This is a genomic window from Dyella sp. 01L423 (assembly GCF_056399945.1).
In genome coordinates, this window is the sequence record NZ_JBFTSI010000005.1 from 394,836 (window position 1) to 452,506 (window position 57,671).

Consider the following 57,671-nt stretch of genomic DNA (forward strand, 5'->3'; position numbering starts at 1 on the left):
TCGATATCGGCGTCATGGACCATCGCCATGCCCGGGATGCACAGCTCGCCGCCCAGGTCGAACAAGTCGTGCTGTACCTGGGTCAGCGTTTCGCGCACATCGTCGTCCACGCCATCGGACGCCAGCACCATGCCGATCGTGCTGTTGAGCTCATCGACCGTGCCGTAGGCGCCGACGCGCAGCGAATCCTTGGCGACGCGAGATCCGTCGCCCAGGCCGGTGCTGCCATCGTCGCCCGTGCGCGTATAGATCTTCGAAAGACGGTTACCCATCGCGGCTGCCTATGGACTCAGTGCGACAGCTTGGACGAATCGGCGTGACCGAGCGTGCGCGACAGCTGCACCACCAGGCCGTGCACGACCAGACCGAGTGCCACATAGAGCACCGTGGTCTCGAGGAAGAAGCCGTACCAGTCGACCATGTTCTCGAACCATGCGGCGATGCTGCGCGGCTGCGGCACGGTGCTGCTCAGCCAGTAGTAGCTGCCGTTGGAGATGACGTAGCAGGCGAGCCAGCTGACCAGCAGGGCGGCCACGGTAAAGCCGAGGCTGCGCGCGTTGAGGCCCAGCTTCTGGCCGGCCAGCCAGCTGCCGCCCAGCCACAGGCTGGCGTATGCCGGGACCAGGAACCAGTAAGCCGCCGAGACGCAGTAGTGATCCCAGAAACTGATGCCCTGGTTGCTGATGACCAGGTAGTCGACCAGCACGGCCTCGGCCAAGAGCAGCGGCAGCGCCCAGCGCACCGAGCCGCGCAGCCAGAAGCCGGCCAGGAAGAAGATGCCCCACGAGGCATCCCACACATCGTGATGGAACAGCGAAAGGTGAATACGGGTCGCGGCCATCACCACGGCCAAGGCCAGGAAGATGCCTAGGCGCTGGGTCTGCGTCTTAGCCATGAGCTGCTCCAAAAAGGTCGCGTCGAATGCAAGCGGCAAGTCTATCGCAATTGGGCAGAGCCACGCCCGGGGTCTGGCCATGCTCTTGCGCCATGCCTTGCCCACGTCATAGTTCAGAGCATCCCCGGCGCGTATCATGCGGCGCCATGACGAACTCATCCTCCCAGGCTGCCACCCCGCGGCCGGTGCTCATCGTCGGCGGCGGGCTGGTCGGCGCCAGCCTGGCCATCGCCCTGGACGCGGCCGGCATCGATGCGGTGATGGTCGAAGCCGCCGCGCCGCGCATCGGCGATCAGCCCAGCTACGACGAACGCAACCTCGCCCTGGCGCGCGCCACCGTCAACGGGCTTACCGCCATTGGCGTGTGGAAGCACGCGGCGGCCCAGGCCACGCCGATCCATCACATCCACGTCACGCGGGCCGGCGAGTTCGGCAGCGTGCAGATGGATGCGGCACGGCAGGGCGTGGATGCGCTGGGCTGGACGTTGCCTGCGCGCGAACTGGGCGCGGCGCTGCTGCGACGGCTGGACGAATGCACGCGCCTGCGCCGCCTGGCGCCCGCGCGGGTGGAATCGCTGGAGCCGGTGGCTGACGGTTGGCGTGCACGCATCCGGACGCAGGATACGGTCGTCGATATCGAAACACCGCTGCTGGTCGGTGCCGATGGCACCGCTTCGTTTGTGCGCGACCGGCTGGGCATCGAAGCCGAACGCCATGATTACCGCCAGACTTTGTTTGTCTGCACGGTGACGCCGGAGCGCGACCACGCGCACCGCGCCTACGAACGCTTTGCCGACCAAGGGCCGATTGCCCTGCTGCCGCTCGCCAATCGTCGCTGCGGACTCGTGCTTACCGTGTCGCAGGCCGAAGCCAAGACCGTCGAGGCCATGGACGACGAGGCCTTTATCGCGCTGGCGCAGGAGCGTTTCGGTTGGCGGCTGGGGCGGCTGAGCCGTCCGGGCAAGCGTCACCCTTATGCGATCCAGCGGGTGGCGGCGCGTTCGCTGGTATCCACGCGAGCCGTGCTGGTTGGCAATGCCGCGCAAACGGTGCATCCGATTGGCGCGCAAGGCTTCAACCTCGGCTTGCGCGATGCGTTGACGCTGGCTGAAATGCTGACCGATGCGCCCGATCCAGGTTCCGAAGATTTGTTGGCGAACTACGCGGCCCGCCGCGCGCCTGATCGCGACGGCACCATGACGATGAGCCATGGACTGGTGCAACTGGCCTGCCTGCCACAACCCTTGCTGGCGCCGCTGCGATCCATCGCCATGCTCGCGTTCGATCGCCTGCCGCCGTTGCAGCGCCTGCTGGCGCGACGCGGCATGGGTTTTCGCGGCGAGCCACCCAAGGCGGTACTGGAGCGACTGCCATGAGCGTGACCCCGATGGCCCGCAGCGAATCGCGTCGTCGCGGTCCTGCGCTGGACGTGGCCGTGGTGGGCGGCGGCATGGTGGGCGCGGCGACGGCACTGGCGCTGGCACGTGCCGGTTTTGCCACCGCACTGCTCGAAGCGCGCGCACCGGCGCCGTGGTCGGTGCATGACGAGGTGGACCTGCGCGTGGTGGGCCTGGCGCCATCGTCGATTGCCTTGCTCGACGATCTTGGCGTGTGGACGTCCATTCGCAGCTCGCGCTCCAGCCCTTATGCGCAGATGCATGTGTGGGATGCCGCGAGCGGTGCGGCCATCCACTTCGATGCCGCGCAACAAGACCGCGACCTGCTCGGCTACATCGTAGAAAACAATCTCGTGCAGTGGCAGCTTTGGCAGGCGCTGGAATCCGCCGGCGTGCGTCCCCTGTGTCCTGCGCAGGTCAGTGGCTACGAGGTGCTCGAAGATCGCGTACAGCTGACCCTGCACGGTGCGGAAGCGGAGACGATCTCCGCACGCCTGCTGGTCGCCGCCGATGGGGCTGCGTCGCCCTTGCGCGCGATGGCCGGGATCGAAACCCATGGGCGCGACTATGCGCAGCGTGGCGTCGTGGCGCATGTCTCGACCGAGCGCGCGCACGAAGGTACGGCGTGGCAACGCTTCCTCGACACTGGGCCGCTGGCCTTGCTGCCGCTGGCGGACGGTCGCAGCTCCATCGTGTGGTCGTTGCCGGAAGAAGAGGCGCAGCGCGTGCTTGCGCTCGATGATCAGGCGTTCTTCGATGAGCTTGGCATGGCGAGCGACTTCCGGCTTGGCCGCATCATCGGCGCCACGGCGCGTGCGGCCTTCCCATTGCGCCTGCAGCTGGCCGAAACCTATCAGGCCGAGCGCTTCGTGCTGCTCGGCGATGCCGCCCATGCGGTCCATCCCTTGGCAGGGCAGGGCGTGAACCTGGGCCTGCGTGATGTGGTTGAGCTGCGCGACACGCTGGTCGCGGCGCGCGGTGCCGGCAGCGATATCGCAGCGCCTCACGTGCTGCGCCGCTATGCGCGTCGCCGCCGCAGCGCCGACACGATGGATGCGCTGGGCTTCGATGCGCTGGCGCGCATCTATGCGTGGCAGGCCTCGCCGCTGGTCGCTGCGCGTGGTCTGGGCGTGCGCCTCATCGACAAGTTGTCACCCATCAAACGCAGACTCGCAGAACACGCCGCCGGCCTGTAGACCGTTCGAAACCCCGCAACCAGGAGTGGACGCCATGCGCATTGCCCGTCTTTGCAGTTTGCTGTTGCTTTCAGGAGTCGCCTTCGCCGCGCAGGCGAAGATGGTGGAAAAGCCGGTGGAATGGACCCAGGACGGCACCACCTTCCATAGCGTGCTGGTGTATGACGATGCCGTCGCCACCAAGCGCCCTGGCCTGGTGATGGTGCCCAACTGGTATGGCGTGAACGATGGCGCGATCAAGAAGGCCGAAGGCATCGCGGGCAAGGATTACGTGATCCTGGTGACCGACATGTACGGCGAAAAGACCCGCCCGACCAACGACGACCAGGCCAAGGCAGCCACCAAGCCGCTGTACACCGACCGCGCGCTGATGCGCAAACGCATCGACCTGGCGCTGGAGCAGTTGAAGGCGCAGGGCAAGACCGCGCCGATCGACGTCAGCAAGCTGGCCGCCATCGGCTTCTGCTTCGGCGGCTCCGCCGTGCTTGACCTCGCCCGCAGCGGCGCCGACGTGGCGGCAGTGGTGTCGTTCCACGGCGGCTTGCAGACCGACGACCCGTCGTTGGCCAAGAACATCAAGGCACGCGTGCTGGTGATGAACGGCGCCGACGACAAGGGCACCATGCCCGATGCCGACAAGTTCATGGACGAAATGCGCGGCAGCAAGGCCGACTGGCAGTTCGTGGTGCTGGGCAACGCGGTGCATTGCTTCACCGAGACCGATCAGCACAGCGCAGGGTGCGCTTATGACGAACGTGCGGCGCAGCGCAGCTATCGGATGATGCGCGATTGGCTGCATGGGGCGTTTAGCAACACGCCGTAACGTTATCGCGGGGCGAGTCGCGCACAGGGTGCGCTCCCACAGGGATACCACCACCACTGTGGGAGCGCACCCTGTGCGCGACTCAATCTTGCGAAGAACTTAGAAGCTGCGCTGCACCGAATAATCCGCCAGCGTCGCCATGGCCTCGCGCCACGGCGAATCAGGCAGCGCGCGCAGCGCATCGCGTGCGGCATCGGCATGCATCACGGCGCGTTCGTGGGTGCGCTCGAGCGCACCGGAATCGCGGATGGCGGCGATGATGCGGTCCAGCGAATCCAGCCCGCCATGCTCGATGGCGTGGCGCAGCGACTGCTTCTGTTCGGCATCCGCACGCTGCAGCGCATAGATCAGCGGCAGCGTCGGCTTGCCCTCGGCGAGATCGTCACCGATGTTCTTGCCCAGCGTGCCGGCATCCGAGGTGTAGTCGAGCAGGTCGTCGGCGATCTGGAAGGCGTAGCCCAGCTGCATGCCGTAGCGGCGCAGGGCGGTGCACTGTTCCACCGGCAGGCCGCCCAGCAGGCCGCCGAGTTCGGTGGCGGCGGCGAACAGTACGGCGGTCTTGCGTTCGATCACATCCAGATAGGCCGCCTCATTGACGTCGGCATTGCCGATGTTGAGCAGCTGCAGCACCTCGCCCTCGGCGATGGTGTTGGTGGTGTCGGCCAGGATGCGCATGATGCGCATGTCATCGAGCTCGACCATCATCTGGAACGAGCGCGAATACAGAAAGTCGCCCACCAGCACGCTGGCTGCGTTGCCCCACAGGGCGTTGGCGGTCTTGCGGCCGCGGCGCAGGTCCGATTCGTCCACCACGTCATCGTGCAGCAGGGTGGAGGTATGAATGAACTCGATCACCGCCGCCAGCTTGATGTGGTGCTCGCCGTGATAGCCGGCCGCGTTGGCCGCCAGTACGTGCAGCATCGGGCGCAGGCGCTTGCCGCCACCGGCAATGATGTGGTCGGCGATCTGGTTGATCAGCACTACGTCCGACGAGAGGCGCTGGCGGATCAGGGAGTCGACCCGGTGCATGTCTGCAGCGGCGAGCCCGCGAACGGCGGCAAAGTCGGCAGAGCGGCGGGTGTCGGCTTGGGTCGTGGTCATGAGGCAATCGTAGCGTCGTATCACGGGATTATAGAGAGAGTTGGGCGCAAGAAACCGCCGCGACACGGCACCACGGTTGGTTTTTTGGGGTCAAACGTATAATCGGTGACTCATGCGACCCTTTTAAGAAGCCCCGGTGAGCAAACTCTCCCCACTTGAACGACGCAGCGCGCTGACCCTGGCCTGCGTGATCAGCCTGCGCTTGTTTGGCCTGTTCGTGATCATGCCGGTGTTTTCGCTCTATGCGCAGCAGATGCCGGATGCCACGCCGTGGCTGATCGGGCTGGCGCTGGGCGTGTATGGACTGGGGCAGGTTCTGCTGCAGATACCGTTGGGCCTGCTGTCGGACCGCATTGGCCGCAAGCCGGCGATCACCCTGGGCTTGCTGGTCTTTGCCGGCGGCGGCCTGGTGGCGGTCATGTCGCACGGGCTGATGGGCATCGTGATCGGGCGTGCCCTGCAAGGCATGGGCGCCGTGGCGGGTGCCGGCACGGCCCTGGCGGCCGACCTGACACGCCATGAAAACCGCAGCAAGGTCATGGGCATCATCGGCGTATCCATCGGCGTGGCGTTTCTGCTGGCGCTGATTCTCGGCCCGCCGCTGGAAGCCGTGGCCGGACTCTCCGGCCTGTTCGCGGCCACGTCCATGCTGGCCCTGGCGGCGCTCGTCCTGCTGTGGCTGATCGTGCCCACGCCCGAGCGGGCGTCCGCGCCGGCAGCAGCCAGCTGGGCCAGCGTTTTGTCGATGTTGCGTGATGGCCGCATGCTCGTGCTCAACGGGTCGGTGTTCTTTCTGCACATGTTGTTGACGGCCAGCTTCGTGGGCTTGCCGTTGCTTCTGGCCAATCGATTGCATTTGCCGGTGAATCGTCATTGGGAGCTTTATCTGCCGGTGATGGTGATCGCGGCCTTTGTGATGGGCGCCTGCCTGCATCGCATGCGCGATCTCGCGCAAAGCCTGAAGCTGGTAGCTGTATGTGTCGCCGCAACAGGGTTGGGGTTGCTGGGATTTGGCCTGTCCGGCGATCACGTGGCGGTGCTGGGCGTGGCGGCAGCGGTGTTCTTCTCCGCCTTCAACCTGCTGGAAGCGGCGCTGCCCAGCCTGGTGTCGCAATTGGCGCCCGGCTCGATGCGCGGCGCAGCCATGGGCGCCTATTCGACCAGCCAGTTCCTGGGCGCTTTCGTCGGTGGCGCGGTCGGTGGCATCGCCCTGGGCCGACTTGGTGTCGATGGCGTATTTCTTTGCGCAGCTGCGCTCACCCTGGTCTGGCTGCCGCTGGTGCTGCTCGGCGCCCGTCGTATCGAGGCTGGCCGGGCAGGTTTGGATGCGGCACCTGCTGCCGGGGGCGCGTAACGCGGCCACGAATGCTCAGAGATGCGGCGCCGTTCCTTGGCATCGGATCGCCCGGCAGTGTATGACGTCAGGCTGACGTGACGGGGTGGGCGAGCTCGCCGCCGTCGCGCGATCTGTCCATCGACGAGGCCGCCCATGTCTGCACGCCCATCCCGCTTTTCGCGTCTTTACGCTGTCACGGCCCTGGCCGCGATCACGAGCTTTTACGTGGGTCACGCCGCGGCCGACGACATCAGTCGCGGCGACCGCTACTCGGGCAACACCTGGGCCTCGCGTTCGCCGGTGATCGCGCAGCACGGCATGGCCGCGACCGAGCAGCCGCTCGCCTCGCAGGTCGCCATCGACATCCTCAAGAAGGGCGGCAGCGCGGTGGATGCGGCGATTGCTGCCAATGCCGCGCTGGGCTTGATGGAGCCGGTGCTCAATGGCATCGGCGGCGACTGCTTCGTGATCGTGTGGGATCCGAAAACGCGCAAGCTCTACGGCTACAACGGCTCCGGCCCGTCGGCGAAAGGGCGCGACCTGGCCAAGATGCAGGCTGAGGTGAAGGCGGCGTATGCCAAGGCCGGCATGCCGGTGAAGGATCACATTCCTTCGGTGGGTTCGCTGCCGATCACGGTGCCGGGCACGGTGGATGCGTGGTTCGCGCTGCACGAGAAGTTCGGCAAGCTGCCCATCGCCGACGATCTGGCGCCCACCATCGCCTATGCGAAGGATGGTTTTCCGATCACCCAGCTGGTGGCCAAGTACTGGAAGGGCAACTTCGCCGCATTCGAGCGCGAGAAGGGTTTGATCGAGGAACTGGACAACGCACGCCACACGTATCTGATCGATGGGCACACACCCGCCGAAGGCGAAGTGTTTCGCAATCCCGATCTCGCGCGCACGCTTAGCATGATTGCCGAAGGCGGCCGCGACGCGTTCTACAAGGGCGCCATTGCCCACACCATGGACGCCTATTTCAAGCGCATAGGCGGCGACCTGCGTTACGACGATTTTGCGAGCTACCACGGCGAGTGGGTGACGCCGCAGTCGGTGAACTATCGTGGTGTCGACGTCTACGAACTGCCGCCGAACGGACAGGGTTTCGCGGCGCTGGAAATGCTGCAGATCCTCAAGGGTTTCGACCTGCGCAAGATGGGCGTGGGCAGCGCCGATGCCATCACCGCGATGCTGGAAGCCAAGCGCCTGGCCTATGAAGATCTCGCCAAGTTCTACGCCGATCCGAACTTCGTCAAGGTGCCGATGAAGGGTCTGATATCCGAAGCCTATGGCGAGCAGCGGCGCAAGGAGATCCATCTCGATCACGCGAACCCGTCGATCGGTCCCGGCGATCCGCGCCTGTTCAACGGCGACACCACCTATTTCACCACCGCGGACAAGGACGGCATGATGGTGTCGATCATCCAGTCCAATTATCGCGGCATGGGCTCGGGCCTGGTGGCCGACGGGCTGGGCTTCATGTTCCAGGATCGCGGCGAGCTGTATTCGCTCAAGCCCAAAGCCGCCAACGTGTACGCCGCGGGCAAGCGGCCGTTCCACACCATCATCCCCGGCTTTGCCATGAAAGATGGCGAGCCGTGGCTGGCGTTCGGCGTGATGGGCGGCGATATGCAGCCCCAGGCGCACGTGCAGGTGCTGACCAATATCATCGACTTCGGCATGAACGTGCAGGACGCCGGCGATGCCGCGCGCTGGCGCCATTACGGCAACGCCGAGCCCACCGGCGAGCCTTCGCAGGGCATCGGCAAGGTCGAGATGGAATCGGGTTTCGATGCCAATGTGAAGGCCGAATTGACGCGACGCGGCTACACCATCGAACCGGGCACGGGCAATTTCGGTGGCTACGAGGCCATCCTGTTCGACGCCAAGCAGCGGGTGTACTGGGGCGCCACCGAAATGCGCAAGGATGGCGAGGTCGTCGGCTACTGAGGTTGCGCTCGGGTCAGCCCGGTCAGCTGAAAAATCGATTGTTTTTACGAGCGCCGGCCCCAATGATGGAGGGGCCGCAAGATGTCATCGGTCGAGGTTAGTCATGGCCCACCACATCATCGAGCTCATCGCCCAGTACGGGCTGCTGCTGGTATTCGTCAACGTGCTCATCGAGCAGGCGGGCGTGCCGTTGCCGGCCGTGCCGACCATGATCGTGGCCGGCGCTTTGGCATCGACCGAGCGCCTGCCGCTGGCCGGCGTGGTCGCCGTGGCGGTGCTGGCCTGCCTGCTGGCCGACTACGCCTGGTACGCGGCTGGCCGCTATTTCGGCGGCGGCGTGATGCGCACGCTCTGCCGGATCTCGCTGTCGCCCGACTCCTGCGTAAAGCAATCGGAGCTGCGTTTCCAGCGCTGGCGCGGCGGTGTGCTGCTGCTCGCCAAGTTCGTGCCGGGCCTCTCCACCGTGGCCCCGCCGCTGGTCGGTGCGATGGGTCTGCGGACGGCACCGTTCGTGTTCTTCGATGGCCTGGGGTCGCTGCTCTGGGTGGGTGTGGCGGTGAGCCTGGGCTATGTGTTCTCGACCCAGATCGATGAGCTGCTGGTCACCCTGGCCAATGCAGGCAGCGTGGCGCTGATGCTGATCGGCAGCCTGCTGGTGCTCTACATCATCATGAAATGGTGGCAGCGCCACCGCCTGATCCGCGCCTTGCGCATGGCGCGCATCACCGTGCAGGAACTCAACGACCAACTCAACAAAGGCGGCAATCCGGCCATTGTGGACGTGCGTTCGGAAGCGGCGCGCATGCTCGATTCGCGCATCATCCCCGGCGCCCTGCTGGCCGATGTGAACAGCGTCGACATCATCGTCAATGCCGTGCCGCTCGATGCGGAACTGGTGATCTACTGTACGTGTCCGAACGAGGCTTCGGCCGCGCTGGTGGCCAAGGCCTTGATGTCGCGCGGGTATAAACGGGTGCGCCCGTTGCTGGGCGGGCTCGATGCGTGGGATGAGGCTGGGTACCCGGTGAATCGCGCGCCGGCGGCGAATGACGCCACCGTGATTTCACACGCAGTTTGAGCTAAGCCCCTGTGGGAGCGCACCCTGTGCGCGACGGCCGACCGTAGGGCGGCCCGCTGGGCCGCGTTCGCGCACAGGGTGCGCTCCCACAAGGGGTTTGCCAGGCCCCAAGGGCAAATTTTTACGGTTTCTATACGCGGTGGGGTGAATTCGCTACCCCTTTCTTATGCGCCGCTTCCGACAATTTGCACCGTTAACCAAGACGGTGAGTCGGACTTCGATGGACGCCCTTTGTCTGCTTTTTTCGATCGTGCTGTTTGCGGCGGCGCTCGGCTTTCTGCTGATCTGCGACCGCCTCGGCCGCCGTCCCTGATCGCCGGTCGTCGCCGCTGGCGACGACGTCATTGGCGCGCGCTTTTCCTGCGGGAGATCCACCTATGAACGCTTTCTACCTCGTGGCTGCCGTGATTGCGGTGGCCTTGACGGGCTACCTGTGCGTGGCTCTGCTCAAGCCGGAGTGGTTCGAATGACCACCTTCGATTTCTTCCAGGTTGTGCTTTTCCTGGCCGTGCTGCTTGTGCTGATCAAGCCCGTCGGCGCGTACATGGCCCTGGCGTTTGCCGATACGCCCAACGGCGTCAATCGCGTGGGCGGCAAGCTGGAGCGTTTGCTCTATCGCCTCGCCGGCGTGCGCAGCGATGAGCAGATGGGCTGGCGCCGTTACGCCATCGCCATGCTGGTGTTCAACATGCTCGGCCTGTTTGCGGTGTACGCACTGCAGCGCATGCAGCAGTGGTTGCCGCTCAATCCGCAGCATTTCGATGCGCTGTCGCCGGACCTGGCGATGAATACCGCGATCAGCTTCGCCAGCAATACCAACTGGCAGGCCTACGGCGGCGAAAGCGCCATGAGCTACCTGACCCAGATGCTGGGCCTGGCGGTGCAGAACTTCCTCTCCGCGGCCACCGGCATCGCGGTGTTGCTGGCGGTGGTTCGTGGCTTTACGCGTCGCAGCGCCGACAGCGTGGGCAACTTCTGGGTCGACATGACCCGCACCACGCTTTACGTGTTGGTGCCGTTCTCGCTGGTCATTGCGCTGCTGCTGTCTTCGCAGGGTGTGGTGCAGAACTTCAAAGCCTACGTCGACGTGCCGCTCATGCAGAACACGACGGCAGTGGAAACGGTAAAGGATGCCGCCGGCAATACGGTTAAGGATGCGGCCGGCAAGGACATGACCAAGTCCACCACGGTCACCACGCAGACCCTGCCGATGGGTCCGGCTGCCTCGCAGATCGCGATCAAGCAGTTGGGCACCAATGGCGGCGGCTTCTTCAATGCGAACTCCGCGCATCCGTATGAGAACCCGACGCCTTTCAGCAACTTCATCGAGATGCTGGCGATCTTTTTGATTCCGGGCGGTCTTTGCTACACCTTTGGCAGCATGGTCGGCGATCGCCGCCAGGGCTGGGCGATCCTCGCCACCATGCTGCTTATTTTTGTCCCGCTCTGCTTTGGCGCCATCGCCGCAGAACAGGCCGGCAACCCTGCGCTGCACGGACTGGCCGTGGATCAGCAAGCCTCCGCTTTCCAGGCGGGCGGCAATATGGAAGGCAAGGAAACGCGCTTCGGCATCGCTGCCAGCGGCCTGTTCGCCACGATCACCACGGCAGCCTCGTGCGGCGCAGTGAATGCCATGCACGACTCGCTCACCCCGCTGGGTGGCCTGGTGCCGATGTGGCTGATGCAGCTGGGTGAAGTGATCTTCGGCGGTGTCGGTTCGGGTCTTTACGGCATGCTCGCGTTCGCCGTGGTCGCGGTCTTCATTGCCGGCCTCATGGTGGGTCGCACGCCGGAATACCTCGGCAAGAAGATCGAAGCGCACGAAATGAAGATGGCCAGCCTCGCCGTGCTGGTGCCTTGCGCCCTGGTGGTGATCTGCACGGCCATCGCGGTGATGACGCCAGCCGGCGTGGCCGGTGTGTCCAATCCGGGTGCGCACGGTTTCAGCGAAGTGCTGTACGCCGTGTCGTCGGCGGCGAACAACAATGGCAGCGCGTTCGGTGGGCTCTCAGCCAACACGCCGTTCTGGAATGTGCTGCTGGGCGTGTGCATGTATCTGTCGCGCTTCCTGCTCGCCATCGCCATGCTCGCCATGGCCGGCTCGCTCGCTGCCAAGCGCCACGTGCCGCCCTCGGCCGGCACGCTGCCCACGCATACGCCGCTGTTCGTCACCTTGCTTGCCTGTGTCGTGGTGGTGGTGGGTGCGCTCACCTTCCTGCCTGCGCTTGCGCTTGGTCCGATCGCTGAATTCCTGATGTCGGTGCGCTGATCAGCGCCCAAAGGAAGCAAATCCATGACAACGACTCATACCCCTGTCCACGGCGTTCGCAGCTTCGATCGCGATCTGATCCTCAAGGCGATCGCCGATTCGTTCCGCAAACTTTCGCCGAAGCAACAGTTCCGCAACCCGGTGATGTTCGTGGTGTTCGTGTGCAGCGTGCTGACCACCTTGCTGTGGGTGCAGGCGCTGACCGGCCACGGCGAAGCGCCGACCGGCTTCATCTTCTGGGTGACCATCTGGTTGTGGTTCACGCTGTTGTTCGCGAACTTCGCCGAGGCCCTGGCCGAAGGTCGTGGCAAGGCGCAGGCCGCTGCGCTGCGCGGCTCGCGCAAGGACGTGGTGGCCAAGCGTCTGTCCGCGCCTTATAAGGACGCGCCGATCACCTATACGCCGTCGACCGAATTGCGCGTGGGTCACCACGTGCTGGTGGAAGCGGGCGAGCAGATGCCTGGCGATGGCGAGGTGGTCGTCGGCGCGGCAAGCGTCGACGAAAGCGCCATCACGGGTGAATCCGCGCCGGTGATCCGTGAGTCCGGCGGCGATCGCAGCGCCGTCACCGGTGGCACGCGGGTGCTGTCCGACTGGCTGGTGGTGCGCATCACCAGCAACCCGGGTGAGAGCTTCCTCGATCGCATGATCGCGATGGTGGAAGGCGCCTCGCGTCGCAAGACGCCGAACGAGATTGCGCTCACCATCCTGTTGGCCAAGTTCACGCTGATCTTCCTGCTCGCCTGCGCCACGCTGCTGCCGTATTCGATCTACAGCGTGCAGGCGGCCGGTGCGGGCAATCCCATCACGCTCACCGTGCTGGTGGCGCTGCTGGTGTGCCTGATTCCGACCACGATCGGTGCGCTGCTGTCGGCCATCGGCATTGCGGGCATGGATCGCATGATCCGCGCCAACGTCATCGCCACCTCGGGCCGCGCGGTGGAAGCAGCTGGCGATGTGGATGTGCTGCTGCTCGACAAGACCGGCACGATCACGCTCGGCAATCGCCAGGCGGTGGCCTTCCTGCCGGCACCGGGTGTCGACGAACACACGCTCGCCGACGCTGCTCAGCTGGCTTCGCTGGCCGACGAAACGCCGGAAGGCCGTAGCGTGGTGGTGTTGGCGAAGGAGCGCTTTGGCATCCGTGAGCGCCAGCTGGAAGAAGGTCACGCCGAGTTCGTGCCGTTCACCGCGCAGACCCGCATGAGCGGCGTCAATCTCGGCGAGCGCCAGATCCGCAAGGGCGCGCTGGACGCCGTGGAGCGCTACCTCGAATCCAATGGCAGCCACCTGCCGCCGCTGGTCAAGCGCATGGCCGAGGACATTGCCCGTCGTGGCGCCACGCCGCTGATCGTCACCGAAGCCGCCATGGCGCTGGGTGTGATCGAGCTGAAGGACATCGTGAAGGGCGGTATCCGCGAGCGTTTCGCCGAGATGCGTCGCATGGGCATCAAGACGATCATGATCACCGGCGACAATCCGTTGACTGCCGCCGCCATTGCTGCGGAAGCAGGTGTGGATGATTTCCTCGCCGAAGCCACGCCGGAAGCCAAGCTCAAGCTCATCCGCAAGATCCAGGCCGAAAACCGCCTGGTGGCGATGTGCGGCGACGGTACCAACGACGCCCCGGCGCTCGCCCAGGCTGACGTGGCGGTGGCGATGAATACCGGTACGCAGGCGGCCAAAGAAGCCGGCAACATGGTGGATCTCGATTCCAATCCCACCAAACTGATCGAAGTGGTGGAGATCGGCAAGCAGATGCTGATAACGCGCGGCTCGCTGACCACGTTCTCGATCGCCAACGACGTGGCCAAGTACTTCGCCATCATCCCAGCGGCGTTTGCGACGACCTATCCGGCGCTCAACACGCTTAACGTGATGAAGCTCGCCACGCCGCAGAGCGCGATTCTTTCGGCGGTGATCTTCAATGCGCTGATCATCATTTTTCTCATTCCATTGGCGCTTAAAGGCGTGAAATACCGTGCGTTGGGCGCCGGTGCGCTGCTGCGCCGCAATCTGCTGGTCTACGGCCTTGGCGGCATCGTGGTGCCTTTCATCGGCATCAAGTTGATCGACATGTTGCTTGTGCTTTGCGGTCTTGCCTAAGCCCTCTCATTACTCACGCACTACTGGAATCTCCGGAGTCTTTGCCATGCAAGTACTCAAGCTTTCCGTTTCGCTGCCCGACGACACCCACCCAGACATGGAGCTCCGTCTCTCATCAGACGACTCCGCCTGCGATGTGGTGATCGCACTGCCGGTGCAGGGTCGCCCGCGCGTCCAGACGCGCGACACCCAGGCTCCGAACAGCGAGCAAGACGAATACGTGCTCGGCGGTTACGCCGGCATTTGATGCAAGGCCGCGGAACAGCGGTCCCACCCTCTCTACCCACAGAAAAAGGACGGCTCGCCCCGAGCCGGTTTCAGGAACACCCATGATGTCCAAGAAGCTTCTTTCGTTTGCATTGTTGTTGGCGCTTGCCCCCGCGGGCGAAGCGGCCGCTGCGGCGGCGCCGGTTGCGGGCACCGACGTGATGCCGGCGGCAGGTCTCGATGACGGCTCGGCCGGTGCGCCGGCGGCTGCCAACGACGACTGCTCGCAGGGTTTCTTCTCCCGACTCGGCGCGGCCTATCGCGCAGATGCCCAGCCTGCCGACCCGAATGCGCCGGCCGCACCGCGTCGCGCGATGGATGCGCCGCTGGACTCCCCGCCGTTCCCCAATGGCGAATGGCAGCTCGGCGGCGTGGCTGCACCGATTGGCGTGCCCGTGGCCTATGGCCAGTATCCACTGCAGAAAGCGCTGTCGTGCACCAAGCTTGGCAACTGGATGAAGCGCAACCGCATCGAAGTCAACGGCTGGATCAATCCGTCCGCCAATGTGAGCTCGTCCAGCTTCACCAACTATCCGCTGTCGTATGCGACGCGTCCCAATCGCGTGGAATTCGACCAGTTCGTGTTCAACATCACCCGTGTCGAAGACACCGTCCAGACCGACCACGTGGATTGGGGTTTCAACATTTCCACGCTGTATGGCTACGACTATCACTACACGGTGACCAAGGGCGTCTTCAGCAACCAGCTGCTGAACCATCCCAATTCGAACGGTCCGCTGCCGGGCAAGGTCTATGGCATCGACCCGATGCTGTTCTACTACGACCTGTACATTCCGACGGTGGCCGAAGGCATGGTCGTGCGTATCGGTCGTTACCTGTCGCTGCCTGACATCGAGGCGCAGTTCTCGCCGCAGAACTACCTGGTCACGCATTCGATCCTGTACACGGTCGATCCGTATACCCAGACCGGCATCATGACCACGACCAAGCTCAACCAGCAGTGGACCGTGCAGCTGGGCATCAACGCCAGCAACGACACCGCGCCGTGGAACCGTTCCGCACGCCCCGCACTGCAGGCCTGCGTACGCTGGGTGTCGAAAGACAATAACGACATGCTCTACCCCTGCGTCAACAACTGGAACACCTCCGACTACAACTACAACAACGTGCAGATGTACGTGATGACCTGGGGCCATCGCTTCAGCCAGAGCGTGCACATGCAGACCGAGGCGTACTACATGTACGGCCGCAATATCTCGGGCTTCGGTCCGGACGGCGAGCCGGGCGTCGTTGCCTCGTCGCCGTACCCGGGCAAGGCGGGCGAATACGGCGTGGTGAACTACCTCAACTTCGAATTGAACTCGAACAACATGATTTCGTTCCGCAACGAGTTCTACAACGACCAGAAGGGCCAGCGCACCGGTTACGCCACCAAGTACAGCAGCCACACGCTGGGCCTGACGCATTGGGTGTCGCCGGATCTGGAGATCCGTCCGGAGATCCGCTACGAGCACTCGTACGACGTGAATGCGTACAACGCCGGCAAGAAGAACTACCAGGCAGTCGCCATCGTCGACACCATCCTTCACTACTGAGGTAAAGACCATGGGCAAGCTGATTCGCAGCGCCATCGTGATGCTGCTCCTGATGACCGTGATCACCGGCGTGGCCTACCCGCTGGTGGTCACCGGTGTGGCCCAGGTGCTGTTCCCGTCGCAGGCGAACGGCAGCCTGATCGCCAAGGACGGCAAGCCTATCGGCTCCATGCTGATCGGCCAGTCGTTCGACGACCCCAAGTATTTCTGGGGTCGTCCTTCGGCCACCTCGCCGCAACCCAACAACGCGTTGTCGTCGTCGGGCTCGAACCTGGGGCCGACGAATCCGGCGCTGACGGATGCCGTGAAGCAGCGCATCGAAGCGTTGCGTGCGGCGGATCCGGCCAATACGGCGGCGGTGCCGGTGGATCTGGTGACGGCGTCGGGCAGTGGTCTTGATCCGGAGATTTCGCCGGCGGCTGCGGCTTACCAGGTGCCGCGGGTGGCGAAGGTGCGTGGCTTGAGCACGTCACAGGTGCAGGCGATGGTGGCGATGGCGACTACCGGGCGGCAGTTTGGGATGTTGGGGGAGCCGCGGGTCAATGTGTTGAAGTTGAATTTGGCTTTGGATGGGCGGTGAGTCCTCACTTCTCCCTCTCCCCGTTGGGGAGAGGGTTTGGGCATCGCCACCCTTACGGTGGTGAGGCGCGGGTGCTCGCGAAAGCCTTCCTGCTCGTCATTCCTGCGAAAGCAGGAATCCAGTGACTTTGCGCTTCGATTGTCGCGTTGCCGCCAGCGTGCCGCCTACGCGGCGGGCGTTTCGATCGGCTGCCGCCGCTCGAGTCACTTTTCTTTTGCTGGCCCAAAAGAAAAGTAACCCAAAGAAAATGGCCTGAAGAGCTGGCAGCATTACGCGTGGATAAGCCCGAACGCTTGAGGTGGGTCGTTGCTTGGCAACCTCCGCCGCTACATAGCCGGTAGTTCAAAGCGCTTCGCAACGCGCCGTGGCGTTGAGGACTTAAAGCGGAGCTCGCTTCGCATCGCGTAGGCCTGTTCGCGGTGCACATCACTTCTGCCCCTCCCCTGCACGGAGAGGGTTGGGGTGAGGGGCGGGTGCTCGCGTAAGTGCAACCTATTCTTAGCTTGTGCACTATCCGCCCCGAACCCCAAGTCCTACCCTTATCCCACCCCATTCCCAACGACACCCATGTCCGAACCCACTCGCGAAGCACGTGCCGATGCCCTGCTGGATGCCATGCAGGAAGAGCGCACGCGTCGCCTGAAGATTTTCCTCGGTGCGGCGCCGGGTGTAGGCAAGACTTACGCGATGTTGTCCGCGGCACGAGAGCTCAAGCGCCAGGGCATCGATGTCGTGATTGGTCTGGTGGAGACGCATGGGCGGCAGGAAACGGCCGCGCTGCTGGACGGGCTTGAGCAGCTGCCGCGCCGCAAGGTGAACTACAAGGGGCGGGACTTCACCGAGTTCGATCTCGATGCGGCGCTCGCGCGACGCCCCGACATCATCCTAGTCGACGAACTCGCGCACACCAACTTGCCGGGTGGGCGCCATGAGCGTCGATGGCAGGATATTGCCGAGCTGCTCGAAGCGGGCATCGAGGTGTATTCCGCGCTCAACGTGCAGCACCTGGAGAGTCTCAACGACCAGGTGCGGCGCATCACCAATGTCACCGTGCGCGAAACGGTGCCCGATGCCTTTCTCGATCGTGCACGCGACATCGTGCTCGTCGACTTGCCGCCGCGTGAGCTGATCCAGCGCCTGAAGCAAGGCAAGGTCTATGTGCCCGAGACCGCGGCGGCGGCGCTCGATGCATTCTTCTCGCCGACCAACCTCGTTGCGCTGCGCGAGCTGGCCGTCGATACCGTCGCCGGTCATGTGGATAGCGACTTGCGCGAGCACATGCTCGCGCGCGGCGGTGCCATGCCGGTGCGTCGCCGCGTGCTTGCTGCCATCGATGGCCATTCGCAGAGCGAATATCTTGTGCGTATCGCTTGCCGCATAGCCGAACGGCGTGGCGCACCGTGGAGCGTGGCCTTCGTCGATACCGGTGTGACACTCGACAAGGCACGCAGCGAGCGACTGGATGCGGCCATGGGCCTCGCGCGCCGTCTCGGCGGCGATACCGTGGTGTTGCGCGGCCACGCCATCGCGGATGAGCTCATCGCCCATGCCGATCGCGAAGGCATTGGCCAGATCATCCTTGGGCGCACGCGTGAACGCCCGCTTGCGCGCATGCTCGGCCGTTCGCTGACCCAGCTGCTGTTGCGTCGTGGCGCGCATCTGGAACTGACCATCATCGCCACGCCGGCGGAGCGGGCGAAGTCGCGTCTGCGTCTGCGCATGCCGGGAGGGTCCGGGCGTCGCGGCGAATATATCTATGCGACGCTCGCCACGCTGGTGGCCTTCGGTTTGTCGTTCATCGCCGACCGTTACCTGTCCGTCGCGAACCTCTCACTGATTTTCCTTACCGCCGTGCTGGTAGTGGCCGTGAGAACGCGCATGGCGGTGGCCGTCTATACGGCGCTGTTGTGCTTCATCGGCTACAACTTTTTCTTTGCGCCGCCACGCTACACCTTGATGATCGCCAACTTCGACGATGTGCTGGCGGTCAGCCTGTTCCTCGTTGCCGCCTTGGTCGCGAGCCGATTGGCGACCAAGCTGGCCAGCCAGGTCGAGTCCCTGCGCACGGCTCATGCGCAGGCGCGGGCCTTGCTCGCGTTGGGACAGCGGCTTTCCACCAGTACGGATGCCGAAGGTATCCGTCGCGTGGGCGCCTCCGCATTGGCACATGTGATGCGTTGCGAGGTAGCCGTGTTGGCGCGCGACGCGAGCCAGGTGTTGCGCGTGGTGGCGTCGTCGCCGCGTGATTTCGACCTGACCTCGCAGGATCTGGGGGCTGCCGAATGGAGCGAAAAGCATTCGGAGCAAGCCGGCCGTTTCACCGACACGCTCAACGCGGCGCCTTGCTGGGTGTTGCCGCTGGGCAACGACGACAATCATCTCGGCGTCGCCGCGCTGCGCCTCCCTGCGGGGCAGGGCGAACCGTCCACCGACGAACGCAGCCTCGCCCTGACCATGGTGCAGGACATCGGTCAGGCGCTGCAGCGCGCACGGTTGGCCGAGGAATTGGAAGGTGCGCGTGTGCAGGGCGAAACCGAGCGTTTGCGAAATGCGCTGCTTTCGTCCGTCTCGCACGACCTGCGTTCGCCGCTTGCCTCGATGATTGGTTCTGCCGGCACGCTGTCGAGCTACGGCGACCAATTGCCGCCCAGTGAGCGCCAGGAATTGCTGGAGGCCATTCTTGGCGAAGGGCAGCGGCTGGATCGCTACATCCAGAACCTGCTCGACATGACCAAGCTGGGGCACGGCACGCTCAAGCTCAATCGCGACTGGACCGATGCCGCCGAAATCGTTGCGGCGGCTACCACGCGTCTGCGCAAACTGTTTCCCGACCTCAAGGTCGACATCGAACTGCCGCCGCAGACCTTGCTGCTCTACGTGCATCCGGCGTTGATTGAGCAAGCCTTGTTCAACATCCTGGAGAATGCCGCGCGCTTCTCACCGCCGGGCCAGGCCGTGCGTGTGGTCGTGCGTCCCAAGGGCGAGCAGATCCAGATCGATGTGATCGACCGCGGGCCTGGCATCCCTGAAGACGAGCGTGCGCGCATCTTCGACATGTTCTACTCGGTGTCGCGCGGCGATCGCGCGCCGCAGGGCACCGGCCTGGGCCTGGCCATCTGCCGCGGCATGATCGGCGCCCACGGCGGCAGCGTCGAGGCCTTGCCGGGCGACGGTATTGGCACCACCATTCGCATCACCTTGCCGCTGCCGGCGCCGCCGACCAACCACGTATGACCTCTGCCGCACGTGTCCTGGTCATCGACGACGAGGCACAGATCCGCAAATTCCTCGACATCGGCCTGCGCGCCGAGGGCTACGAGGTATTGCTCGCGGCGAATGCGGCGGAAGGCCTGGCGCTGGCCGCGACGCGCTCGCCCGATCTGGTGATACTCGACATCGGCTTGCCGGACCGCGAGGGGCATGAAGTGCTCGCCGAGTTGCGCCAATGGACGCACGTGCCCGTCATCATGCTTTCCGTTCGCGATTCGGAAAACGAAAAGGTAAAAGCGCTCGACGCCGGCGCCAACGACTATGTGACCAAGCCATTCGGCATCCAGGAGTTGATGGCGCGACTCCGCGCCCTGCTGCGTACCCGTCAGGGTGAGCCCGAAGCGATGCAGCGCTACGACGACGGCCAGCTCGTCATCGACCTCGGACGCCGCGAAGTGTGGCTGGAGGGCGCGCAGCTCTCGCTGACGCGCAAGGAATACGCCGTGCTCGCGCTACTGCTGCGCCACGCCGGCCGAGTGGTGACTCAGCAGCAGCTGTTGCGCGAGATCTGGGGCGCCACCCATACCCACGACAGCCACTATCTGCGCATCGTTGTGGGCAAGTTGCGCCAAAAGCTGGGTGACGACCCGACCACGCCCCGTTGGCTCAAGACCGAGCCGGGGGTGGGTTACCGCTTTATCAGCGGCGCCTGAGCCGCCGGATTGGGTGTCGCAGCCCGTGAGAGTGTTTAGTGGTCTGATTCCCGGACGTTTTTTCGTCCACCCCGCACATCGGGGCAGGGCGAAGGCTGGCTCTATTCACGGTTCCCCGGCGCAGGTCAATCCTGTCTTCCGCGCCCGGGGCACGGTTATGATGGCCGCCGGACCAACATCCCGGTGCTGACTGCCCAAGAACGCAGCGCCGGCTCACAGAGGAAACCCATCCATGGCACGTGGCATCAATAAAGTCATCATCGTCGGCAACCTCGGCGCCGATCCGGAAACCCGCTACACCGGCAATGGCACGGCCATTACCAGCATCCGCATCGCGACCTCCGAGAACTGGACCGACAAGCAGAGCGGCGAAAAGCAGGAACGCACCGAGTGGCATCGCGTCAAGCTGTTCGGCCGCCTCGCTGAAATTGCCGGCGAATACCTGAAGAAGGGTCGCCAGGTGTATATCGAAGGCTCGCTGCGCACCGACAAGTACACCGACAAGGACGGCGTCGAGCGCTTCAGCACCGACATCATCGCCGCAGAAATGCAGATGCTCGGCGGCGGTACGGAAGGCGGCGCGGCCGGCAGCGGCGGCGGCAACTTCCAGCGCGCCCAGGGTGGCGGCGGTGGCGGTGGCGGCCAGCAGCGCCAGGGCGGCGGCAACTACGGTGGCGGCCAGGCCCGCGGCGGCGACAACTTCGGCGGCGCCCCGCGCGGTGGCGACAACTTCGGCAACCAGCAGCGCCAGTCGGCCCCGCCGGCACAGAACAACAGCTTTGATGATGACGATATTCCGTTCTGATTTTCATCAGCGACAACATCGTTGCGTAATTTCGAAAAGCCCATGGTCGCCATGGGCTTTTTGTTTGTGCGTGGTGGTTGCCGAGGCAGATGTCTGGCCTCGCATGGATGATGCCGTACGGCGCGTGCCCATCGGTCGGCTTGGATCACCGAGGAAATGGGCTCTGCCCCCTATCTCGCGGGCCCCAGCAGGGCGCCGCCGACTAGATGCGAGACACGTCAGGCCCCAACGTTCGGTTGGGGTAGCTCACCCGCTGCCTGCTTCACTCAGCTGTAACCGGAACGAGTTGCATACCCATGCTCTGTTATCAGAGCCTGATGTGAATTCCGGGTGCCGTCATCGTAATGGCGATGATGCATATGACGGCAAAAATCACCCAGAACCAGCTGAAACGAATAGGCTCAATCTCTGCGGTCTGGCTGGCTCCCTTGGACAGGATGGCGGATAAAGGCCAAGCGGCCATTCCAAGGAGCGTCGTCGGAATGGTCGATGTAATCAGAAGACCGGTGTCGTGCATTCTTAGGCCAACCAGAATGTATACGACACTCACGAAAAAATAAGCCGGCATCGTTAATCTATAAGCATTTCCCGAGAATTTCGGAAGCGTGGCGGCTGCCCATCTGACGGTAAGAATGCACGCTACTATGCTGAAGGCCAGTTCGAATACACGAAGTAAGTCTCGATAAATTGCATCATGTATTTGATAGAAAAAAGCAAAATCACCGACGCCGAATATCGCTGAATATCCAGGGTATACAACACCGGCAAACATATTTGCGACGGCGCAGGTCCACAAGAAATAAGCCAGCGCACCGGAGCAACGCTCTTTCGATATCTTCAGGAAATAGGCCCCAAGCGCGAGGGCGATAACAACATCAACAAACGATCCGGCGACAGATATGATGTCTGTTGCAAATGTCTCTCCGCCAAAATAATGCGAAACATGATCGATATTGTCTATTGACGTCGAATTCAAAAAGAATTCTCTGTGACCGAACAAGAACATGGTGACGCCATGCCCTAGAACCTCATGGGGCATGATATAGAAATAAAATGAAATCAAGCTAACACAAAGCATCACAATAATATTATTGCGGTCTAATCTTGGATTGCCCATGGTGTTCTTTATGCGCTCTGGCTGATGGCTGTTGGTGGCACCTTGCGCGATTCAATCATTGCGCGGGCTGTTGCCAAGGTAATTAAATACGACGAAAACTTAGGCATCAAATTCATTGACCATCAACTTCTTGATCGTGAAAACGCGGGCCGCGTAGATGCCAATGAGGCCCGCAGCAAAGTGCAGGTCGCGTTGCGCAACGCCCTAAGCTGGATTAGTTCCGTGGGGAAGGCCGCCGGTTGCCCATTGAGGCATGGGATGCTCAGTCGATGTTCATTTTATTGATTCGTTATCCAAGGCGAAGGCGGCGAATTCAGAATTGAGTACGACGTTTCCTCCGTACCTCCATCGCTAGCGGAGTGAATAGGCGAGGTCGTGACGTTGCAGGCAATCAAGCAGGGACCGATCGGCCCACGGAACCACTCTGATGAGTTCTTTTTCGAGGGAAACACTCTTTTGGTGGACTTTGCGCTTGGGCATCTCTGTATTCGGACGAATGCCGCCACGAATATGAGTCCAGCAATGGCTATAGGTGCAGGATCGCCTTAGGTCCGTTTTTGACCCACAGCGGACTTGATCGGACGAGTACATCCGGCTTAAGCAAGGTCAAGCAAACCAAGGGCCTGCCTTTGCACCGATTTGAGAGTGTCCTCGGCGACACTGGCTTTACGAAACACCGCGCTGCCCATAGTCAATGTCATCAGCGTGGCCGCTTGAGCACGTGCCAGAGGCCGCCGGGTGCCGTGTTGCGTGATGAGTTCTTCGAGCAGTGCGCACATACGCTGGATATGCGCGCGCCCGAGCTCAGCCAGCTCGGGGTCGCTGGGGGCCAGCTCCACGATGGCATTCACACAAAAGCAGCCGCGATCATCGGGCTGGGTGTCCACCAGGGCCTTTACCACGGCGCGCAGAGTGGCGTTGGTATCTTCTTGTTCATCCGCCAGCGCTTTCATGTCGGCGTAGAACGCATCGGCATAGCGCCGATAGGCATGCAGGAGGAGCTCGCGCTTTGAGCCAAACGCCGCGTAAAAACTTGATCGGCTGAGTTGGGTTGCCTCGGTGAGGTCATCCAGCGACGTGGCTTCGTAGCCTTTGCGCCAGAACACGTCCAGGGCGTCGCCTAGGGCCACCTGTTGATCGAACGATCGAGGTCGGCCGGCGCGGGATAGGGTTTTTGGCATGACGTCATCACCTTGACAGCGTGTGGCTGCATTGTGGACCATTCAGTCCAGAATGTGAAACCTCGATTTCTTCCCCGCCTCGCCGGGGCAACGCCGCGAGGTACCAACGTTGCTATCCTGCAAACAATAAGGTCACGATAATGAAATCTTCGGGTATGTTGATGCGTGCCGGCCTTGCAATGGCCGTGATCCTTGGCTTGGGCGCTGTGGCAGCGCCAGTGCAGCAGGCTCAAGCGGCGGCGCCGCAGATCAAGAAGTCCGGTGCTGCGTACTACCGTTTCATGCTTGGCAAGTTCGAAATCACCGCGCTCTCCGATGGCACGACGGCGTTGCCCGTCGACCAGTTGCTGACACAGACCACGCCTGAGCAGGTGAAGAAGGCTCTAGCGGCGAACTACATCAGCATGCCTTACGAGATGAACTTCAACGCGTTTCTGATCAATACCGGCGACAAGCTCGTACTGATCGATACCGGCGCAGGCGCAATGTTTGGTCCTAACCTGGGCAAGATGGTCGATGCGCTGAAGGCTTCCGGTTACACGCCCGAGCAGGTGGATGAGATCTACATCACTCACATGCATCCGGATCACATTGGCGGCTTGGTGTCCAACGGCAAGGCCGTGTTCCCCAACGCGCTCGTGCGCGCCGACAAACGCGAAGGCGATTTTTGGCTGAGCCAAGCCAACCTGGATAAGGCCGGAAAAGATGACAAGGGCTTCTTCCAAGGTGCCCAGGCCGCACTCAAGCCGTATGTCGACTCCGGCAGGTACAAGCCGTTCGATGGCGCTGCGGAGCTGTTGCCTGGCATCAAGTCCGTGCCGCTACCCGGTCACACACCTGGACACGCGGGTTACATGATCGAGAGCGAAGGCCAGAAGCTGCTGGCCTGGGGTGACGTGGTCCACGTGGGCGCGGTGCAATTTGCTCAACCCACAGTCACGATTCATTTCGATGCGGACAACAAGTCTGCCGAGGCAGCCCGTCTGAAGCTGTTGGCCGACGCCGCCAAGCAAGGGTACTGGATCGCCGGCGCCCACTTGTCGTTCCCCGGCGTAGGCCACATCCGCGCTACCGGCACCAATAGCTATACCTGGATTCCGGCCAGCTATACGGCTATCCACTAAGCGCGGGTAGCACGAGCAGTCCGGGGCTGCTAGCTGCGGCCCCGGACTGCAACAAAGTGGTGATTCGATCGCGTGAGCGTGTCTCACCCCGATGGTTGGTTCGCAACGTGCCGGCACATCGCGAACGCTCAGCGGCGAATCTCGTGACGCTGCGCACCCAGATGCGCGATACCGCATTCAAGTACATCGGCCACCTGCATGAAGCGGTTCTTGCCAAAACCGACGCCGGGAGGCGTGCCGGTTGCAATCAGGTCGCCGGGCAGCAGGGTCATATGGGTCGAGAAATAGGCCAGCAGGTCGTTGATCGAGAAAAGCATGTCGCTGGTGTTTCCCTGTTGCTCATAGTTGCCGTTGAGCTTGGTCCACACATCGAGCGTCATGCCATCGATGCCGGTGGTCAGGTACGGACCCACGGGCGAGTAACCGGGGCGCGACTTGGCGCGTACCAAATGCTGCTGGCCTTGCTGGTCGACCTGGGTATCGCGATCGGAAACGTCGTTGATGCACACGAAACCGAAGATATAGCCAGGTGCGTCCTCGGCCGTGACATCGGTCGCTTCGCGCCCGATCACGATCGCCAGTTCCACCTCCCAATCAAGCTTCACGTTGGGATTGGGGCCGCGCGAGATCGGATCATTCGGGCCGGACAACGAACTGATGGCCTTCATGAAGACTTCCGGTTCGGTCGGCGGCGTCATCTTGAACTCTTCGATGTGCTTCCGGTAATTGAAGCCCGTAGCGGCAACCTGGCGGATATCCGCAATGGGCGAGAGGAAGCTGAAGTCACCCTTGACGGGAGAGAGGCCGGCGGTATCGACCGCGTTCAATACGCCGCTGGCGATGGCATCGGCGGTGATGTCGGGCAGGATCGGGCGAAGATCCAGGTGCTTGCCATCCTTCAGGATGACGGGGACGACGCCGTTGCTGGTGAGGACTCGCGCAAACTGTTGCATGGTCAAATCTCCGCTGATCGGGGGCTACGTTCCGCGTGGCGGACGTGAGCGAGGCTAAGAATGGCTCGGGATTGGCAGGCGATGTACCGCTGTGCCCGCCTGGTGAAAAAGTTACGGCGTCGAGCTATAACTGTCCAAGACCGATTTCTTAGGGAAGCCATAAGCTGAAGGTTATAAGTGACCGTCCTCCGTCATGTCCGCTATCTCAAAGCCGTTGTCGAGCATGGGAGTTTCACCCGCGCGGCCCAGGCGCTGCATGTTTCGCAGCCGGCGCTGTCGCAACAGATCAAGGAGCTGGAGGAGCGCCTGGGTGCGCAACTGCTCGATCGTTCCGGCCGCAAGGTCCGTGCTACGGATCTGGGGATGATCTACCTTCAACATGCGGGTCGCGCCTTGGATGAGTTGGATCAGGCGGCACGTGCGGTTCGTGATGTCGAAGATCTTTCCACGGGAAGCGTGCGACTGGGCGTGACGCCCAGTGTCGCCAGCTATTTCATCGGGCCCGCGCTTCAGCGCTTCCGCAAACACTACCCCGGTATAACGCTGACGGTCCGGGTTTCGTCACAGGAAGTCATCGAGCCGGCACTTCGGGACGATGAGCTGGATCTGGGCATAGGCTTCGGCGATCTCCCCGGGGAAGACATCGAGGCGATGCCGCTGCACGAGGAGCGTCCCATGTTGATCGTCGGCAAAGGGCATAGGGACGCGCGCAAGGCGGTGGTAACGGCCAAGGAGTTGGCACAGATGCCCTTGGCCATTCTGGACACATCGTTTTCGACGCGCAGGCTGGCTGACGAGTATTTCCATGCGAAGCATCTTCGGCCGACCATCGTCGTCGAGGCAAACTCGATCGAGGCTCTGATGGAGATCGTTCGCCACAATGACTTGGCAACGATCCTGCCGGCCAATGTGGTCCGCCCCGGACTCGCGGCGATAAAGCTGCAGCCCGCCCTGGGAGCGCGTCGTGCGGCTCTGCTACGCCGCCGTAGTGGCTATTGTTCCGCGGCGACGCGTGCCTTCATTGCCGTCGCGCAGGAATTCGCCGAAGGATTTCTTGGGAAGTAGGGCGGATTGAGGCGGCGTGTCCTTAGGTACCCGATCCCATCAGGGACACGCTCAGCCGCGCTTGCGGCTGATGGAATAAATCGGGCCGCAGCCTGGTTATGTGGATAGCGCCAGGCATCGAAGGGCTTGGCGCTCAGCCCATCCAACAAGGTCCTACGCTCATGCTGGTTCCCGTATCTGCCGCCGCGCGCTACACACAAACCGCCAAAATTCTGCATTGGCTGGTGGCCCTGTTCATCCTGACCAACCTCGCCATCGGTCTGCGGATGGAGCGTTTCCCTGGCTACTCCCATAAGTCGCCGGAGTGGAACAGCATCTTGTTCTGGCATGGATCGATCGGCGCCGTGGTGCTATGGCTGGCCGTTGCGCGGATCATCTGGCGACTGGGTCACCGACCGCCGCCGCTGCCCGGCAGCATCCCGCCCTGGCAGGTGTGGATAGCGCATAGCGTCCATGGGCTGCTCTATCTGGCCATGCTGGTGCTCCCGCTCGCCGGCTACGCGCATCGCGTCGCGGGAAATCATCCGGTCAGTTTTTTCGGTCTATGGAACTGGCCTGATCTTTTCGCCCCTAGCGAGTCGCTGCGCGTTCTGTTCGGGACCATCCACGTCGATCTCGCTCTGGCACTCGGCGGCCTTCTGATTCTTCATCTCGGCGCCGTACTGAAGCATCTGCTCATCAACCGCGACGGCGTAGCCAAGCGGATGTTGTGATCGGTCGCAGGGGCAACTCACCTGCTGCGGCTTTAGCGCACACGACATTGATAGGAGGGGTGGAGGCATGCGCTACCGAAATATTCCAGGACTGCATGACGTCGCCACGCTGAAGTTGCTCCGCGGCCGCCTGATTTGGGACGTCCGACCGATGCGCACGCACTGGGCGAAACCACTCGCGATAGCTCTTGGTAGATCCAGTGTTGACGTCTTCTTAGTGATATCCGGATTTATCATCTATCACGTCACAGGTCGATCGGCTGCGCACGCGGCCATCGTGGGCCACGCCTGGGCGTCCTATGAGTTCGCCAGGAGGCGGATCGGGCGGCTCAGGTGCCACGTTCCGAAGAGATCGCCGCCTCGGATTCTCCTGGCGGGCCCAGATGATCCATCGCGTGTGCCCGGTCGACTTGCTCACACGAGCCAGGTGGGTCGTTGCCACGCAGAAGACTTCTGACCAGTGGCGGTGATCGCCTGGAGCCACAACCCCGGATTGAATCCACGATCTTCCGCCTGCCGGTTCCATGAAGTACTTCCGCGTTCGCGCTGTATCCCTTTAACGCACCGAGCTTGGCGACTTGCTCGCCACGTGCGGTGCCTGACCCAGTGGCAATTCAAAGGAGCAGATCATGATCACGATCAAGTCACTCGGCCTTGCCGACGCGAATCTCGTTATCCAGGCTGGCATCGACCACGCCAACAAGATCGGTTCGCCCAGCACGATCGCTGTAGTGGACGCGGGCGGGACTGTCGTTGCGCAAGCCAGGATGGATGGGGCTTCGCTGTCGAGCGTCGTACTGGCATACGACAAGGCGTATACCAGCCTTTCCTGTCGGCTGGCCACGAGCGAGATCACCAAGATCGCGCAACCGGGAGGCGATTTCTACGGCATCGCCAACGGCCTGGGCGGTCGCGCCATTATTTTCCCCGGTGGCATGCCGATCAAGCTCGATGACCAGGTGGTTGGCGCCGTCGGCGCCAGTGGAGGCAACGGCGCCCAGGACGAAGAAGTGGCGCGTGCGGCGGCGGCCGGCTTTCCCGGCAAGTCATCCTGACGGGAGACGGCAATGACCACAGTAATGATCACTGGAGCGGGTAGCGGCCTCAACAATGGGGCCGCGTTTGAACTCGCCGCACGCGGTTACGATGTGATCGCCTGCGTGGAAATCTATCCGCAGGTTCGGGCGCTCGAACTGCAGGCGCAGGAACGTGGCGTCCATCTTCGCATCGAGAAGCTTGATGTCACCCAGGAGGGTGATCGTCGACGTGCGATGTCATGGAAGGTCGACGTGCTGGTCAATGGCGCTGGCATCATCGAGGGTGGCGCTATCGTCGACATCCCTGGCGCGAACATGCGTCGGCAGTTCGAGGTCAATGTCATCGGCCCCGTTCTGCTGACACAAGGGATTGCCCGGAACATGATCAAGCGACGGAGCGGCAAGATCATCTTCATGTCGTCCGTCGTCGGGATCCTGTCCGGCCCCTTCGTCGGCATGTATGGCGCATCGAAGCACGCACTTGAAGCGATCGCGGAAACCATGGCCATGGAACTGCAGGAATTTGGCGTCCAGGTCGCGGTGATCAACCCGGGACCGTATCTCACGGGCTTCAACGACGCCGGCTTCCTGGCGCCCGCCGACTGGGACGACGACCCGTCCACGCGCGTATTCGACTATGCGAAGCTCTCCTTTCCCTTCGAGCAGTTCGAGCCGTCGTTGGCGTTCAAGAGTATTGCGGATGTCATCACGGGCGAGTCGGTGCTCTTCCGCAACGTCGTGGCACCCGAACTCTCCGAAGGTGTGCGTGAGCAGTCCTTGCAGGTCTGGACGCGCAGGGCGACGGACGGTCTAGGTAAACGATCCGAACTTGTTCAGAAGTCCTATGACATGAAGCCGGAGACCAGGGTGTGAAGCCATGGTGATTGGCTACAAGTAACTGTTGAACCTCGAACGCAAGTACGACAGTGGGTTCACGTCTTAACGCAGACCATGCTGACCTTCATTCGCTGAGCCGCGCTCTGCGGGAGGTGTCACCATGGCTACCAAAAAGGCCTTGCCCAAGCCGGACAAGGGAGGCAAGCCGCCCGTGGCGAAGACGGCTGAGCGAGGTTCAGGCGACGAACTGCATGAGCGATCTGCCGGCAACCATCCGGCATTGACCACGAATCAAGGTATCCCCGTCTCGGACAATCAGAATTCGCTGCGCGCGTCCCCTCGCGGGCCGACGCTATTGGAAGACTTTGTTCTGCGCGAGAAGATCACCCACTTCGATCACGAACGTATCCCGGAACGGATCGTCCACGCCCGTGGCAGTGCTGCGCACGGCTATTTCGAATTGACGAAGTCGCTTGCGCGCTACTCCAAGGCGAGGATTCTCACCGAAGTCGGAGTCAAAACGCCGGTGTTCACGCGGTTTTCCACGGTGGCCGGGGGAGCAGGTTCCGTCGATACGCCACGCGACGTGCGTGGCTTTGCGGTGAAGTTCTATACCAAGGAAGGCAACTGGGATCTGGTGGGCAACAATATCCCGGTCTTTTTCATTCAGGATGCGATCAAGTTTCCGGACCTCGTTCATGCGGTGAAGATGGAGCCCGATCGTGCGTTTCCTCAGGCGGGGTCCGCCCACGACACGTTCTGGGATTTCATCTCACTGATGCCCGAAGCGATGCACATGATCATGTGGGCGATGAGCGACCGCGCCATCCCTCGCTCGCTGCGCATGATCGAAGGCTTTGGCGTTCACAGTTTCCGACTGGTTGACGCCAAAGGCGCATCGACGTTCGTGAAGTTTCATTGGCGGCCCAAGCTCGGTATTCAGTCGACGGTGTGGGACGAGGCCGTGAAGCTGCAGGCCGCCGACAATGATTTCCATCGGCGCGATTTGTTCGAGGCCATCGAATGCGGCAACTATCCGGAGTGGGATCTGGCCGTGCAGCTGTTCACCGAGGAGGAAGCCGACGCGCTTGCGTTCGACCATCTCGACCCCACCAAGCTGATACCCGAGGAGCTGGTGCCGCTTACCGTGATCGGTCGCATGGTGCTGGATCGCTGGCCGGACAATTTCTTCGCCGAGACCGAACAGGTCGCCTTTTGCCCGGCGAACGTGCCTCCGGGTATCGATTTCTCCAACGATCCGTTGCTGCAGGGTCGACTGTTTTCTTATCTGGATACACAGCTATCGCGACTGGGCTCGCCCAACTTCAACCAGATTCCGATCAACGCGCCGAAGTGTCCGTACGCGAATATGCAGCGCGACGGCCATATGCAAATGCAAGTGCCCAAGGGGCGCGTCAATTACGAACCCAGTTCACTGCAGGACGATACGCCGCGGGAGACTCGCGAGGGCTTCGCCAGCGCGGTGGTCAGCGGAGATGACGGCATCAAAGGTCGCATCCGCGCCGAAAGCTTTGCAGATCATTACAGCCAGCCACGGCTGTTCTTTCGCAGTCAGACCAAGCCGGAGCAGGCGCACATCGCTTCGGCGATCACCTTTGAGCTATCCAAGGTGGGTACGCCTCGCGTACGCGAGGCGATCGTGGGTCACTTGCGCCATATCGACCCGGATCTGGCGCAACGCGTGGCCAACGGACTGGGCTTGGCGGCGCTCCCGCCCGCGCCGCCCGCGCAGGTGCAGCCAATCGACATGCCACCGTCGCCCGCCTTGCAAATCATTGGCAAGATGAAGGACACGCTGAAGGGTCGTGCGGTGGGCATTCTGGTCGATGATGGATCGGATGCCAGTGTGGTCCGCGCGCTGCGCAAGGCTGTCGTGGATGCGGGCGCCACGGCGAAGCTGGTGGCGCCGCGCCTCGGCGTTACGTTGAGCGACGGCAAGCCCGTCAACGCCGATGGACAACTTGCCGGAACTCCATCCACGGTGTTCGACGCCGTGGCCATCGTGCTGTCCCAGGAGGCCGGTAAAAACCTCGCCAAGGTCGGCGCCGCGGTGGACTTTGGCCGCGATGCGTTTGGCCATCTCAAGGCCATTGCAGCGGATGCGGGCGGTCAGTTGGTACTCAAGGCCGGCAACGTGGGGAAGGATGCCGGCGTGGTCGATGCGGCCGACCTCAAGTCCTTCATCAAGGCCGCCAAGACACGGCAATGGGATCGCGAACCCAAGCTTCGCCTACTCGCCTGAAACAGCGCGTCAATGATCGCGTTCGCTACCGGTTTGCGTCAGCGCGTTGCTTGCTTTCCACCACTGCTGCGCCCGATCGGCGATGAGCTGCAGCGGCTCCGCGCCGTTCACGCTCAAGACTCGCGGCTCGTCCGTCGGCGGCTCCAGATCGCGGAACTGGCTCTCGACTAGCGTCGCGGGCATGAAATGGTTGGAGCGCAGGCTGACGCGCTGGAGGGCGACTTCTGGTGACACGTCGAGAAAGACAAAGCCGAGGTCGGAAGCGCCAGTGCGCAGCGTGTCGCGATAGTGGCGCTTGAGTGCCGAGCAGGCGAGCACGGCGATGGACCCAGTGGCTACGACGCTTGCGAGCTCCATGGCCAGCTGCTCCAGCCAGCCCTGGCGGTCGGCGTCGTTGAGCGCGGTGCCGGCCCTCATCTTTTGCACATTCTGTTCGGGATGGTAGGCATCGCCTTCGATCATGCGTGCGCCGATGCGTTCGCTGAAAGCCTCGGCAACGCTGCTCTTGCCGCAACCGGACACGCCCATGACGACGATCGCGCGCATCGGGTTCTGCATGCATGGCATCCTGTGATTGAGTGGCAGCCCTCACGGGCTTTCGGTCTTCCCGAGGATACTGTGACAGGCGCCACGATTGTCATGCACGGGCCGTCGAAGTCACGAAGCGGTCACAACACCACCCTAGGCTCCGTGCCGTCTGAGTACCGTAGCCTTCCTCGGCGAACACGGTGGAAGGAGGAGCGGTGCGTGAAAAGCATGGGGCGTGGTCGGCGTTGTTCGCGGAGAAAGGCGCGACGCTGAGCAAGTACTTCCTGCGCCGCGTGGCGCATCGTTGGGATGCGCAAGACCTCGTGCAGGAGGTCTATCTGCGCCTGCTTCGGATCGAGCCCGCGGATGCGGCCAATATCCGCAGCCCTGAGGCTTATCTGTTCACGGTAGCCGCGAACCTGGTGAAAGAGCATGCCGTGCTCCGCCAGCAGGCGCCGTTGGGCAGTGATGAGCTCGAGCAGGTGGTGGAGCAGCTGGCAGCGCCGACCAATCTCGAAGCGGACATGGACAGCGATCTGCGCAAAGAGCGCCTCGGCGTGCTGATCGACCGCCTGTCGCCGAAGTGCAAGGCGGTGCTGATCATGCACTATCGCGATGAGATGTCGTATCGCGAGATCGCCGAGCGCATGAGCATCTCGACCAGCATGGTGAAGAAATACGTCGTGAAAGGCCTGGCGGCGTGCCGGCAAAGGATGGCCGACTATGAATAATTCAACGCAATTCGACGCTGCCCGGCAGGCGCGTCGCATCACTGAGCAGGCCGTGTCCTGGTATATCGAGCAACAGGAGCCTTTGACGGAGCGCCAGCGCGTGGCTTTCCTCGGCTGGTTGCGCGCTTCGCCCCGCCATGTGGCGGAGTACTTCGCGGTAGTGCAGATGCACGGCGACTTCAAGGCCGCGGCCGCGTTGAAAACGCTCACGGTTGAGCAGCTGGTGGATCAGGCAGGTCGCGACAATCCGGTGGTGATGTTCCCGATGGTGGGCAGCGCCATTCGCAAGGAACATGTTCCACAGCCCGGACGAGCACGCCGGGTGGCGATGCGCGTGGCCGGACTGGCCGCGGCGGTGGTAATGGCCTGGCTCGGTGTCGGCTATTGGCGCGATGCCAACGGATTGGTAGAGCGGAGTTTCAAGGGCGACGTGGCGGCTGTGCGCGCCGTGACGCTGCCTGACGGCACGCTGGTACAGCTGGATAAAAACAGTGTGATCGACGTGCATTTCGATGGGCACTTCAGGCGCATCGAAGTGATCAAGGGCAATGCCTTGTTTGACGTTGGCAAGGATGCGCATCGACCCATGCTGGTCAACGTTGGAGGCCATGTACTGCAAGACATCGGCACCGTGTTCGACGTGAAGCGCGATGCCAACGGCGACACGCTCACCGTGATCAGCGGTCGCGTACGCGTGCTCAATGCAGCCGATGAATCAAAGCAGGGTGGGCTCGCAGCGTTGTTGAATGCCGATCCGGTGGCGGATCTCACCACGGGCCAGCAGATTTCACTCGGCATCGCTGGCGTGAGCACCAAGCAGCCTGTGCAGGTGGCCAAGGTCACCGCGTGGTTGCCATCGGAGATTCGTTTCCAGCACGAAACCATCGGCAACGTCGCGCGGCGCTTCAATGCGTATACGAGCAAGCCCTTGGTGATCGAGAACGGCAGCATTGCCGATGAACGCATCAGCGGCATCTTCCACGCGGACAATCCGCAGGCCTTCGCGGCCTACCTGGCCACGCTGCCGGATGTGCGCGTCGTAGAGGAGCGCGATCGCGTGCGCATCGTCGCCTCGAATCAAACTGACACGAAAGCCGGGCGCCTGTAAGAAAAGATTCATGCAATCGGAGGTGCCCGGTTGCGCAAAAAACGGCTCTTGAAAGGTATAGGCCCGAAAAAAAACGCGTCGAGCGTCGAGCGAAGGCCACACGTTTACCTCACTCAAGGTTGTTTTTCCTCATGCGCAATCGTTTGGCATTACATATCGCCCTCGTACTCGGCGTCAGTCTTCCCCTGGCCGCGTTCGCCCAAGCTACCGCCACGGCGCACACCACTGCCATCGCAGCCATGCCGTTGGCCAAGGCGCTGGAGAATTTCTCGCACGAAGCAGGCATGCAGGTGGTCTATGGTTCGGAGATCTCCGACACCATCCGCAGCCCCGGCGCCGATGCCGGTTTGGCGCCCGAACAGCAGCTGCGTCAGTTGCTCACAGGCACCGGCCTGAGCTATCGCCTGGTCACGCCGAACACGGTGACGATCGTCCCGGGAAACGTGGCAGCCAATGCGGGCAATCCGGCCTCCGCTGCGGTGACGACGGCCGGTAGTGCAGGCATTGCAGCGGCGGGTGATGCGACGGTCGCGTCCGGCACGGGCAAGACGACCAAAGATCTCGATCAAGTGGTGGTGACGGCGCGCTCGGGTGTGGATGAACGCACCAAGGCACAGACCAGCTACTCGATCACCACGATCGACGAAGATCGCCTGCGCATGCAGAACCCCACCAGCGTCACCGAGGCGCTGAAGTCGGTGCCAGGCTTCTGGGTGGAGGCGTCCGGAGGCGAAGCGAGCGGCAATATCCGCGCGCGCGGCATCCCGGTGGATGGCTTCGGTTCGGTGAACCTGCTCGAAGACGGTATTCCCGTGCAGCACGATCCGGCGCTCGGCTATCTCAACGCGGACCAGGCGTTTCGACTGGACGAAACCATTGATCGCATCGAAGTGGTGCGTGGTGGTCCGTCGTCGATTTTCTATTCGAACGCGCCGGCCGGTGCGATCAACTTCATTCCGCGTCAGGTCGGTGAATCTGCCGAAGGCCTGGTGAAGTACACCTTGGGCAACTACGGACTCAACCGCCTGGACTTCTGGTACGGCACGCCGATCGGCGACGGCTGGAAGCTGAGCACCGGTGGTTTCTATCGCCAGGACAACGGCATCCGCAGCCCTGGCTTTACCAACGATCAGGGTGGCCAGCTGCGCGCTACGCTGTCCAAGCAGTTCGAGAACGGCAGTTTGAGTTTCGACATCAAGCGCCTGGACGACAAGGTCGCGCTTGATCTTGGCATCCCGATGTATCGCAATGCCAGTGGCGACCTGCAGGCCGTGCCGGGCTTCAATGGCAACTACGGCACGCTGGCCGGCCCGGAAACCGAACACATCCAGATGATCCAGGGCAATGGCAGCCTCTACAACTTCGACAATAGCCTCGGTACGCAGGTCAAGCGCACGCAGTTCACGGTGAAGTTCGACTACAACCTGGGCGACGGCTGGAAGATCGCCGAAGACCTGCGTTATAGCGATACGGATACGGTGCGCAACGGCGTCTATCCGAACGCCGTGCAGACGACGGGTGATTTCTTCAACACGGCCAAGACGCAGCTGGCGAAGTACTATCCGAACGCCGCCGGCATGCAGCTGCAGTATGTGGACAATGGCCAGGCCTACAACGCCAGTCCCAACAACGGCCTGGTCGTGACGGGTGGTCTGCGCGGCATCACCATGCCGATGAATGAGTTCACCAGTGATACACGCCTGCTGCGCAAGTTCGAATTCGGCGACCAGACGCACGATGTGACGTTCGGCTACTACTACGCGCACTTCAACCAGAGTTTCGACCGCTATTCGTCCACCGCCATCCTCACGGCGACCGACAATGCGCGCCTGCTCGACGTGGTGGCCGTGGATGCCAATGGCAAGGCACTGGGCAAGCTGACCAATAACGGCATCTATGGGTACGGCTATGAGTGGGCGCATGCCAGCGGCACGTCCAACACCAATGCGTTCTATGCGTCCGACGAATGGCAGATCAACGACCAGCTGCGCATCGACGGTGGCGCGCGCTGGGAGCGCGTGAACACCACGGGCTGGACCGAGCTGTCGCATAACGTGAATCTGGGCACGCCGGCGACCAACAATATCCTTACCGGTACCGACCAGTTCGTGGACTACGACCACAGCTTCAGCAAGCTGGGCTGGACGCTGGGTGCGAACTATCAGTTCAGCGAGCACCAGGGCGTGTTCGCGCGCTACACCTCTACTTTCCGCCTGCCGAACCTCAGCTCGTACATCACCACGCCGACCGCCACGCCGATCACGCAGACGATGATCCTGCCGGAGATGGGCTACAAGTACAGCAACCGCTACATGGATGCGTACGCCACCCTGTTCTACACCAAGTACAACAACGTCAGCTTCAGCAACTATGTGTTCGATCCGAACAGCGGTGTGTCGACGCCGCAGACGGGCTACGCCGATACCGAGACCTATGGTCTGGAACTGGAAGGCACCTTCTATCCGTCCAAGTACTTCGATGTGCAATACACCGCGACCGTGCAGGATCCCAAGTACAAGGGCCTGACCTATACCACGGTGACGGCAGGCGCACCGGTCTTGCTCGACTATGACGACAACCAGCTGATCCGCGTGCCGAAGAACAGCTTCCGCGTGGTGCCGGGCGTGAACCTGCTCGACGACAAGCTGCGCCTGCAGATGTCCTACGAGTACGAAGGCCGGCGCTATGTGGACACGGCCAACTCGGTGGTGCTGCCGCAGTACCACACCATCGGTTTGAGCGCGCGCTACCAGATGACGCCGGAGCTCTCGTTCTTCCTGTATGCCGACAACCTCAACAACTCGCTGGGCCTGACCGAAGGCAACCCGCGTGCCGGCGAACTGGCCAGCAGCGACGCGACCAAGAGCGTGTTCATTGCCCGGCCGCTGCTCGGTCGATCCTTCCGCGCCTCGGTCATGTACCGGTTCTGATGGTGTTTGACGTCCTGCGCGTCGCTCCGCATGGCGGCGCGCGGGACGGTTGTTCTGCTTCGGGAAGCACGCGATGAATGAGAGTAGGCGTAGTCGTTATGGGTATCTGGCGCTGGTAGCGCTTTGGCTGACCGTGCTGGGCGTGGCATGTGCCACGGATAGCGCACCGGATGTTGTGCTGCACGGTCAGTTGATGGGTAGCGATAACCACAGTTATCGCGAGGTGCCGTTCCAGGTGCCGACGGGTGTCAATCGCATCACGGTACAGTTTGAATCCACGGGGCGTGCCGAGCACACCACCATCGATCTTGGGTTGGAAGATCCCACTGGTTTTCACGGCCAACAAGGTCTGCGCGGTTGGACGGGCGGCAGCAAGCAGCTCTTCACCGTGGGCGCCGTCGATGCGACGCCCTCATTCGCGCCGGGTCCAATTGAGCCGGGACGCTGGGCGCTGCTGCTGGGCATCCCCAATATCCGCCCTGCGTCGAAGGCGGAGTACACGGCGAAGATCTGGTTTGGCCATTCGGGCGATCCGGCGTGGTTGCCCGCCGTGCTTAACCCGCCTCTGCGCAAGGATGCCGGCTGGTATCGCGGCGACTTGCACATGCATGGGGCGCACAGCGACGGCAGCTGTCCGACGCAGAGTGGCGCTGGGCGTGCGCCGTGTCCGCTGGTCTTCACTGTGGAAGACGCCGCCAGGCGCGGGCTCGACTTCATCGCGCTGAGCGATCACAACACGGTGTCGCAGGCCAACGATATCCGCGAATTGCAACCGTACTTCGATCATCTGTTGCTGATGCCGGCACGTGAGGTCACGACCTTCCAGGGGCATGCGAATTTGTTCGGCACGACCGAGCCGCTGGATTTTCGCCTGGGCAGCAAGTCCGTACCCGACTGGAACGCGTTGCTGACGCGGGCCGCCGCCTTGCATGGCGTGTTCTCCATCAACCATCCGATCCGTCCCAATGACGAAACCTGCATGGGCTGCGGCTGGACGCCAGCCAAGCCGGTCGACATGCATCTGGTGCAGGCCATCGAAGCGGTCAACGGCATCGACGCCACCAGCCCGAAGTACACCGGCATTCCCTTCTGGGAGGAGCAGCTCAACCAGGGCTTCCACCTCACCGGGATCGGCGGCAGCGACAATCACAATGCGAAGGTGGCGTTGCCGTTTCCTGGTGGCAGCATGGCCATCGGCTTGCCGACGACAGTCGTGCACGCCAGCGAGCTGTCGATGAAGGCCATTCTTGATGGGATCCGCGCAGGGCATGTTTTCATTGACGTGCAAGGCACTCGCGACCGGGCCATCGATCTCGTGGCGACCGTGGGCGATCGTTCGGCAGAAATGGGCGATGCGCTGAGTGCGCCGGCCGGGAGCGCGGTTCACATCACCATGCACGCTGACGCGTTGGATCGGGCGCAGGCGGAAATCATCGTGGATGGAAAGCCTTTCCAGCCAAAGGACGATCTGGCCATCCGTGGAGCGAAGCAGACCCTGTCGTTCTATTGGATCAGCGATGGAAGGCGACACTGGCTTCGCACCAATGTGCGTGGCGCCGATGGCAGCTTGTTGATCGTTGGCAATCCCATCTATTTCAACTGATGGCGCGCGTCGATGTGTGGCCCATCGGCGCTGGCTGGCTAGGTAAAACTACGGAGGCGGGATCCAGTCGGCTAGGCTAAAACTCATGGAAGCGCAGCTCGTTGGATGACGAGGGTCCAGGCCATGAAAGCGTTGCTTCTGTCGATCGCGATTTCTTCTATGTTGGCGCTTGCGTCCTTGCCAGCGTGGTGTGCCGAAGCCGGCGCCACGCAAGCACCAAGCGCCAAGGACATCCAGCAGCGCACCGTGGCCCGTCGCGCGACGGAAGCGGTGATCTGGGGCATGCCGGCCGTCAACTATCAATTGATGCAGGATGCGTTCGAGAAGCTGCAGGGCGGTGTCAACCAGGTCGCCTATTGGTCGCGGCCGGTCAACTGGAAAGACCAGACGCTCACGCCCAATCCCGACACCATTTATTTCATGCCGTTCTACGACACCAGGAACGGTCCTGTCGTGCTGGAGATCCCTGCGGCCGAGGAGGGGGCTTCCATTACCGGCAGCGTGGACGACAGTTGGCAAACGGCGCTGGAAGATGTCGGACCTGCCGGTGTCGACAAGGGCAAGGGCGGCAAATATCTCATTCTTCCGCCGGGCTATAAGGACAAGGTGCCGGCGGGCTACATCCCGATGCCATCGGATACTTATCGTGGTTTTGCGATCCTGCGCTCGAACCTCAAGAGCGGAAGCGACGCCGATATCGAAAAGGCCGTGGCGTACGGCAAGCGCGTCAAGTTCTATCCCTGGTCTGCGGCGAACAAGGCTGGCGTCGCCGAGACCAAGTTCGTGGATGTGTACGACAAGCCGTTCGATGCCACCATCCCTTATGACACCCGATTCTTCGAGGCATTGAATCGCTTCGTGCAGATCGAGCCGTGGGCCACGCGCGACAAGGCGATGATCGACATGCTCAAGTCGCTGGGCATCGAGAAGGGAAAACCGTTCAACCCTTCCGTTGAGACCAAGCAGGCCCTCGACGCTGCTGCGCTGGAGGCGAAAGCGGCGATCGATCTGGGCTACGAGCAGGCGTTTGTCCCGCCGTTCTTCGATAACACCCATTGGGCGTTGCCCGCCGCGCAGGACACGCTCGCGGGCATGATGACCCTCTTCAGCAATCCCGACAGCTACCCGATCGATGGTCGCGCCGTGATTTACTCCATGGCGTATTTCAGCGCCAAACACCTGGGCACCGGGCAGTTCTATCTGCTGGCGATCAAGGATGCTCAAGGGAATCGTATGGCGGGCGGGAAAAACTACCGCCTGCACGTGCCGGCGAAGGTACCGGTCAAGCTCTACTGGTCCGTGACGGCGTACGACGGCGAGACACATGCGCTGATCCGAAACGTGCGCTGGGCGAGCCGTGGTTCGAATACGCCGGGTCTGCAAACGAACGCGGATGGTTCGGTCGATATCTATGTTGGCCCCAAGGCACCGCAAGGGAAAGAGAGCAATTGGGTTCCCACCGACCCCGCTCGTCCCTTCGAACTGCTGTTCCGCTTCTATGGACCGGAAAAGGCGTTCTTCGACAAGGCCTGGAAGTTGCCGGACGTTGAGCCTCAGGCGTAAGGGCCTGCGAATCTTGCAGGAACTATCGCAGACCTCGGGATGAACCCGTGTCACGTCAGCGCCAACTCGCCGCAGGTTGGCGCCACCACGCGACCAACGTCTTGCGTGCCGAGTCTCGAAAGCGCGAAGCGCCAGGCCGTGCTTGATCGGCAATCTACCGAGTAATTTTACCTAGACCGCATAGGTAGTCTCTCGGATTGTCAGGCCTGTCCAAATTCGCGACCGTGAGACCTGGCGCGTCGCGCCTTCGCCGGGCGCCCCAAGCATGGTCCGCGCGCAACACGACTCGTGGCCGTCAGCTCGGGTGGCGGCAGCCTGATACAGCGATGGATCGAACATGTCGGGAGTACTTGGATGCACGATTTGATTCGCACTGGCACGACGCCGGTACGCCGGTCGTTCGCCCATGGGTGGGCCGCCCTGTGCCTGCTCGGCGCGATGGCATGGGCCAGCACGTGCATGGCTGCTCAGGATCCCTTGCCCTCCTGGAACGACGGTGCAACCAAGCAGCAGATCGAGAGCTTCGTCAAAAAGGTCACGACCGCGGGCACGCCCGACTTCGTCGATCCCGCCCAGCGCATTGCCGTATTCGACAACGACGGCACGCTGTGGGCGGAGCAGCCGATCTATTCGGAAGTCTTCTTCGTGCTGGATCAGGTCAAGGCGCAGTCGCCCAAGCATCCGGAATGGAAAACCACCGAGCCGTTCAAGTCGGCGCTGGATGGCGATATGAAAGGACTGGCTGCTGGGGGCGAAAAAGGTGCGGCTGAATTGATGGCGGCCACCCACGCCGGCATGACCAGCGACGAATTCGCGCGGCAGGTCAGTCAATGGGCGGCCACGGCACGGCATCCCAAGACGCACCGCGTGTTCACCGAGATGGTCTACCAACCGATGCTGGAGCTGTTGCACTACCTGCGCGACAACGGCTTCAAAACCTTCATCGTCTCCGGCGGTGGACAGGATTTCATGCGTGCCTGGGCCACGCCGGTCTACGGCATTCCGCCGGAACAGATCATCGGCAGCCAGGGTGAGCTGAAGTTCGAGATGCAAGACGGCAAGCCTGTCTTGCTCAAGCTTCCCAAGGTTGCGTTGATCGACGACGGCCCGGGAAAACCGGTAGGCATCGAGCGCGCCATCGGACGCAAGCCGATTTTCGCGTTCGGCAATTCCGATGGCGACCAGCAGATGCTTGAGTGGACGGCATCCGGCGATGGCGCCCGCTTTGCCGGCCTGGTGCACCACACCGATGCTGCGCGCGAGTGGGCTTACGACCGTCAATCGAAGGTCGGCAAGCTCGACAAGGCACTGGATGAGGCCACGTCCAAGGGTTGGACCGTGGTGGACATGAAGAAAGATTGGAAAGTGATCTATCCCGCTGAAACGCCGTAGCGCACAGACGGCGCAGGGCATGAGGCGCCGTAGCGGGATGAACGATGTGGTCACCGTTGGCTGCCTTGCGCAGTCGTGAAGCACATGAGGAGGTTCCCATGTTTCGCCCGTGGCAGCGCAGCAGATTGTTGACTTCGATCACCACGGTGGTCGCGACGGCATTGCTCGTCGTGGCAGCCGTGACCATTCAACCGCCCACGGCCAAAGCACAGCCGCCGGCACAGGACCAGCAGCAGAACCAGTCGGACAACGGCAAGCCCAATATCCTGGTGATCTTCGGCGACGACGTGGGCCAGTCGAACATCAGCGCGTATTCGATGGGTTTGGTGGGCTATCGCACGCCCAACATCGACCGCATCGCGCGGGAAGGCATGATCTTCACCGACTACTACGCCGAAAACAGTTGCACGGCCGGGCGGTCGACCTTCATCACCGGCGAAAACGTGCTGCGTACAGGCATGTCGAAAGTCGGCGTTCCCGGCGCGCCCGTGGGCATCCAGGACGGCAATGTCACCATCGCCCAGGTACTGAAAGGCATGGGCTACGGCACGGCGCAGTTTGGCAAGAACCATCTTGGCGACCAGGACCGGTTCCTCCCCACCAAGCACGGCTTCGACGAATTCTTCGGCAATCTCTATCACCTCAATGCCGAGGAAGAACCCGAACGCCCGTACTGGCCGAAAAACAATCCGGATTTTCTCAAGGTCTATAACCCCCGCGGCGTCCTGCACACGTTTGCCGACGGCAAGATCGAAGACAGCGGTCCGATGACCAAGAAGCGCATGGAGACCATCGACGACGAGACCACCGGCGCCGCGATCTCCTACATCCAGAAACAGGCCAAGGCCGGCCAGCCGTTCTTCACCTGGATGAACTTCACGCGCATGCACATCTTCACTCATGTGCGGCCGGAGTTCGAAGGCAAAGCCGGCCTTGGAGCTGGCGACATGTATGCCGACGGCATGTGGGAAATGGACCAGAACGTGGGCAAGTTGCTCAAGGCCCTGGACGACGCCGGTATTGCCAAGAACACGATCGTGATCTTCACCACCGACAACGGGCCGAACTTCTTTACCTGGCCTGACGCCGCGAGCACGCCATTCCGCAGCGAAAAGGATTCCAACTGGGAGGGTGCGTTCCGCGTACCGGCCATGATCCGCTGGCCGGGCCACATACGTCCCAACACCGTGAGCAATGCGCTGATCTCCGGTCTCGACTGGTTCCCGACCCTGGTGGCCGCCGCCGGTGATGGCGATGTCACCGGCAAGTTGCTCAAAGGCGCCAGCTTCGGCGGCAAGAGTTTCAAAGTGCATTTGGACGGCTACAACTTCCTGCCATACCTCACAGGCCAGACCAACGTGAGTCCGCGCACGGAATTTTTCTACTTCAATGACGATGCCGAAGTCGTCGCCGTTCGCTTCGACATGAACAGCAACGGAGCACAACGACCTACGGCATGGAAGGTGGTGTTCTGCGAGCAGAAGGCGCCAGGCGGCATGCAGATATGGATGGAGCCATTTGACTGCCTGCGTACGCCCAAGCTTTACAACCTGCGTATGGATCCCTATGAGCGGGCGGACATCGGTCCGACCAACGGGTATTACCAGTGGGTGGCCGAGAACGCGTACCTGCTCTTTGAGGGCAACCGCCGGGTGTTCAATATGCTGGCCACGTTCAAGGACTATCCGCCAAGCCAGACGCCGGCGACGTTCTCCATCGACCAGGCCGAAGAAGCACTCAAGCGGCAGCTCGAACAGAAGCAGGGCAAGTAACTCCATCTGACGGCGGCACGGATGTCGCCGTGACGGAAGCAGGAAACGCCAGTCGGTGCAGCGATGCAAGACTGGCGTTTCGTTGTCTATCGGTCGCTTTGTCGAAGCGGGGCATTCTTACTTAAGTAGCGAATCACATGCGGATTCCTCCCTATACTCAAACGCAGCTCCGTCCCGCGCGAGATCCATGCCCGCCATGAAGCCTCCACGCGTTGGAAAACATGCCTTTGTGGCCGTGACCACCGGTTCCGCCACGGCACGTTGGTCGGCCGCGCTGCTGTTCGGCTCGGGCGCGGCTTCGCTGGTGTATCAGCTTCTGTGGATCAAGCAGCTCTCGTTGGTGGTGGGTGTGGAGGTTTACGCCGTCACCATTGCGGTGAGTGCGTTCTTCGCGGGACTCGCCATCGGCGGCGCGTGGTGGGGGCGCATGGCCGATGGACTTGCCCATCCGTTGCGTCTTTATGCGTGGCTTGAAGTGGCAGTTGGCGTGCTTGGCGTGGGCGCGACGATGGTGCTGCCGCAATGCGCCGCCTTGTTCGCACAGCTGGAGCAGCAGGTCGGTTGGCTTGCATGGATGTTGCCCTTTGTCTTGGTGGGTGTGCCTGCAGTGGCGATGGGTGGCACGCTGCCCGTACTGGTGCGTGCCAGCGCTGGCGACCGCGTAGCGGGCACGGGCGGCGGGCTCTACGCTGCCAATACCGCGGGTGCGATGGCAGGCGTTCTCGCTGCGCCGTTCCTGCTGATTCCGGCACTCGGCGTGCAGGGAAGCGCATGGGCCGCGGCAGCGATCAACCTGTTCGTGGCGATGGTGGCGTGGATACTGGATCGACATCACGTTGCCGCGCCTGCGGACGCCACGCAGGAGTCCGCGGTAACGCCTCGTTCCGCGCGCCTGGCGCTTGCGCTCTACGCCATCGCCGGCGGCATCGCACTGGGTTACGAAGTGATCTGGTCGCAGACCGTGGTGCAGTTCATGACCACGCGTGCCTTCGCATTCGCCATGATGCTCGCCGTCTATCTGCTCGGCCTGATGCTGGGCAGTGCGATCTATGCCCGTTTCGCGGATCGGGTACGCAACGGCTGGTTCGTATTCGGAGCACTTGTCGCGCTGGCGGGTCTGGTGGCCTTGCTGCAGGTCAGCGTGCTGGGCGAATGGTTGCCGGCGCTGCAGAGCCAGGCGGCCAAGGTGATGACGAGCCTCACCGATAGCCGCCTCGCCGCGATGTGCGCGCGCTTCGTCGTTGCCGCCGTCGTGGTGGTGCTGTTGCCGACGCTGCTGCTTGGTGCGGCATTTCCGGCAGTACTGTGGCTTTGTGCGCAACCGGGACGCAGTGGCCGCGGCGTGGGCTTTGCGGTGGCCGTCAATACCCTGGGCGGCATTGCCGGCACGGCACTGACGGGTTTCGTCCTGGTGCCGGTCTTTGGACTGGTGCGTTCGCTCGCTTTGCTTGCCATCGCTGCCGCCGTGGTTGGCGTGACGGCGGTGTTCGCCGGCTCGACATCGCGCGAGCGGTCGCGCTGGATCGTAGTCGCCGTGGGCGCGTGCACCTTGGTGATGGCCCTGCTGACGCCGCCGCAGAAACTCGCCACGTTGTTGGCTCAGGTGCGCGGCGGCGAGCTGACCTATTACGAGGAAAGCCGTGGCGGCACCGTGGCGGTGCTGGCGCAGGGACAGGGCGACAACCGCTTCCATCGACTCTATATCCAGGGCGTGTCCAACTCGGGTGACACGCTGCCTTCGCAGCGCTATATGCGCCTGCAGGCCTTGTTGCCGTTGATCATCCATCGCGGCGAACCGCATTCGGCGCTGGTGATTGGTTTCGGCACGGGTATTACGGCGGGCGCACTGTCGCAGTATCCCGGCCTCACCACGCGCGTCTGCGCCGAACTGCTGCCTGCGGTGGTTCATGCCGCTGCGCAATTCAAGGGCAATTATCAGGCGGGCAGCGATCCGGGTCTCGATATCCGTATGCGCGACGGGCGCCGCGAACTGCTCGCCAACCCGCAGACCTATGACGTCGTCACGCTGGAACCGCCGCCGCCTTCGGCTGCCGGCGTGGTGAACCTGTACTCACGCGATTTCTACCAGCTGGCGTCGCGGCGCCTCGCGCCAGGCGGCATCCTTGCGCAATGGTGGCCCATCGCCACGCAGAACGATGAGGACTCGCGCGCCATGGTGCGCGCCTTCCTGGATGCGTTCCCGCACGCCACGCTGTGGACAACCGAGCTGCACGAAATGCTGCTGGTCGGCTCCAACGAGCCGATCGAACTGGATGCGACACGGATCGCGCAGCGCTTCAACCAACCATCCGTAGCCCAGTCGCTCGGTGACGTCGGCGTGGCTACGCCCGCCGCGCTGCTGGCGACGTGGGTCACCGATCGAGCCGGCCTGGAGCGCTACGCCGGTGACATGCCCGCGGTGACGGACGATCGCCCGAGCATCGAATACGGGACATGGCTGCGGCGCAACGAGATCGTCCGCGTGCTGCCGGAACTGGTGACGTTGCGCACCGAACCACCGTTGCATGGAGCCGATGCGCAACTCATCGATGCGATGCATCGCCAGCGCGACGTGCTGTTCACCTTCTACGGGTCAGGGTTGGCAGCGTATCAGGGCGATCGCGACCATTGGTCGGAAGCCCTCGGTCTGGTCATGCAGGCGGACGGCCAGAACCCCTACTACCGCTGGATCGCGAGTGGCGGACCGTGATGCGGCGTGCGACGGAGAGCAAGTGGACATGAATGCGAAAGAGGCCGTTGCCAGCCTGCAGGCGCAGATGGAAACCTCCATCATCGGACAGCGCGACTTGATCCGGCAGATGATCGTAGGTCTGCTGGCGAATGGCCATCTGCTGCTCGAAAGCCTGCCAGGCCTGGCCAAGACGCGCGCGGTGAAAAGCATGGCGAAGAACCTCGATACCGAGATGCGCCGCATCCAGTTCACGCCTGATCTACTGCCTTCGGACATCACCGGTACCGAAGTGCTGCACCAGAAGGATGGCCAGAACGTATTCCAGTTTCAGCCGGGGCCCATCTTCGGCAACGTCATTCTTGCCGACGAGATCAACCGTGCGCCGGCCAAGGTGCAGGCCGCACTGCTCGAGGCCATGGAGGAGCGCCAGATAACCGTCGCGGGAACGACTCACAAAATGCCGGACCTGTTCATCGTGATGGCCACGCAAAATCCCATCGAGCAGGAAGGAACGTATCCGCTGCCCGAGGCGCAGCTCGACCGCTTCCTGATGAAGGTCCTGGTGGACTATCCCGATAAGGACAGTGAGATCAGCGTGCTTGAACTGGTGCGCAGCGAGGAGGTGGGTGCGTCCCATGGTGCGGGTGCGGAACAGGACTCGCGTATCGCACCGGCCAGCGTGTTCGAAGCGCGCGGCGAGATCCATGCCATGCATGTGGCGCCGGCCATCGAGCAGTACATCATGGCCCTGGTCGATGCCACGCGTCATCCGGCCAACTACGACAAGACTTTGGCCACATGGATCCAGATTGGCTCCAGTCCGCGGGGTGGCATCGCGCTGGAGCGGACCTCGCGCGTGCATGCGTGGCTGGAAGGGCGCGACCATGTCACGCCCGACGACGTGCGCGCGATGGTGCATCCCGTGCTGCGCCATCGCCTGATGCTTTCCTATGACGCCAGCGCCGAAGGCATCCATGCCGATCAGGTGATCGACAAGATTCTGGAGCTGGTGGCCGTGCCGGCCTGAGCGGGAGATCGGTGCGATGGCAGCGGTATCGGATAGCGACATTGGTACGGTCTACGTCACGCCTTCGTACCTGGCGCGGATGGAATACGATGCGCGCCGCCTGCGAGCCACGCCGCACCGCCCGCATCACAGCATTCTTGCGGGCAGGCATGCATCGCGCCTGCGCGGACGCGGCCTCAATTTCGAGGAGATCCGCGCCTACGTGCCGGGCGATGATCTTCGCCATCTGGACTGGAAGGCGTCTTCTCGCGTCGGTCATGCCCTGGTGCGCTCGTACACGGAGGAACGGGACCGCCCCGCGCTGTTCGTGGTGGACCAGCGCATCTCGATGTTCTACGGCACGCGCCGTGCTATGAAATCGGTGGTGGCGACGGAGCTAGCGGCACTGGGCGCGTGGATGTCGTTCCAGGCCGGCGACCGTGCCGGCGCGGTGGTGTTCGATGACAACCGTATCCAAAGCATCCGCGCCCATCGCAGTCGAGCGCGCGTGCTCGCGATGCTTGGCGCGCTGGCGCGAAGCAACCAGGCCTTGCGTGCGGATGATCCGGTGCGCATCAATCCCGGGCAGCTGGATGCCGCGCTGCGTGCGGCACTGCATCTGGCGACGCACGATTACCTGGTCTTCATCGTCAGCGATTTCCTGGGTGCGGACGAAGAAACGCTGCAGCTGATCCGCGAACTGGCCACGCACAATGACGTCGTTGCCGCCCTGGTGTTCGATCCTTCCGCCCGCGCCATACCGGATCGCGGCAAGATCGTCGTCACCGAGGGTGAGCTGCAGGTGGAGCTGGATTTCGACCGCAAGACGGTTCGTGAGCCGCTCAGTGCCATGTTCGACCAGCGCCTGCAGGAAACCGTGGAACTGGTGCAGCGTTGCGGCGTACCCATGCTCGCCATCGATACCGAACAACCCACGCTGCTGCAGGTTGCGCGCATGCTTGGGCGCTTCGCCTTGCGTGGGAGGTAGGCCGTGCTGTCACTTCCCGACAAGCCGATGGCTTCGATCGCCGATCTCAAGGACATTCCCGCGCCGCCGCCGGTGTCCTATATGCCGCAGACGGCGGGATGTTGGGTGGTTGGCGGGCTGATCGCGCTTGGCTTGCTGTGGTATGCGTTCTTTCGTTGGCGCAAGTGGCGGCGCAATCGCTATCGGCGCGAAGCGCAGGCTGAGCTGGATGCCATCGGGCGCGCGGCGAACGACGCGACCACGCGCCAGGAGGCATTGGCCGCGCTTCCCGTGTTGGTCAAGCGCACGGTGCTGTCCTGGGCGCCACGGCAAGAGGTGGCGCCGCTCAGCGGCGAAGCGTGGCTGCGTTATCTCGATCGCACGTATCCGAAGGGTGGCTTCGTGCAAGGCCCGGGGCGTCAGCTCGATGCACTGGCTTACGGGACGGGCGAGATCGGCAAGGAAGATCTCAATGCCTTGCTGGCGCTGCTGCACCACTGGATCGACGACCATGTGGCAGCTTGAGCATCCCTGGCTACTTCTGTTACTGCCCTTGCCGCTCTTGGTGTGGTGGCTGTTGCCGCCGTACGGCGAACGCACGCGCGCTGTGCGCGTGCCGTTCTTCGACGAACTGACCAAGGCGACGGGGCAGACGCCTGCGCGCGGAGCCGTGGTGTTGCGTGGCAACTGGTTGCGCCGCGTGCTGGCCCCGTTGTGCTGGGCGCTGGTGGTATTGGCCCTGGCCGGGCCGCAGCATCTGGAGCCGCCGATCGAACGTACGGAATCGGCGCGCGACCTGCTGCTGGCGATCGATCTGTCCGGCTCCATGGCCACGCCTGACTTCCTTGATGCGCAGGGACAGCGCATCGATCGCCTTAGTGCTGTGAAGGGCGTGGTCGATGATTTCATCGCGCATCGCACCACCGATCGCATCGGCCTGATCGTGTTCGGCACCAATGCGTTTCCGCAGGCGCCGTTGTCGCTTGACCATGTGGCCGTGCGCGAGTTGCTCGACGAGCTGCGCGTGGGCATGGCCGGCGAACAGACGGCCATCGGCGATGCCATCGGTGTGGCCGTGAAGATGACCGAGCATTCCGCGCAGCGCGAACGGGTGCTGATCCTGCTGACGGACGGCAACGATACGGCGGGCCGCATTCCCGCGGACAAGGCCGCCGAGATCGCCAAGGCCGGCCATATCGTGATCCACACCATAGGCATCGGCGATCCGACGGCCAAAGGCGAGAATCGCGTGGATCTGGACGCGCTCCAGCGTATTGCCAGCGCCACGGGCGGGCGCAGTTTTCGCGGCGAAAACCGCGAACAGCTGGCCGGCATCTATGCGCTGCTCGACCGCGTGACACCAAGCAAGGTGAAGCATTCGGTCTACCGACCGAAGGTCAAGCTCTACTACGTACCGCTGGGCGCAGCGCTGCTGTTGATGATCGCCTATCACCTGGTGATGCTCGGCGTGTTTGCACCGCTGGCACGCCGCCGCGACATGTCCCCGTCGCCCGGTACGTCGGAGAGCTGAGATGGAACAGGGTTTTCATTTCATCCGACCGCTATGGCTGCTGTTGCTGCCGGTAGGGCCGTTGCTGCTGTGGTGGTGGGGCCGTCGCAACGATCCGCTGCAGCGCTGGAAAGGCATGATTGCGCCGCATCTGCTGGCGCATCTGGTGGTGGGCGATAGCGAGCGCTGGCGTCCCCGTCCCATTCATCTGGTCTGCGCGGTGCTCCTGCTGGGCAGCATCGCCTGCGCAGGACCAACGTGGGAGCTGGAGTCGCCGCCGTTCGCGGAGGACCGCGCGCCGCTGGTCGTCGCGATGGATCTTTCGGCGGCAATGAACGCGATGGATGTCTCGCCCACGCGGCTGGAGCGCGCCAAACAGAAAGTACGCGACCTGATGGCCCTGCGCGTGGGCGGTCGCACCGGCCTTATCGTCTACACCAGTTCGGCGCACATGGTGTTGCCGCCAACCGACGATGCGGCACTGATGGAGATGTTTCTCTCGGCATTGAGCACCGACTTGCTGCCTGCAGGCAGGGGACTCAACGCAGGCGCTGCGCTCACGCTGGCCGACAAGCTGCTCAACGCGGAGAGCGATCCGGGCACCATCGTGTTCTTCACCAGTGGTTTCGACGACGCGCAGATCCCGGCATTCGTGGCGCATCGGCAGCATTCGCGGCAACAGGTTTTGATGCTGGCTGTGGGCACCACCGCGGGCGGGCCGTTGCGGGGACCCAATGGCCGGATCCAGACCGGCGCGGATGGCGCGCCCATCGACGCCAAGCTCGACGATGAAGCGCTGCAGCGACTCTCTACGCAGGCGCATATTCCATTGGCCAGCGTCACCTCAGGCGGGGAGGACATGCAATGGGTGCAACGCGAAGCGGTGCATCACTTGCAGATCGTCAAGGACAAGTCGACCGTGCACTGGAAGGAGTACGGCTACTTCCTTTGCTATCCCCTGGTGCTGATCGCACTGTTCTGGTTCCGGCGTGGCTGGATGGTGCGCTGGGTGTTCGTGCTCGCCTTCTTCGGGTTCGCGATGCATCCCTCGTCGGCGATGGCGGCGGACTGGCACGTGGCCGACTGGTTCTTTACGCCCGATCAGCAAGGCCGCTGGTACTACGAGCATCGCGACTTCGAGAAGGCGGCGCAGCATTTCCAGAATCCCACTTGGAAGGGCTGGGCGCTGTACCAGCACGGTCGCTGGGACGATGCGCGCAAGATTTTCGAGACGTTGCCGGGGGCAGACGCGAAGTTCATGACCGGCAACAGCTATGCCCACCAGTTCGAGTATGAGGAAGCCAGGCAAGCCTATGACGAGGCGTTGCGCATGCGTCATCCCTTCCCTGATGCCGAAGCCAATCTGCGCCTGATGGTGACGCTGATCAAGCAGCGCGAAAGCGTGCCTGCCGAAGATCAGGACGACGAGAGTCGTCCCGACCAGGTCAAGCAGGACAAGGAGGGCGCCAAGGGCAAAGGCAACATGCAGGTGATGGGCAAGCGTCCCTCGCAACTGCCCGCCGATGTGTGGATGCGCAACCTGAGCGTGTCGCCTGCCGATTTCCTTCGCAGCAAATTCAGCATCGAAGACGGCCAGCCGGCGCCGGCGCCCGCCAGCAGCGCAGCGGGTACGCCACCATGAAATGGCTGATGGCATGCCTGCTGTGTTTGAGCGTGGTGGCCGCCTATGCCGACGAGCCAGTTGCACCAACGCCGTCTCCGCCTATGCGGGTGCGCGTACACCAGGAGCCGGCAGGTACCCTGATGCAGGGCGAGACGGCTCGCATCGTGGTGGATGTACTGACCTCGGATTTCTTCATTGACGCACCCGTGCTGCCGGAGCTGCACATCGACGGCGCGTATCTGTCCTTGTCGGCCGAGACCCCAGGGCATCTGGTGGAGACCATCGACGGCCAGACGTGGTCGGGTGTCTCGCGCACCTATCTGATGACGCCGCTGATGTCGGGCACCGTGGCGATACCATCGTTCGAGATCACCGCCCATCTTGGCGCGCAACGAACGCCTGTTGCCTTGCAGACCCAGCCGCTATCGCTGCAGGTGCGTGCACTGGCGCTCCCTGCCGGCGTCACCGAGGCACTGATCGCCCGTTCGCTGAAGATCACCCAGACCATCACGCCAGACGATAGCGGGCTGCATGTCGGCGACACGCTGACGCGCCGCATCGAAATGTCCGCCGAAGGCGCCCCGGCGATGATGTTGCCGCCCATCACGTTCGCGCCGGTGGACGGGTTGAGCTTGTACCCGGCCTCACCGGCGGTGCGCGATGCAGTGGACAACCACGGCGGATTCGTCGGCGGCACTCGCGTGGATACGGCCAGCTACGTGATCGATCATCGCGGCCGCTACACCTTGCCGCCGGTCACCGTGCGCTGGATGGACAGCCGCACGCACGAGTGGCGCCAGAGCACCGTTCCCGCCGTGCATTTCCATGCCTGGTGGGGAACGGCGAACAAGCCGCGATTTGCGTTGCCGCAGCGCGGCTTCATGCCTCGCCTGATCGGATGGTTCTCCAGCGATGCGGGGTTGGCGATACTGACGCTTGCCGTGTTGGTGGCACTCGCCTGGTACTTCCGGGCGTGGTGTGTGCGGCAATGGCAGCGGTGGAAGGCGTGGCGATTCCAATGGCGCCATCGTGAAGCCGTCGCGTTCCGCGCCGTCCGCCGTTGCCGCGACGAGACCTCAGCGGCCGCGCTGGCGCAAACCATCGACGCATGGGTGCGGCGAGCCGCCGATGATGGCGCACCCGACAGCATCGACGGCTGGGTGGCGCGCTACGGCGATGCCGCGCTGCGCGATCACTGGAATGCCCTGCAGGATTCGCTGTATGGCGGCAACGGCACTCCCTGGTCCGCCAGACTGCTGGTCGATGCACTCGCCGCCGCGAGGCATCAGTGGAAGCGCAGCCGCTGGCGCTGGCGACAACAACCGGCCTTGCCGCCGCTCAATCCCTCCGCATGAAGCGCGCCGCGCATTCACGGCGTCATCGCACACACCGGCTACCATGCCCGCGCGGCTGTTGAAACATAGCGCCACGGGAAGAGGCGCATACATTCGTACACGCTTGGGGAGAGGGCATGGGGCGTTCCAGGAAGAGCCATGGCAAGCGCTCTGGCAAAGGCGCATCCTCGCGTCCCGCCGCACCCGCAAGCGAGCCCATGTCGACCCAAGAGCGTCGTGGGCTCTGGTGGCTTCCACTCGGTGTGGCCGTGCTGGTGCTGGTGGTACTTGGCATCTGGTGGCTGCGCGTACCGGCACCGGGCGTGGCCACGACGCCGGTGGCTTCCGTGGCTACGGCCCCCACGCCGCCTGCCGCCGCGTCGCCGCCCGCCCACTATGTAGGCACGCAGGCCTGTGCGTCATGCCATGCGAAGGAGACGCAGGCCTGGCAGTCGTCCCATCACGCACTGGCCATGCAGGTGGCCAACGAGCAGACCATCGAAGGCCATTTCGAAGGCACGCTCAAGCAGGACGGCGCTGTCGCCGGTTTCTCCAGGCGCGGCAACGCCTATCTGGTCAAGACCGATAGCCCCGACGGCAAGCCCGCCGAGTTCGAGGTGAAGTACACCTTTGGCGTCTATCCTCTGCAGCAGTATCTCGTCGAGTTTCCCGACGGCCGTTTGCAGGCGCTGCGTGCGTCATGGGATGCGCGGCCTGCATCTGAAGGCGGCCAGCGTTGGTTCAACCTGTATCCCGGCGAACACATCGATGCGCACGACAGCTTGCACTGGACGCGCCTGAACCAGAACTGGAACTACATGTGCGCCGACTGCCATTCCACGAATGTGCAGCGCAACTATGACCTGGCAAGCAATACCTTCAAGACCAGTTGGAACGAGATCAACGTGGCCTGCGAAGCTTGCCATGGTCCAGGCTCGCGCCATGTCGAATGGTCGAAGGCGGGGCAGGCGGCACAGCATGCCGATCCATCCATGGGCCTGACCATCGCGCTCGACGAGCGCAAGGGCGTGCGCTGGATTTCCAATCCGGCCAGCGGCAACCCGGCGCGCAGCACGCCGCTGGCGACGCATCGCGAAGTGGAAACCTGCGCGGTCTGCCATTCGCGCCGCAGCATCATCGCCAAGGACACCGCGCCCACCGGTCGGCTGATGGACACGCACGATCCCGTGCTGCTGGCCGAAGGCCGCTATCACGCCGACGGTCAGCAATTGGACGAGGTATATGTGTACGCCTCCTTCCTGCAGAGCCGCATGTACGCCAAGGGCGTGACGTGCAGCGACTGCCACGATCCCCACACGGGCAAGACGCGCGCGCAGGGCAATGCCTTGTGCGAGAGCTGCCATACGCCGGCTGTGTACGACACCGCCGCGCACCACATGCACAAGCAGGGCACTGCGGGTTCGCAATGCGTGGCCTGCCACATGCCGTCGAAGAACTACATGGTGATCAATGCACGCCCGGATCATTCCATCCGAGTGCCGAGGCCGGATCTCACCGTGCAATACGGCGTGCCCAATGCCTGCGCCAACTGCCACGCCGACAAGGGTGCGCCGTGGGCCGCCGATGCGATCGCCAAGGCGCACGGTCCCGAGCGCAAGGGCTACCAGCATTTCGTCGAGGCACTGGATGCCGCGCGCCGCGGCAAGCCCGGCGCGTCATCTTTGCTGACCACGTTGGCCGCCGATGCCAGCTCACCCATGATTGCGCGCGCCACCGCGGTCAACGAACTTCGTCGTTACGCCAGTCCCGATGCATTGCCTGCGATCCAGGCGGCGTTGGACGATGCCGATCCGCTGATGCGCGCCGCTGCGCTCGATGCCTTGCTGGCCTTCCCCGCGCAGGTACGCGGACCACTGGCCGTGCCCCTGGCCGACGATGCGGTGCTCGATGTTCGCGTCAAAGCCGGTCGCGTGCTCGCCGGCGTGCCCGATGCGCAGCTCGATGCCAGCCGGCGCGGCGCACGTGATCGCGCGTTTGCCACGTATCAGCAGGCCCAGGCGGCGATTGCCGACCGTCCGGAGTCGCACTACAACCTTGGCGTCGTTTACGTTGAGCGTGGCGACACGGCCGCAGCGGAGCAGGCATTCCGCCAGGCGCTGAAACTGCAGCCGGATTTTGTGCCGGCCTACGTCAACCTCGCCGATATGTACCGCAACAACGGCCACGAGGCGCAGGCGGAAAGCGTCATCGACGAAGGTTTGCGCGCCTTGCCCGGCAACGCCAATCTCCTGCACGCCAAGGGCTTGTCGCTGATCCGGCAGAACGAGACGAAAGAGGCCATGCCATGGCTCGAACGCGCCCATCGCGCCGAACCTGGCAACGCGCGCTTTGCCTACGTTTATGGCGTTGCCTTGAATTCCGCAGGTAAGAACGAACAGGCACGCACGCTGTGGGAGGAAGGCCTGCGCGCATCACCCTACGATGCGTCGCTGTTGTTTGCGCTGGCCGGTGCGGAGCGAGATGCAGGCCATGCCGACAAGGCCCGCGAGTATGCCGAACGCCTGGTGGCCGTGGCCCCGCGTTCGCGCGAGGCGCACGAACTGCTGCAAAGCCTGGGCGGCGACAACACGCCCGTGTTCCATTGATCGAGCCAGGTGCGCCCTGGCGCGCAGCTTCGCGCCAGGGAAAATCGACCCATGGGCCAGCTTATCGCTTGTCCAGCGAGTACTTCCCGGGGCCGGCTATGACCAGCAACAGCAATCCACCGGCGATGCTCACGTTCTTGTAGAAATTGATCATCGTGCCGATGCGTTCGGGATCGACCATATGCCAGAACTGGTGGCCGATCACCGCGGCAGCCAGCGTATAGAGACCCAACAGCAAGGCCAGCGGCCGCGTGTAGAAACCCACCACGATAGCCAGGCCCACGACAAACTCCATGATCACCGCGATGCCGGCCGTGGCCGCTGGCATGGGAACGCCAACGGAGCCCATGTAAGCGACGGTCGCGGAAAAGCTCTCGATCTTGTTCCATCCGAAGATAACAAACAGAACCATCAGCAAAAGGCGGGCAAGCAGAAGCATGCCGTCCCTGCTGTCTGCCAGTAACGTATATCGCATGGTCGTTCTCCCATGACTCTACGCAAGGCATGCGGGTAAGAGGCCCGCGTGGATCGCACCAACGCGCGGTACGGTCGAGCACACTATAAGCCTGCGCGCGTGCAATGGCGTAGCCAGTGTTCTCAGTTCAGGCGTCTTCGGGGATATCGCTCTTGTAGCGATCGGCGGCCACGTCGCGCGACAGTTCAGGAGCCATGCGCCGGCGCGCCTCGTCATAGCGCTTCCATTCTTCGATATCCGGCAGCGAAGGAATCGTCACCACTTCGCCCTGGTCGTAGCCGGAAAGCGCGGCGTCCACCATTTCATCGACTTCCATGATCATGTGCGCGGGAATGGCAGCGAGGCCGCCGGCCTGGCTCCAGATCTCCGTGCGCGTCACGCCGGGCAGCACACATTGCACGCGGATGCCGCGTTCGGCCACTTCCTTGTGCAGCGCGATCGTGTAAGTCAGCACATAACTCTTGCTTGCCGCATAGGCGCCGCCGAACAGCTCGGGCGCAATGGCCAGTGCCGATGCGATATTGATGATGCTGCCGCGGCCGCGCGTCAGCAGACGTGGCAGCACAGCCGCAACCAGCCGCGAGGGCGCGGTGACGTTGAGCTCGATCATGGCCTGCACGACATCAGGCGACGTCTGCGCCAGCACCGATCCGCCGCCGCTGCCTGCATTGTTCACCAGGATGCCGATGGCCGCGTCGTCGCGCAGGCGCTGTTCGACTCTGGCCAACTCAGCGTGCGAGGTAAGGTTCGCCGCCAATACGTCCACTTTCACGTGATATTCACGGGAAAGCCGCGCGGCGAGTTCTTCCAGGCGCTCAGTACGGCGCGCCACCAGCACGAGCGGATGGCCGCGCTGTGCGAAACGGTCGGCATAGGTGGCGCCGATGCCGCTGGAGGCGCCGGTGATGAGAACGGTATCGAGCGGTTCGGCGACGGACATGAGGGATGACTCCGCAAGCGAGGGTTACGCCATCGCAGTGGGTTAACGCCGCGACGCATGCCAACAAGCTTGCTCCCGACGGACGGGTCTGTCACGCCTCCATCAGGGAGGCACGAGCGGTAAAAGTACGTAGCGCTCTTGGGTGGTTTTACGCTCGTGGGCCGCGGCGTCCTGACCGAACATGATCGGGCGAGGAGATGCCCGTCACGCCCGCGTGAAACGTCATCACGCCGCCTGCCTGCGAGCCCTCCGCGAACCATGGCCTGCGCAATGCGTCTGCCCGCTCACGCACCACCCGCCATCCGGCGATCGACACCCAAAGGAGACAAGCTCATGAAGACATTCCAGCATTCCACGGCATGCTTGCTGGTCGCGGCGATGGCGATCTCGGCGCCGATGTATGCGTCGGCACAGCAGGCTGCATCCGAATCTGCGGTCAATTCCACCGTGCACGAGCTGGGTCGTGAGGACAAGACGATCACGGCAACGGTCGTCTCCGTGGATCAGGAAAAGCGCCTGGTTACCTTGAAAGGCCCCAAAGGCAAAGAAGTCACGGTGCAGGCCGGCCCCGATGTGCAGAATCTCGACAAACTCAAGGCTGGCGATCAAGTGACGGCGCACTATCAGGCCGCCGTGGCCTTGCAGGTGATGTCCGCCGAAAGCGCCCAGCCAGGCGTGGACTACTCGGCAGGCCAGTCTTCCGCACCCAAGGGCAGCGAGCCCGGCGCCAAGGCCAGTCAGAGCGTCACGGTGACGAGCCGGCTGACCGCGGTAGACCTGAAGCACCACACCATCACAGTAGCCGGTCCGGACGGAAAGAGCCGCACGATCGAAGTGAAGGATCCTGAGCGCCAAGCGCAAATGAAGAAGCTCAAAGTGGGCGACATGATGGTCGTCACTTATGTCGAGGCGTTGGCGTTGACGGTGACGCCGAAGGGGAAGGCGGCGAAGTAGGAGGGGGCTTGAGGGGGCCGCGTGGCGGCCCTTTCTTGCTGGGTATATTTGCGTTGCTGGCGTTGTTCGTGATGGCGGGCGCAGATCGGGTTCTTGCTTGGCATCCCGATGAACGCGGCTGTTTTTTTTGCTGTCATCCCGGCGCAGGCCGGAGGCGCTTCTCAACAGCCGAATGGCTGGTCTCCAGTGACTTTGCGCTTGGTTGCGTGCGACAGGCGATTGGGCTACACCGCAACGCGCCACAGCGAAGAGGGCTTAAAGCGGGGCCTCGCTGCGCATCGGCTTTAGGCATCGCTCCATCCGCGTGCCGCGCCGGCTTGTCTGTGGGAGCGCACCCTGTGCGCGACTGCCACGCCGGGGTGTA

At 63.0% G+C, this 57,671-nt stretch carries 47 protein-coding genes (1 of these 47 only partly in view); 38 read left to right on the top strand and 9 right to left on the bottom strand.

The window, feature by feature from the left end:
- Both AC1DMY_RS15945 and AC1DMY_RS15950 read right to left on the bottom strand, forming a co-directional pair.
- Window positions 1–272, bottom strand: the start of a protein-coding gene (locus AC1DMY_RS15945) for a cob(I)yrinic acid a,c-diamide adenosyltransferase (protein ID WP_477165895.1). Its footprint begins 295 nt before the window's first position; the window shows 272 of its 567 coding nt (coding positions 1–272); its start codon is at window positions 270–272; its stop codon lies beyond the left edge, outside the window.
- Between the two features lie 17 nt (window positions 273–289).
- A complete protein-coding gene (locus tag AC1DMY_RS15950) occupies window positions 290–895 on the bottom strand; it encodes a hypothetical protein (RefSeq protein WP_477165896.1) in 606 nt (201 codons plus the stop codon).
- Window positions 896–1,041: 146 nt separating this feature from the next.
- On the opposite strand from AC1DMY_RS15950, the gene ubiH reads away from it, so the two are divergent.
- The 3 genes from ubiH to AC1DMY_RS15965 are packed head-to-tail and all read left to right on the top strand — an operon-like array spanning window position 1,042 to window position 4,311.
- Window positions 1,042–2,271, top strand: coding sequence for a 2-octaprenyl-6-methoxyphenyl hydroxylase (ubiH, locus tag AC1DMY_RS15955; protein WP_477165897.1), 1,230 nt, complete (start codon window positions 1,042–1,044; stop codon window positions 2,269–2,271).
- Window positions 2,268–3,488, top strand: a complete 1,221-nt coding sequence (locus tag AC1DMY_RS15960; protein WP_477165898.1) for a UbiH/UbiF/VisC/COQ6 family ubiquinone biosynthesis hydroxylase — start codon at window positions 2,268–2,270, stop codon at window positions 3,486–3,488. The genes ubiH and AC1DMY_RS15960 overlap by 4 nt, the downstream gene beginning before the upstream one ends.
- A gap of 34 nt (window positions 3,489–3,522) precedes the next feature.
- Entirely contained in the window at window positions 3,523–4,311 is a 789-nt protein-coding gene (locus AC1DMY_RS15965; RefSeq protein ID WP_477165899.1) for a dienelactone hydrolase family protein, read from the top strand.
- Window positions 4,312–4,410: 99 nt separating this feature from the next.
- Here AC1DMY_RS15965 and AC1DMY_RS15970 read toward each other — a convergent pair whose 3' ends face one another.
- The gene (locus AC1DMY_RS15970) at window positions 4,411–5,412 is read right to left on the bottom strand and encodes a polyprenyl synthetase family protein (protein WP_477165900.1); all 1,002 of its coding nucleotides are present in this window, start codon (window positions 5,410–5,412) and stop codon (window positions 4,411–4,413) included.
- A 136-nt stretch (window positions 5,413–5,548) separates the two neighbouring features.
- On the opposite strand from AC1DMY_RS15970, the gene AC1DMY_RS15975 reads away from it, so the two are divergent.
- The 12 genes from AC1DMY_RS15975 (at window position 5,549) to ssb (ending at window position 21,282) form a co-directional block, all read left to right on the top strand.
- Window positions 5,549–6,766, top strand: coding sequence for an MFS transporter (locus tag AC1DMY_RS15975; RefSeq protein WP_477165901.1), 1,218 nt, complete (start codon window positions 5,549–5,551; stop codon window positions 6,764–6,766).
- A gap of 135 nt (window positions 6,767–6,901) precedes the next feature.
- Window positions 6,902–8,698: a gamma-glutamyltransferase gene (ggt, locus tag AC1DMY_RS15980; protein ID WP_477165902.1), complete on the top strand. Its 1,797-nt coding sequence runs from the start codon at window positions 6,902–6,904 to the stop codon at window positions 8,696–8,698.
- Window positions 8,699–8,801: 103 nt separating this feature from the next.
- Window positions 8,802–9,776, top strand: coding sequence for a DedA family protein/thiosulfate sulfurtransferase GlpE (locus AC1DMY_RS15985; RefSeq protein WP_477165903.1), 975 nt, complete (start codon window positions 8,802–8,804; stop codon window positions 9,774–9,776).
- Between the two features lie 377 nt (window positions 9,777–10,153).
- Entirely contained in the window at window positions 10,154–10,246 is a 93-nt protein-coding gene (gene kdpF, locus AC1DMY_RS15990; RefSeq protein ID WP_121882515.1) for a K(+)-transporting ATPase subunit F, read from the top strand.
- Entirely contained in the window at window positions 10,243–12,045 is a 1,803-nt protein-coding gene (kdpA, locus tag AC1DMY_RS15995; protein WP_477165904.1) for a potassium-transporting ATPase subunit KdpA, read from the top strand. The genes kdpF and kdpA overlap by 4 nt, the downstream gene beginning before the upstream one ends.
- Window positions 12,046–12,069: 24 nt before the next feature.
- A complete protein-coding gene (kdpB, locus tag AC1DMY_RS16000) occupies window positions 12,070–14,151 on the top strand; it encodes a potassium-transporting ATPase subunit KdpB (protein WP_477165905.1) in 2,082 nt (693 codons plus the stop codon).
- Window positions 14,152–14,197: 46 nt separating this feature from the next.
- Window positions 14,198–14,398 (top strand): hypothetical protein, encoded by a 201-nt coding sequence (locus AC1DMY_RS16005; protein ID WP_441604380.1) that lies wholly within the window; start codon window positions 14,198–14,200, stop codon window positions 14,396–14,398.
- An 82-nt stretch (window positions 14,399–14,480) separates the two neighbouring features.
- The gene (locus AC1DMY_RS16010; RefSeq protein WP_477165906.1) at window positions 14,481–15,974 is read left to right on the top strand and encodes an outer membrane beta-barrel protein; all 1,494 of its coding nucleotides are present in this window, start codon (window positions 14,481–14,483) and stop codon (window positions 15,972–15,974) included.
- A gap of 10 nt (window positions 15,975–15,984) precedes the next feature.
- Entirely contained in the window at window positions 15,985–16,554 is a 570-nt protein-coding gene (gene kdpC / locus AC1DMY_RS16015) for a potassium-transporting ATPase subunit KdpC (RefSeq protein ID WP_477165907.1), read from the top strand.
- A gap of 567 nt (window positions 16,555–17,121) precedes the next feature.
- Complete coding sequence (locus AC1DMY_RS16020) at window positions 17,122–19,788, top strand: ATP-binding protein (protein WP_477165908.1); 2,667 nt, start codon at window positions 17,122–17,124, stop codon at window positions 19,786–19,788.
- Window positions 19,785–20,477, top strand: a complete 693-nt coding sequence (locus tag AC1DMY_RS16025; RefSeq protein WP_477165909.1) for a response regulator — start codon at window positions 19,785–19,787, stop codon at window positions 20,475–20,477. Before AC1DMY_RS16020 ends, AC1DMY_RS16025 begins: the two co-directional genes overlap by 4 nt.
- A 232-nt stretch (window positions 20,478–20,709) precedes the next feature.
- Entirely contained in the window at window positions 20,710–21,282 is a 573-nt protein-coding gene (ssb, locus tag AC1DMY_RS16030) for a single-stranded DNA-binding protein (protein WP_477165910.1), read from the top strand.
- 307 nt (window positions 21,283–21,589) lie between these two features.
- Here ssb and AC1DMY_RS16035 read toward each other — a convergent pair whose 3' ends face one another.
- The gene (locus tag AC1DMY_RS16035) at window positions 21,590–22,399 is read right to left on the bottom strand and encodes a hypothetical protein (protein ID WP_477165911.1); all 810 of its coding nucleotides are present in this window, start codon (window positions 22,397–22,399) and stop codon (window positions 21,590–21,592) included.
- 42 nt (window positions 22,400–22,441) lie between these two features.
- Here AC1DMY_RS16035 and AC1DMY_RS16040 point away from each other — a divergent pair, with 42 nt between their 5' ends.
- Window positions 22,442–22,684 carry a hypothetical protein gene (locus AC1DMY_RS16040; RefSeq protein ID WP_477165912.1) on the top strand — a complete coding sequence of 81 codons (243 nt, stop codon included), beginning with the start codon at window positions 22,442–22,444 and terminating at the stop codon, window positions 22,682–22,684.
- A 311-nt stretch (window positions 22,685–22,995) separates the two neighbouring features.
- Here AC1DMY_RS16040 and AC1DMY_RS16045 read toward each other — a convergent pair whose 3' ends face one another.
- Window positions 22,996–23,580 carry a TetR/AcrR family transcriptional regulator gene (locus AC1DMY_RS16045; protein WP_477165913.1) on the bottom strand — a complete coding sequence of 195 codons (585 nt, stop codon included), beginning with the start codon at window positions 23,578–23,580 and terminating at the stop codon, window positions 22,996–22,998.
- A 161-nt stretch (window positions 23,581–23,741) separates the two neighbouring features.
- On the opposite strand from AC1DMY_RS16045, the gene AC1DMY_RS16050 reads away from it, so the two are divergent.
- Window positions 23,742–24,704: an MBL fold metallo-hydrolase gene (locus tag AC1DMY_RS16050; protein ID WP_477165914.1), complete on the top strand. Its 963-nt coding sequence runs from the start codon at window positions 23,742–23,744 to the stop codon at window positions 24,702–24,704.
- A 128-nt stretch (window positions 24,705–24,832) separates the two neighbouring features.
- Here the strand turns inward: AC1DMY_RS16050 and AC1DMY_RS16055 are convergent, their stop codons facing one another.
- On the bottom strand, window positions 24,833–25,657 hold the full coding sequence (locus tag AC1DMY_RS16055) for a fumarylacetoacetate hydrolase family protein (RefSeq protein ID WP_477165915.1): 825 nt from the start codon (window positions 25,655–25,657) through the stop codon (window positions 24,833–24,835).
- Window positions 25,658–25,834: 177 nt separating this feature from the next.
- On the opposite strand from AC1DMY_RS16055, the gene cynR reads away from it, so the two are divergent.
- The 5 genes from cynR (at window position 25,835) to AC1DMY_RS16080 (ending at window position 31,572) form a co-directional block, all read left to right on the top strand.
- Entirely contained in the window at window positions 25,835–26,722 is an 888-nt protein-coding gene (gene cynR / locus AC1DMY_RS16060) for a transcriptional regulator CynR (protein ID WP_477165916.1), read from the top strand.
- A 161-nt stretch (window positions 26,723–26,883) separates the two neighbouring features.
- Window positions 26,884–27,435, top strand: coding sequence for a cytochrome b (locus AC1DMY_RS16065; RefSeq protein WP_477165917.1), 552 nt, complete (start codon window positions 26,884–26,886; stop codon window positions 27,433–27,435).
- Window positions 27,436–28,064: 629 nt separating this feature from the next.
- Entirely contained in the window at window positions 28,065–28,490 is a 426-nt protein-coding gene (locus AC1DMY_RS16070) for a GlcG/HbpS family heme-binding protein (protein ID WP_477165918.1), read from the top strand.
- Between the two features lie 12 nt (window positions 28,491–28,502).
- Window positions 28,503–29,345 (top strand): SDR family oxidoreductase, encoded by an 843-nt coding sequence (locus AC1DMY_RS16075; protein WP_477165919.1) that lies wholly within the window; start codon window positions 28,503–28,505, stop codon window positions 29,343–29,345.
- A gap of 124 nt (window positions 29,346–29,469) precedes the next feature.
- A complete protein-coding gene (locus tag AC1DMY_RS16080; RefSeq protein WP_477165920.1) occupies window positions 29,470–31,572 on the top strand; it encodes a catalase in 2,103 nt (700 codons plus the stop codon).
- Between the two features lie 9 nt (window positions 31,573–31,581).
- Here the strand turns inward: AC1DMY_RS16080 and AC1DMY_RS16085 are convergent, their stop codons facing one another.
- Window positions 31,582–32,130 carry a gluconokinase gene (locus AC1DMY_RS16085; RefSeq protein WP_477165921.1) on the bottom strand — a complete coding sequence of 183 codons (549 nt, stop codon included), beginning with the start codon at window positions 32,128–32,130 and terminating at the stop codon, window positions 31,582–31,584.
- Between the two features lie 185 nt (window positions 32,131–32,315).
- Here AC1DMY_RS16085 and AC1DMY_RS16090 point away from each other — a divergent pair, with 185 nt between their 5' ends.
- The 15 genes from AC1DMY_RS16090 (at window position 32,316) to AC1DMY_RS16160 (ending at window position 54,938) form a co-directional block, all read left to right on the top strand.
- Window positions 32,316–32,831, top strand: a complete 516-nt coding sequence (locus AC1DMY_RS16090; protein WP_477165922.1) for an RNA polymerase sigma factor — start codon at window positions 32,316–32,318, stop codon at window positions 32,829–32,831.
- The gene (locus tag AC1DMY_RS16095; protein ID WP_477165923.1) at window positions 32,824–33,939 is read left to right on the top strand and encodes a FecR family protein; all 1,116 of its coding nucleotides are present in this window, start codon (window positions 32,824–32,826) and stop codon (window positions 33,937–33,939) included. Before AC1DMY_RS16090 ends, AC1DMY_RS16095 begins: the two co-directional genes overlap by 8 nt.
- A gap of 131 nt (window positions 33,940–34,070) precedes the next feature.
- The gene (locus tag AC1DMY_RS16100; protein WP_477165924.1) at window positions 34,071–36,869 is read left to right on the top strand and encodes a TonB-dependent receptor; all 2,799 of its coding nucleotides are present in this window, start codon (window positions 34,071–34,073) and stop codon (window positions 36,867–36,869) included.
- A gap of 73 nt (window positions 36,870–36,942) precedes the next feature.
- Window positions 36,943–38,472, top strand: coding sequence for a CehA/McbA family metallohydrolase (locus AC1DMY_RS16105; RefSeq protein WP_477165925.1), 1,530 nt, complete (start codon window positions 36,943–36,945; stop codon window positions 38,470–38,472).
- A gap of 123 nt (window positions 38,473–38,595) precedes the next feature.
- A complete protein-coding gene (locus AC1DMY_RS16110; protein ID WP_477165926.1) occupies window positions 38,596–40,035 on the top strand; it encodes a DUF1254 domain-containing protein in 1,440 nt (479 codons plus the stop codon).
- A gap of 354 nt (window positions 40,036–40,389) precedes the next feature.
- A complete protein-coding gene (locus AC1DMY_RS16115; RefSeq protein WP_477165927.1) occupies window positions 40,390–41,427 on the top strand; it encodes an HAD family hydrolase in 1,038 nt (345 codons plus the stop codon).
- Window positions 41,428–41,525: 98 nt separating this feature from the next.
- On the top strand, window positions 41,526–43,199 hold the full coding sequence (locus AC1DMY_RS16120) for an arylsulfatase (protein ID WP_477165928.1): 1,674 nt from the start codon (window positions 41,526–41,528) through the stop codon (window positions 43,197–43,199).
- A 196-nt stretch (window positions 43,200–43,395) separates the two neighbouring features.
- Window positions 43,396–45,909 (top strand): fused MFS/spermidine synthase, encoded by a 2,514-nt coding sequence (locus tag AC1DMY_RS16125; RefSeq protein WP_477165929.1) that lies wholly within the window; start codon window positions 43,396–43,398, stop codon window positions 45,907–45,909.
- Window positions 45,910–45,937: 28 nt separating this feature from the next.
- Window positions 45,938–46,918 (top strand): AAA family ATPase, encoded by a 981-nt coding sequence (locus tag AC1DMY_RS16130; RefSeq protein ID WP_477165930.1) that lies wholly within the window; start codon window positions 45,938–45,940, stop codon window positions 46,916–46,918.
- Between the two features lie 16 nt (window positions 46,919–46,934).
- A complete protein-coding gene (locus AC1DMY_RS16135) occupies window positions 46,935–47,885 on the top strand; it encodes a DUF58 domain-containing protein (protein WP_477165931.1) in 951 nt (316 codons plus the stop codon).
- 3 nt (window positions 47,886–47,888) lie between these two features.
- Window positions 47,889–48,389: a DUF4381 domain-containing protein gene (locus tag AC1DMY_RS16140; RefSeq protein WP_477165932.1), complete on the top strand. Its 501-nt coding sequence runs from the start codon at window positions 47,889–47,891 to the stop codon at window positions 48,387–48,389.
- Window positions 48,376–49,395: a vWA domain-containing protein gene (locus AC1DMY_RS16145; RefSeq protein ID WP_477165933.1), complete on the top strand. Its 1,020-nt coding sequence runs from the start codon at window positions 48,376–48,378 to the stop codon at window positions 49,393–49,395. The genes AC1DMY_RS16140 and AC1DMY_RS16145 overlap by 14 nt, the downstream gene beginning before the upstream one ends.
- A 1-nt stretch (window position 49,396) precedes the next feature.
- Entirely contained in the window at window positions 49,397–51,016 is a 1,620-nt protein-coding gene (locus AC1DMY_RS16150; RefSeq protein WP_477165934.1) for a vWA domain-containing protein, read from the top strand.
- A complete protein-coding gene (locus AC1DMY_RS16155; RefSeq protein WP_477165935.1) occupies window positions 51,013–52,353 on the top strand; it encodes a BatD family protein in 1,341 nt (446 codons plus the stop codon). Before AC1DMY_RS16150 ends, AC1DMY_RS16155 begins: the two co-directional genes overlap by 4 nt.
- A 197-nt stretch (window positions 52,354–52,550) precedes the next feature.
- Complete coding sequence (locus AC1DMY_RS16160) at window positions 52,551–54,938, top strand: tetratricopeptide repeat protein (protein ID WP_477165936.1); 2,388 nt, start codon at window positions 52,551–52,553, stop codon at window positions 54,936–54,938.
- Window positions 54,939–54,999: 61 nt separating this feature from the next.
- Here AC1DMY_RS16160 and AC1DMY_RS16165 read toward each other — a convergent pair whose 3' ends face one another.
- Together AC1DMY_RS16165 and AC1DMY_RS16170 are read right to left on the bottom strand one after the other, a co-directional pair.
- Complete coding sequence (locus AC1DMY_RS16165) at window positions 55,000–55,377, bottom strand: DoxX family protein (RefSeq protein WP_477165937.1); 378 nt, start codon at window positions 55,375–55,377, stop codon at window positions 55,000–55,002.
- A 163-nt stretch (window positions 55,378–55,540) separates the two neighbouring features.
- Entirely contained in the window at window positions 55,541–56,353 is an 813-nt protein-coding gene (locus AC1DMY_RS16170; RefSeq protein WP_477165938.1) for an SDR family NAD(P)-dependent oxidoreductase, read from the bottom strand.
- Window positions 56,354–56,686: 333 nt separating this feature from the next.
- Here AC1DMY_RS16170 and AC1DMY_RS16175 point away from each other — a divergent pair, with 333 nt between their 5' ends.
- Window positions 56,687–57,307 carry a hypothetical protein gene (locus AC1DMY_RS16175; protein ID WP_477165939.1) on the top strand — a complete coding sequence of 207 codons (621 nt, stop codon included), beginning with the start codon at window positions 56,687–56,689 and terminating at the stop codon, window positions 57,305–57,307.
- Window positions 57,308–57,671 lie beyond the last annotated feature (364 nt).

Bases quoted from the DNA above. Each gene is read 5' to 3' on its own strand.
- AC1DMY_RS16150 (WP_477165934.1), top strand. From the start codon at position 49,397: ATGGAACAGGGTTTTCATTTCATCCGACCGCTATGGCTGCTGTTGCTG.
- AC1DMY_RS16165 (WP_477165937.1), bottom strand. From the start codon at position 55,377: ATGCTTCTGCTTGCCCGCCTTTTGCTGATGGTTCTGTTTGTTATCTTC.
- AC1DMY_RS16170 (WP_477165938.1), bottom strand. From the start codon at position 56,353: ATGTCCGTCGCCGAACCGCTCGATACCGTTCTCATCACCGGCGCCTCC.
- AC1DMY_RS15985 (WP_477165903.1), top strand. From the start codon at position 8,802: ATGGCCCACCACATCATCGAGCTCATCGCCCAGTACGGGCTGCTGCTG.
- AC1DMY_RS15970 (WP_477165900.1), bottom strand. From the start codon at position 5,412: ATGACCACGACCCAAGCCGACACCCGCCGCTCTGCCGACTTTGCCGCC.
- AC1DMY_RS15960 (WP_477165898.1), top strand. From the start codon at position 2,268: ATGAGCGTGACCCCGATGGCCCGCAGCGAATCGCGTCGTCGCGGTCCT.
- AC1DMY_RS16065 (WP_477165917.1), top strand. From the start codon at position 26,884: ATGCTGGTTCCCGTATCTGCCGCCGCGCGCTACACACAAACCGCCAAA.
- AC1DMY_RS16135 (WP_477165931.1), top strand. From the start codon at position 46,935: ATGGCAGCGGTATCGGATAGCGACATTGGTACGGTCTACGTCACGCCT.
- AC1DMY_RS16095 (WP_477165923.1), top strand. From the start codon at position 32,824: ATGAATAATTCAACGCAATTCGACGCTGCCCGGCAGGCGCGTCGCATC.
- AC1DMY_RS16050 (WP_477165914.1), top strand. From the start codon at position 23,742: ATGCGTGCCGGCCTTGCAATGGCCGTGATCCTTGGCTTGGGCGCTGTG.
- AC1DMY_RS16055 (WP_477165915.1), bottom strand. From the start codon at position 25,657: ATGCAACAGTTTGCGCGAGTCCTCACCAGCAACGGCGTCGTCCCCGTC.
- AC1DMY_RS16020 (WP_477165908.1), top strand. From the start codon at position 17,122: ATGTCCGAACCCACTCGCGAAGCACGTGCCGATGCCCTGCTGGATGCC.
- AC1DMY_RS16125 (WP_477165929.1), top strand. From the start codon at position 43,396: ATGAAGCCTCCACGCGTTGGAAAACATGCCTTTGTGGCCGTGACCACC.
- AC1DMY_RS16085 (WP_477165921.1), bottom strand. From the start codon at position 32,130: ATGCAGAACCCGATGCGCGCGATCGTCGTCATGGGCGTGTCCGGTTGC.
- AC1DMY_RS16130 (WP_477165930.1), top strand. From the start codon at position 45,938: ATGAATGCGAAAGAGGCCGTTGCCAGCCTGCAGGCGCAGATGGAAACC.
- AC1DMY_RS16045 (WP_477165913.1), bottom strand. From the start codon at position 23,580: ATGCCAAAAACCCTATCCCGCGCCGGCCGACCTCGATCGTTCGATCAA.
- ubiH (WP_477165897.1), top strand. From the start codon at position 1,042: ATGACGAACTCATCCTCCCAGGCTGCCACCCCGCGGCCGGTGCTCATC.
- AC1DMY_RS16110 (WP_477165926.1), top strand. From the start codon at position 38,596: ATGAAAGCGTTGCTTCTGTCGATCGCGATTTCTTCTATGTTGGCGCTT.
- kdpA (WP_477165904.1), top strand. From the start codon at position 10,243: ATGACCACCTTCGATTTCTTCCAGGTTGTGCTTTTCCTGGCCGTGCTG.
- kdpB (WP_477165905.1), top strand. From the start codon at position 12,070: ATGACAACGACTCATACCCCTGTCCACGGCGTTCGCAGCTTCGATCGC.
- AC1DMY_RS16100 (WP_477165924.1), top strand. From the start codon at position 34,071: ATGCGCAATCGTTTGGCATTACATATCGCCCTCGTACTCGGCGTCAGT.
- ssb (WP_477165910.1), top strand. From the start codon at position 20,710: ATGGCACGTGGCATCAATAAAGTCATCATCGTCGGCAACCTCGGCGCC.
- AC1DMY_RS16115 (WP_477165927.1), top strand. From the start codon at position 40,390: ATGCACGATTTGATTCGCACTGGCACGACGCCGGTACGCCGGTCGTTC.
- AC1DMY_RS15950 (WP_477165896.1), bottom strand. From the start codon at position 895: ATGGCTAAGACGCAGACCCAGCGCCTAGGCATCTTCCTGGCCTTGGCC.
- AC1DMY_RS16010 (WP_477165906.1), top strand. From the start codon at position 14,481: ATGATGTCCAAGAAGCTTCTTTCGTTTGCATTGTTGTTGGCGCTTGCC.
- AC1DMY_RS16175 (WP_477165939.1), top strand. From the start codon at position 56,687: ATGAAGACATTCCAGCATTCCACGGCATGCTTGCTGGTCGCGGCGATG.
- AC1DMY_RS15965 (WP_477165899.1), top strand. From the start codon at position 3,523: ATGCGCATTGCCCGTCTTTGCAGTTTGCTGTTGCTTTCAGGAGTCGCC.
- AC1DMY_RS16160 (WP_477165936.1), top strand. From the start codon at position 52,551: ATGTCGACCCAAGAGCGTCGTGGGCTCTGGTGGCTTCCACTCGGTGTG.
- AC1DMY_RS16155 (WP_477165935.1), top strand. From the start codon at position 51,013: ATGAAATGGCTGATGGCATGCCTGCTGTGTTTGAGCGTGGTGGCCGCC.
- AC1DMY_RS16075 (WP_477165919.1), top strand. From the start codon at position 28,503: ATGACCACAGTAATGATCACTGGAGCGGGTAGCGGCCTCAACAATGGG.
- kdpC (WP_477165907.1), top strand. From the start codon at position 15,985: ATGGGCAAGCTGATTCGCAGCGCCATCGTGATGCTGCTCCTGATGACC.
- AC1DMY_RS16035 (WP_477165911.1), bottom strand. From the start codon at position 22,399: ATGGGCAATCCAAGATTAGACCGCAATAATATTATTGTGATGCTTTGT.
- AC1DMY_RS16145 (WP_477165933.1), top strand. From the start codon at position 48,376: ATGTGGCAGCTTGAGCATCCCTGGCTACTTCTGTTACTGCCCTTGCCG.
- AC1DMY_RS16120 (WP_477165928.1), top strand. From the start codon at position 41,526: ATGTTTCGCCCGTGGCAGCGCAGCAGATTGTTGACTTCGATCACCACG.
- kdpF (WP_121882515.1), top strand. From the start codon at position 10,154: ATGAACGCTTTCTACCTCGTGGCTGCCGTGATTGCGGTGGCCTTGACG.
- AC1DMY_RS16070 (WP_477165918.1), top strand. From the start codon at position 28,065: ATGATCACGATCAAGTCACTCGGCCTTGCCGACGCGAATCTCGTTATC.
- ggt (WP_477165902.1), top strand. From the start codon at position 6,902: ATGTCTGCACGCCCATCCCGCTTTTCGCGTCTTTACGCTGTCACGGCC.
- AC1DMY_RS16105 (WP_477165925.1), top strand. From the start codon at position 36,943: ATGAATGAGAGTAGGCGTAGTCGTTATGGGTATCTGGCGCTGGTAGCG.
- AC1DMY_RS16025 (WP_477165909.1), top strand. From the start codon at position 19,785: ATGACCTCTGCCGCACGTGTCCTGGTCATCGACGACGAGGCACAGATC.
- AC1DMY_RS16005 (WP_441604380.1), top strand. From the start codon at position 14,198: ATGCAAGTACTCAAGCTTTCCGTTTCGCTGCCCGACGACACCCACCCA.
- AC1DMY_RS16080 (WP_477165920.1), top strand. From the start codon at position 29,470: ATGGCTACCAAAAAGGCCTTGCCCAAGCCGGACAAGGGAGGCAAGCCG.